Here is a 57671-nt window from a genome sequence, read left to right as displayed (position 1 = left end):
GGTTGGCCCCGAAACAGAAATTCGCCAGGCTATAGATAATATATCTGCCCTTATATTCTTCGATTCCCTGGAGGACATGGGGATGATGACCAATGACCAGATCCACACCCCAGTCAATGCATTTTCTGCCAAGTACCTGTTGGTAATTCTCCGGATAAGTATCTTTCTCGATCCCCCAGTGACAACAGGCCAGGATCAGGTCCACATTCTGTTCCCGCAGGGTCTCGATATTGTTCTGGATCAGCTTTTCCGCCTGTGCGCCCCACTCTACCTCATTGACAGAGATGATTCCTATTTTCAGGTTCCGTTCTCCGCCGTGGGCTGCCGCACTGTCCGGGATCTCATAGATACCCACATTTTTATCATAAGCATAAATGATCCCTTCCTGCTCTAATGCCACCACAGTATCCCGGCTTCCCTGTTCGCCATAATCCAGGCGGTGATTGTTGGCGAAGCTGACGGCCTCAATGCTCCCCAGCGTCAGCAGATGAGCATAGGCTGGATCCCCTTTGATGCAGTAGGTCTGTCCCTCCCGCATCTGTTCCGATGTGGTCAGAGGCCCTTCCAGATTCACGATGGTCATATCGTCCGCCGCAAAGATGTCTCTCACATTTTCAAAGAAATAACCTTCGTCCTCCGCCTGATCATAGGCCTGACGGAAGGAGGCACTGTAGTCTTGTTCCTGATGATTTCCCAACGTTACATCCCCTGCTGCGGAGATGGTGATCGTATAACGTTCACCCGTCAAATCACCGGAGTCATGGCAAGATCCCGATGTTGTTGCGTTCTCTCCACCGGAAGCCGTCCCTGTCTGTGCCCCCGTAGCAGAATCTTCTGCCGTCTGCCCAGCCTGCGTAGTTGCATTGTAACCGCCGATAGGCTGCGCCAGATCTTCCCTTCCCGGAATGTAGATCTGCTGTGTCAGGTCATCGCCACATCCACCAAGTATTATGACTGCCGCTGCACAGAACAGTGCTGCAAACCTTTGTTTTCGATACCCCATAAGCTGCTCCCTCATTATCGTAGCATGATCCGCACCTTTGGTGCTTACCGTTGCTTCGCAACTATCATGATCCCATTCGCCGTTCGTCAATCCTGCTGGCACATTGACTCTCATACGTCAATTATAATATCATTCCGCAGAAGCCTCCGATGTGGAAGTAATGTCTCCGTCTCCGTACAGATTCTCCTGCAGGAATTTCTTGTTGGCTTCGAAATCCACTTCCAGCACTGCCATCTTACGGATGGTCGCATCCTTATAGGTGCCCTCCAGTGGAATGCTGTTCTGGATAATATCGTAAGTCACGGCCTTAGGTGCCATAAGGCTCAGCCGATAGCATTCTGTCTGGGTCAGATTCGTGGTCAGATTCGGCATCAGACCATCGATCAGCTCCTGGGGATTGGTCAGCATTCCCTGCGGAAGCTTGTGGATCACCTCTGCCAATACCTTTCTCTGCCTCTCGGTTCTGCCGAAATCCGTACCGATATAACGGTTTCTGCAATACGCCAGTGCCTGCGGTCCGTTCAGGTGTACCATACCGCCGGAAGTATCTTCAAAATAGTCGGTACCTTCCGGTCTTCCCAGCAGAATGTTGTATTCCACCAGATAACCATTGACATATTCCACTTCCTTGCTGGTCAGCTCAAGATCCACACCGCCCACTGCATCCACCAGATTGGCAAATGCTTCAAAGTTCACCAGTACATAGCGGCTGATATGAATATCGAAATTCTGCTCAATAGTCTCCATCAGCAGTTCTGCGCCGCCATAGGAATATGCCGCATTCAGACGATTCCCCTTATGTCCCGGAATGTCCACATACATATCACGGAGCAGGGATGTCATGTAGATCTTCTTCGTCTTGTTGCTGATGGACAGCAGGATCATGGCATCTGATCTGCCGTCTTCACCGTTTTCACGGGAATCGTTACCGATCAGCAGAATATTGGTCACGCCTTCTTCTTTCATGGGAGAGGACGCTACCGACTCGATCTTCTCATAGTTCATCTCTCCGTAGACTTTTCCTACCAGCACATACAATCCTGCTGCCAGGAATACAAGGATCAGCGCCACTGCGATCAGGAAACGCTTGAGTCCTGACTTTTTCTTCTTTCTGCCGCTCCCGGCTCCCTTTTTATTTCCTTTTCTGTTCCTTTTATCCGCTTTCGTGTCTATCTCCTCACGCTTCCCGAATCTTCTTCCGGAGCGTTTTCTATCGTTATAATCGTCCTCATAGTCCTCTACATAGTCATCCCGTCTGCTGCGGCGGGTTCTGCCTGAGGTCTCCTGTCTGCGGTGATCAGCGTTACTGCTACGGCCGCCACCGTTACGACTCTCTGAAGTCTTACGTGCCGTCTCTCTGCGGGCGGCCTGTCTCCTGCGGTATGTGGGATCATCCCAGTCCTCTACATAGTCCTCACGGGATCCTGCTCTTCTGTCGGATCCGATCACATCCAGTTCCTCCTCTTCCTCGTCATCTTCCCTCATATCATACATCTGCGGAGCCGGGCGGGCTGCCTCACGCTCCGCAGAGTGTGTCCCCGCATTCGCCGCCGGGCGCCCCGTACTGCGGCGGGCTCCCGCCCCGGATGCCTGCATTTCCTGCATCTCCTGTTGTAAAAAGGCTTCCAGACCCTTTTGTATATCTTCCATCTCCTGAATGGAGTCTCTTTCCTTATCGCTCATCCTGTACCTCACTTCCACATACCTGATTTTGCACTCTTTTATTCCTATTCATCTTCTAGGATAATACCATAATCTGCTGTATTCGTCACGACAGAAATCCTTAAAATTTGTTTAAATGTTATCCGGTATTTCTTAAGAAACGCCAACAAGAAAGACCATCTGCGGCAGCTACACGATTTTCTTTCGTATGCTTTCCTCAGATGGTCTCTGCATTTTTGTTGACTTATGTCTGCTTTATTTATGAGCAAGCCTTGCGTCTATGTAATTTTTCAGAGATTCCACCGTCTCTTCTACACCCAGCTTGCTGCTGTTGATAGACAGATCGTAATTACGGGAATCGCCCCATTTTACCTTACAATGACTATTGTGGTAAGACTTTCTGCGACGGTCCTTCTCGATCATACGCTCTTCCGCATGACGGGCATCCAGCTCATAGATCTCCATGACACGTTTGATCTTGGCCTCCCGGTCTCCCAATACGAAGATGGAGATCAGGTGCGGATTGTCCTTCAGCACAATCTCGGAACAGCGTCCTACGATCACAAAGGATTCCCCTGCTTCCGCCTTTTTCTTAATATAATCGAACTGCATTCTGGCCACATTGTCTGCCGGAGAGCTGTTCATTCCCATTACACTGCGGTACAGGAATTTGTTACGTCTCGTTTCATCGAACTCTGCCAGCTCCTGGCTGCTTACGTTCATGCTTGCAGCTACCTCGTCTAACAGGTTGTGATCGTACATCGGCAGCTTATAATACTCTGCCAGCTTCTGTGCGATCTCATGTCCGCCGCTGCCGTATTCACGACTGACGGAGATAATCAGTTGTTCACTCATGGATCTGCCCTCCTTATGGCTGGATATATTTCCAAAATTTTTTAAACTCGTATTCTGCAAATACATCTTACAGATATCTTGCATAGATCATCAGCATAGAGATCCCTACTACTATTATAGTCGCAGGTGCCATAACTTTGCAATATTTTCCCCACTTAATCATATGACCGGCTTTCGCTGCGGTGGCGATACCTACTACGTTGGCAGAAGCTCCGATGGGAGTTGCGCTTCCTCCAATATCGGTTCCCATAGCCAATGCCCATGCCAGAATGGACAGATCCACGCTCTGGGCAGCAGACAGACTGCTGATAATCGGGATCATGGTCGCTGCAAAAGGAATATTATCCACAAATGCGCTGGCGATGGCGGAGATCCACAGGATAATGGCGATCATCAGCATCAGATTGCCGTTACTGATATCTCCGATGAAGTTCGCCATGACTTTCAGGATACCTGTCTGCTCCAGACCACCTACGACCATAAACAGTCCGATGAAGAACAGCAGCGTCTTGTAATCAATCTGTCTGATCAGCTTCAGCGCATCTTTGCCTGCAGCGATCAATGTCACGATGGAGATGAATACACCGATGCAGGATACGGTCAGTCCAGTCTGTGCGTGGGTCACCAGCAGAACTACCGCACACAGGAAAATAATAGTGCTGATAATAAATCCTTTTTTATCGGTAATGGCTTCGGAAGGATCCGGGTAGGTCTGGTTGCTGCCTGCTGCAGCTGCCTCACTGGCACGCAGTTCCTTGTGGAATACCAGATAGAAATACAGTACGACCACAACCAGGGAAACGCCTGCGATCACACCGGTATTGGTCAGGAAATCCGTGAAGGAATATCCCAGGGAAGTACCGATGATGATATTGGGGGGATCTCCGCACATGGTAGCGGATCCTCCCAGATTCGCACAGAACACTTCTGCCAGAATCATAGGCACCGGATTGAATTTCAACAGTTGTGACAATTCAATGGTAACGGCTGCCAGGAACAGGATTACGGTAATACTGTCAATGAACATTGCCAGAATACCGGATAATACCATAAAGGTGACAAACAGCGGTACAACCTTATACTTGACCATCTTGGCAAGGCGCATGCACAGCCAGCGGAAGAATCCCACCCGGGCCATTCCCTCTACCATGATCATCATTCCTGCTACGAACACGATGGTCTCCCAGTTGATACCACTGGAAGCCTCTGCGGACTGTCCCGCCGTGTACCAGAAATGACTTGTGAAAAAGCTGCCTAAGTTCAAAGTCTCCAGCACTGCGCTCATACTGTGCATTCCCAGTCCGAATACCAGTACCAGTGTCAGCAGACCGCAGCCCAATGTGATAATGTGTCTCTCCCATACTTCCAGGACGATCAGTACAAACATCGCCAGAAATATGATTACTGCAAGTATTTGTGCTACCACTTTCCCTGCCTCCTTGCTAATTTTTCTTTAGAACATACAAGAGTAGATTCTATCCGAAATATCGGCATAAGTCAATTCTTCTTTTGGTTTCTATGCATAAATATTCCGTTAAGGTTTTTTACAAATTGCGACGCATAAAAAACTCCGGAAGATCCTGCCTGCATACCGATCTTTCGGAGCCTTTTTATTGCTTATATTGTTTTATTCATTCCGGAAGCTTTCGATATCGTTCTTTCCCACATACCGCAAGAACATCCGGTGCATATCAATACCGCTTTCTCCGAAATACAATTTCATGTACTTCTCACCGTCCTGCCGGATTGCCAGCGTGACGGACTGTTCCACCACTTTGCCCTCCGTGCCGTTAATCGTCACGGTCTGCTGTAATGTATTATTCAGGAACACGGAAATAGGCAGCTGCGCCAGCGGGCCCAACGTGGAACTCATCCGGAATACCAGTTCGTACCGTCCGATCTTCGTGAAACGCAGCTGGTATACCGCACCAGTACCTTTCTTCGTGGACAGCTTCTCCAGCGGAAGTTCCATCTCTTCGCCGGTCTTCGGCTCCGGCAGTTCCAGCCGGGCCAGCACCTGTCCGCTGTCTCCGGCTCCTTCGGTGCTTACCGGACTGTGAAGCTCCGTACACTCCTCTTCCTCTCTGCCAAGCAGCCTCTCCATGGCAACGGAACGTAACAGGAAGCAGCAGATGTTTGCAGCATTCCGCATAAGCTGCGCTCTGGTCAGCCTGCCGTCTGCCAGTCCTTCCGCAGTGTTGTCCTTATTAGAATTGGATGCTGCGTCTGCGGTCACCATGTAAATATCATTCTGCGCCCGGACCATAGGTACCGTCTGACTCTTGGAACCGGATTCGCCTTCCTCATTGATCTTTGCCCACCAGTCGGTCATGACAATACCCTGATAGCCCCATTCCTTACGGAGAATGGTTGTCAGAAGATCATAGCTGCCTGCGGTCCACAGTCCGTTCACCGGGCCATAGGTGGACATGATGCTGTAGGCTCCGCCCTGTTTTACGGCGATCTCAAATCCTTTCAGATAGATCTCCCGCAATGCCCTCTCGGATACAATAGCATTGGCATCATGCCGTTTGAATTCCTGATTATTACATGCAAAATGCTTGATGGTTCCGGTAACTCCATATTTTCCCATGCCTTTCAGCTGTGCCGCCGCCATGGTACCGGTGAGGTACGGATCCTCGGAAAAATACTCAAAGTTACGTCCATTCAACGGATTTCTGTGAATATTGATGCCGGGGCCTAAGAGGGAATCAATCTTGTTCTTGCGAAGCTCCATGCCCTCCATCTCATACAGTTCTTCCACCAACTCCGGATCAAAGGTACATGCCAGCAACGTACCGTTCGGCAGTGCATAGGCCATGGTACCGCAGTCCATACGGATGCCGGAAGGACCATCGGAACAGCAGGCCACCGGAATACCGAATTGCTGCAGTCCATCCGTCACACCGCCGAAAGCTGCTGCTGTTCCGGGGGTAACTTTCGGGGAACACATGCCTTCTCCTCTGGTCATGCAGATCAGATCTTCGTCTGACAGCTGTGTCAGGAACTGTTCCAACGTAATCTTTTTGTCATAGACATCTGCCAGCTTCCATCCCTGATCTCCCATGTATTCGCTCCGGGTGGGTCTTTCCCGCAAAATACGTTCCGCCAGATCTATGGTCCGTAAGGGCACATCCTCCCAGTTGGCGATGGCATGCTTGTTTTCTCCGAAGAAGAACGGTCGTAAGCGTTTAAATGCCTGCACCGGAGCCAGTGCTTCCGTAACGGTTTGTACGACCTGCAGCTCCGCTAATGTCACTCTTCCGACTTCTCTTGCACTCCGCACATCGGTACCGACATAGAAGATATAGTCTCCTGCTTCCAATACATAGCAGGATTTATGTCCAGTGACACCACTGTCATCATAGGACGCAAGCTCCGTCAGTTCTGCTTTCAGGATCAGTTCTTCACTTGCTCCGGGCTTCAGTTCTTCCGTCTTGGCATAAGCTGCCAGCTGACGCAGCGGCTTTCCCAGCTTTCCCTGAGGAGCCTCCACATAGACCTGTATGGTCTCTCTGCCGGACATACTGCCAACATTTGTCACTTTCTCAATGACAGTTGCCTCGGTACCCTGCACTGCCAGTCCCATGCTCTCTGTCTGGAACCGGGTATAGGACAGTCCAAAGCCAAAGGGATATTTTACCTTGTCTCTGGCAAAGGTCTCAAAATAGCGATAACCTACATAGATGTCCTCGGTATAAAAATTCTCCACCGGATCCCCGAAATTCTCCGTGGAAGGATAATCCTCAATATCTTCCGCAATAGTATCGCTGAGCTTACCACCGGGATTCACTTTTCCTGTCAGGACATCTACTGTAGCTCTGCCGCCCTCCTGGCCGCCCTGCCATACATAGAGCACAGCCTGTGGCTGATACCGGTCGACCCACTTCATATCCATGATATTACCCACATTCAGCACAACGATCGTCCTGGCAAATGCATTGCAGACATTACGAAGAATTTCTTCCTCCGCAGCTGTCAGCAGATAACTGCCTTCCGCAGCACTATTATCCTTGTCTTCTCCTGCGGTTCGGCCGAGAACCACAATCGCCAGATCCGACTGTTCCGCCGCCTGTCTCGCCAGTTCTTCGCTGACGGGCATTTCTTCCTGGTTCCAGGGCTCCATGGCCCATCCCTCTCCTATATCAAAAGGATGATCCTTCAGCCATTCCCGGTACTGTGCCTCCAGTACCTCATTCACCTGTACGGTGCCGTCTTCCTTGAGACTGTCTGTAATATTGGTCACATATGGAGCATTGACCATACCTCCGGAACCCGTACCGCTCTTATAATGCTCGAACTGGGTTCTGCCGAAGATCGACACTTTCTGCCCTTTTTGCAGAGGCAGCACACCGTCTTCATTTCGAAGCAGTACGCTTCCCTCCGCCGCCACACGTCTTGCCAGTTCCGCATATTTCTCATAATCCAATGTATATTTCATATATCTGTCTGCTCCCTTCCTGTTATATCTATATTTCTGTATCTTTTATCCTAATAATAGCATTAATTTCCCAATACATCCACAAGAAAAGCTCTTTCTCTGACAGAAAGAGCCTCAAAAACATTTTATTGATTTTACAAGATGATCCGAACCACAAAATCCCCATCCTCCATAAAAAACTGATATTGTCCGCTAAGTTTTTCTACATAATATACGATGCTTCTGGCTCCCAGCCCGTGTCCCGAACGTTCTGTCACCGGAACGCCATCCGCAAATGTGGGAACACTACGCACTGTATTTTTCTCCATCAGAAGAAGATGCCCCGCCTTTTCCGACAGAGACAATTCTATGTATCGTTTATCCTCCGGCAGTTCCTGTACGGCATGCATGGCATTTTCCAGTACGTTTGACAGGATCGCACAGAACATCATTTCAGAGCAGGGAAGTTTCTCTCCAATGCTGACCTGTATCTCCCATCGGATCCTCTGCTCCTCAAACCGCATATTATAGATGGACAGTACGGAATTCACCATCTCATTTCTACAATAGGTCTTGATCACTGTATCATCATAAGTCTGGCTGACCTCATTCAGATATTCCAGCGCCTTGTCGGTTTCTCCCTGTTGGATCAGTGTTCGCAGCACCGACAGATGATGCCTCGTATCATGCCGCAAAATGGACATCTTTTTCTCGCTTTTTCTCGTATTGGTCATTTCTGTCTGGAATGAATTCAGCTGCATCTGGATCAGTTCATTGTACTGCTCTGCCTTGTTCTTCATCTCGTACTCCCGGAAATATACCAGTAAAAAGAGCAGATACGTCAGGCACATGGCAAAGCCCAGGAACTCCGGCACCGCCTTATTGCCGGAATACAACAGACTGGAAAATTTGGTCGTGGCATAGTCAAAAATGTAATAAATGATCGGCAGGCTTCCAATGATCAGAAGTTCCCGGTCCGTTTTGGCAAACAGCATGGCTGTGGTCTGGCATACATACCGGCATAAAAGGATGAAAGCTCCCACCGTCACCAGAATACGACAGACATAATAGCACCATTCCTGTCCTGTCAGAGCCAAAGCAAACAGTCCCATCCAGTTACTGCACTGACAACATAGATATGCCGTGAAAATAGAAATCAGGGAAGGAAGAATACGGAATTTATAATGCAAAACCAGTACAAATAACAATGGGGCATGCACGATCAGTGGATAAATCTGATCTACTGTTTCTGTTCCAAAGAGAAGTACACACAGAACATATAGAATTCCTGAAACAACCGCCAATGACAACAATTGCAATATATTTTTCTTATCCTGCTTCACTCCCAGAAAAAATGCCGACAGGAAGATTCCAAACAGCATTGTCGTTGTATGATGTGTATATGTTAATATCTGTAGTACCATTTTCTTCTCTCTTTCGTATTCTTACCATACATTTTTTACGGTATAAACCATTTCTGTTATATGACCCACCCCGATATGCGAATAGAGGGTAGGATTGTGGGAGTGCGTAGCACGTAGGCATCAAAGCCGGGGGCCTTTGACCTCGACTTTATTATATAAGACTCTCAACGAGAAATCAATTTGTGGATGATTTGACTTTTTGCGTCACAAATGTCAGCATGTCTCGCCTGTGGGATTCAGTAGCTTCTACGCCTTTCGCCGGCGTCTGGTATCACTGGGACTGACACCATAAGCATTGCGGTAGGTTCTGGAAAAATGCACCAATGACGCAAATCCGGTCTTCTGCGCGATCTCCTGGATCGCCAGAGAAGACTCCACCAGAAGTCTTCCGGCTCTGGTCAGCCGGACATTGGTAAGGTATTCCAGAACGGTGGCTCCGGTCACCTCGCGGAAAATACGGCAAAAATAGTATTTACTTAAATGGATCTGGGATGCGATGGTCTCCAGATCTATTTTTTCCGCATAATGGGCATTGATATAGGCGATGGCATCCAGAATCTCCTGTCTGGGAGCTGCGGAGAGCTCCGGCATCTGTGTCCGCTCCTGCCTCGTATAGTAGTCTCTGCACAGTAGCAGCAGTTCCAGACAATAGTTTTGCTTTAATTTCTCGGCCACAGCATCGTGGCGGTTATAATATTTCCGCAGCCGTTCGAAGACCTCTACCAGTTCTCCGGACTGTTCCGTTGTCAGATGCAGAATATCATTCTGCAGAACCTCCAGGAACCGCTGCTTCTCCACAGGTTTCAACATTCCATCCAGATAATCCGGTGCAAAATTCAAGACATACCGGGCATAGAAATCCGAGGACAGACTCTGCATATAATGCGTCTGGTAGGGTTTGATCAGGATGATGTCTCCCGGATTCAGCACATGACAGACACCATCCAGGAAGATGTATCGTATCCCCTTCACCACAAAAAAAAGTTCGTAAGTATCGTGATAATGATTGGTCTGCATATCATTTTTTTTGGTTGTCTCTATGTATTCCAGAAACAGATCGGAATAAGGGTCAAAAATCGTACGAAGCATAGTTTTCCTTTCCCGGAATCATTCCGGCAAGATTCATTCGATTGCTTTTTATTACCGCAAGATATGTTAAACAATCTTAAAAATAAAAGATTATAATGGGATTATATAATAAATCTTGTGCCATGTGAAGTATATTGGAAGGAGATAACTTATGGAGAAAAGACCTTTAGACTATGCAAAAGCATCCATGGATACCATGATGCGCAAATGGGAAGCCCCCAAGCTTCCGCCCGAAGGAAGATTCCATTATCATCAGGGAGTATTCCTGTCCGGAATGTACAAAAGCTATGAACTTTGCAAAGAGGAAAAATATTTTGATTACATCAAATCCTGGGTGGATGCCGTCATCACCGAAGACGGTGTGATCAAACAGGCTGATATGGGGCAGTTCGACGATATGCAGCCGGGTATTCTGTTATATCCCCTCTATCATTGTACCGGTGATGCCAGATATAAGAAAGCCCTGGACTCTCTGATGGCTGCCATTGATTGTTATCCCACCACTCCCGAGGGCGGCTATTTCCACAAGGCTGATCTGCCGGAAGAAATGTGGCTGGACGGTCTGTACATGGAAGGTCCGCTGCGCGCGCAGTATGGCGCAGAATTCCATCACCCCGAATATTTTGATGAGGTTATCTTCCAGGCTCTGACCATGCAGAAACATACCCGTGACCCCAAGACCGGTCTGCTGTATCATGCATGGTCTTATGACAGGAAAGTAGAATGGGCTGACAAAGAGACCGGCTGCTCCCCCGAATTCTGGGGCAGAGCCATGGGATGGGTGCCTGTAGCCCTCCTGGACGAACTGGATTTCATTCCCGCCGATCATCCGGACAGAGCAAAATCGGAAAAAATGGCGGTAGATCTGTTAAAATCTCTGCTTGCATTCCAGTCTGAGGATGGCAGATGGTATCAGGTAGTCAACCGGGGCGATGATCCTGCCAACTGGCTGGAGAATTCCTGCAGCTGCCTGTATGTAGCGGCTCTGTGCAAAGCGATCCGCAAAGGTCTGCTAGATGCATCTTATCTGGAATATGCCCACAAGGGTTATGAGGGTGTGATCCGCTCCCTGACCTGGGAAGGCGATGACCTCATTATCGGTAATGTCTGCATCGGAACCGGTGTCGGTGACTATGAGCACTACATTCACCGCCCCGTATCCGCCAACGATCTGCACGGGGTCGGCGCCTTCCTGCTGATGTGTGAAGAGTGCGAACAGGTATTTTAATATCTTGTAACTATTCAGAGCCATGCAAAACCAGGCTTACAGATCCTCGCTGCCGGGATTCCGGCGGCGGGCAGATCTGCTTATATTATTACTTTTTACAGCTTTACTTTTACAAAATCATGTCCCATGGCGGGAAGCACCTTTTCGATCAGATCCGCCGTCCGCATGCGGAGGCTGGAGGTATTGATGCAGGGATGGCATCCGAAATATTCGCTGTCCAGCACCTCCTCATCGATCAGCAGCTTCACCTGATGTTCCTTATCGTTCATCAGACCGAGTACACTGACAGAGCCGGGGGTGATATCCAGGAATTTCTCCATGTATTCCGGCTTGGCAAAAGAAAGCCTCGCCGAGCCGATCTGCGCCGACAGATCCTTGGTATGGAACACCTTGGTATCCGGGATCATCAGCAGATAGAATGCGGTCTCCTGACGGTTGCACAGGAACAGATTCTTGCAGACCATGGACTGTAAGATTTCATCGACTTCCTTGCAATCCTCCATGGTCATCGCGGGCGCGTGATCCACGCGGTCATATTCCACGCCTAAGCCATCCAGCAGGTCATAGGTGCGTATCTCTTTGTCCAGTCTGCCGGTGGTATCGGCAGGTCTTCCTTTTTGCAATACTAATGTCATTGTCTTTTCCCCTTTGTTGTCTAGTAACCGATGGTGTCGTTTACGAGGATCACATGGATCCGGTCCGTATGTCTGGAATATCTCGTGATCAGGAACTGGCAGCAGATGGTATCCGGAGACTTACAATCGAAGCATTTTCCGGTTTCTTTGCAGGGAGTCTTGATGTCGAATCTCTGGGCGTTGATAGGTGCAGCCACGTTTCTCGCACGCTTCATGGCGCTGTCTAAGTCTGCGCAGACCTTGTTCATGCCGACGATAAAGATTACTTTCCTCGGCCCCTGGGCTATGCAGGAGACACGGTTGGAATTGCCGTCGATATTGACCATGACACCGTCGCTGGTGATGGCATTGGCACTGGAGAGGAAGATATCCGCATCGTAAGCTGCCATAAGTCCGGCTCTGGCATCCATCTTAGAGCGGTCGATATAGTGGTAATTGCCTGCTTCCAGAGCAGAGATCAGTCCGATCTCTCCGGCGCTCATGCATCCTCCCATGGCGATAGTGCTTCCCTCCGGGATCAGCTCCAGTGCCTGTTTTAGTGCAGCTTCTTTATCCTCTGCATAATAACCTGACATGTTACGGGACTGTAATCCCTTGATCACTGTTTTGGCCAGCTGTTCATTTCTTTTTCTGATCATTTCGTTCATCTCTTAACCTTCCTGCCTTTCCGTAATCTGCAAATTTTATTCCTGAAAACCAGACTCTTTTTGACCCTATTTTATCAAAAAAATAATTCTGTGTATAGCAACCATTTTATATTTGACAATACTTTTCGCATATGCTAGGATATTTCCAATATTAGGGAGTAGTTCACATCGGGTAACCGGTGTTGTGTTGGTCGTCATCACGTTAGTGAAGCCACAGGCAGTCGCTAACCGGGCAGTACACTTCTACAGAAATGGAACGAGACTTTTATTGTATGTTTATCATGCATTAAAAGTCTTTTTTTGCGTGATAAACAAAGGATCCGGGTACATTATTTAAGAAGGAGGATTTGTATATGACACAAAAAAACATCTGGAATATTTCTGTAAAAGAACTCATGGAAAAATATCAGGTGACAGAACAGGGGCTTACTACTGCCCGCGCGGAGGAGCTTCGCCTGGAAAAGGGTGAAAATATCCTGCAAGAGAGCAGGCGCAAAAGTATACCGGAAGTATTTATCAGTCAGTTTGCTGATCTGCTGGTAGTAATCCTGATCATTGCAGCTGCGATCTCCATGTTTTCCGGCAATACGGAGAGTACCATTGTAATCCTGCTGGTACTGGTGATCAACGCCATCCTGGGAACCCTGCAGCATGTAAAGGCCCAGCGTTCTCTGGATAGTCTCAGGCAGTTATCTTCGCCCGGTGCAAAAGTCATTCGAGACGGTGTGAAACGGGAAATTCCATCGAAGGATATTGTGCCGGGTGACATTGTCATATTGGAAGCGGGAGACATGATCGTGGCTGATGGCCGTATCCTGCACAGCTATTCGCTGCAGGTCAATGAAAGCTCTCTGACAGGCGAGTCTGCCAATGTAGAGAAAACAGATGCCATTATAGAGGGTGATGTGGCACTTGCTGACCGGGCAAATATGGTCTATTCCGGAAGTCTGGTCACCTACGGACGCGCTGAAATGCTGGTGACCGCTACCGGCATGGAGACGGAGCTGGGTAAGATTGCAGGGCTGATGAATGCAGCCAAAGAGCGCAAGACACCGCTGCAGGAGAGCTTGGACAAGTTCAGCAGCAGACTTGCCATACTGATCCTGATCATATGTGCTGTCGTATTCTGCCTGTGTATCTATCGCCGTATGACACTGTTGGACTCCATGATGTTTGCTGTGGCACTGGCTGTTGCTGCAATCCCTGAGGCACTGAGCTCCATTGTGACCATAGTGCAAGCCTTTGGTACACAGAAAATGGCAAAGGAAAATGCAATTATCAAGAATCTTAAGGCTGTGGAAAGTCTGGGCTGTGTCTCTGTTATCTGCTCTGATAAGACCGGAACACTGACACAGAATAAAATGACGGTGCAGCAGATTTATATAGAAGACCGGTTATACGAGCCGGACCAGCTTGACCTTTTGAATCAGACTCATCGTTATCTGCTCTACGACGCTGTCCTCAACAATGATTCGAGCATCGTCGATGACAAGGGCATCGGTGACCCTACAGAATACGCGCTTTTAGAAATGTTCCGAAGGATTGAAGCGGATACATCTTCTATTTTGAAAGAAGCAAATATGCATGAAGATATCCTCAGGCAGAACATGCAACGCCTTGAGGAAGTGCCTTTTGATTCCGACAGAAAGCTGATGAGTACGAAATATATGCTGCATGGTGTACCCACGATCCTCACCAAAGGTGCTGTGGATGTTCTCTTAGACCGCTGTGACTATGTGCGCTGCAGCGACGGTATCCGTCCTATGACGGAAGCTGAAAAAGACAAGATCCGTATGCAGAATCAGCTTTTTTCAGAAAATGGCCTGCGTGTATTGTCTTTTGCTTACAAGGAATCGGAGGAAAATCTCGACATCCATGCGGAGTATGGCTATACCTTCCTGGGTCTGATCTCTATGGTAGATCCTCCCAGAGAGGAATCTGCGGCTGCCGTTGCAGCTTCCAAGAGAGCCGGCATCCGTCCGGTCATGATCACCGGTGATCATAAGGTAACAGCAGTGGCAATTGCCCGCCGGATCGGAATATACGAAGAAGGAGACCTTGCACTGACAGGTGCGGAGCTGGATGCCATGAGCGACAGCGAACTGGAGGAACAGATCGCACAAATCTCCGTCTATGCCAGAGTATCTCCCGAGAACAAAATCCGGATTGTCGAGGCATGGCAGCGCAGAGGTAATATTGTCTCTATGACAGGAGACGGTGTGAATGATGCTCCTGCATTGAAAAAGGCAGACATCGGTGTCGCTATGGGAATTACCGGAACCGAGGTATCCAAGGATGCCGCAGACATGATTCTGTCAGATGATAATTTCGCAACGATCATCAAGGCAGTGGCAAACGGGCGTAATGTATACAGAAATATCAAAAATGCCATTTTGTTCCTGCTGTCCGGCAATACCGCCGGTATCTTAGCCGTATTATACACATCCCTGATGGGACTTCCTGTACCTTTTACACCTGTACATCTGCTGTTCATCAACCTGCTGACCGATTCTCTTCCGGCCCTGGCAATCGGCATGGAACCGGCAGATGACGACCTTCTGAAGGAAAAGCCCAGGAATCCACGGGAAGGAATCCTCACCAGAGGCTTTATGATTACGATGATAACACAGGGTCTGCTGATCGCAGCAGCCTCCATGACAGCTTATCACATCGGACTGACCGTCAGTTCGGCTATGGCCTCCACTATGGCTTTTGCCACACTGACACTGGCCAGATTGTTCCATGGTTTTAACTGTCGTGGCAGCGAATCCATCTTCTGGCTGGGACTGACCTCGAACCGCTACAGCCTCTATGCTTTCATCGCAGGAGTCTCTTTACTGGCACTGGTAATCTTCATTCCGGGACTGCACAGTGTATTCAGCATAGCCGATCTGCCTATGACAGCACTCGGTCAGATCGTGGGGCTCGCCCTCATGCCGACCGTGCTGATACAGATAATGAAAATCATCAGATATAAATAATTGATTTAATCAATATCTTCCACAGACTGCAATCTTTCCTTTTTTACCTTCAGATATTCTTCTGCATAATGTGTCTCTTCGTCGGTCGTCAGAATGACCTCCTGCCCCTGCGGCATATCAATATCTGTTGCCACAAGCAGGAGGGAATCCTCCTTCAGCCAGCTTTCCAGCCCTGTGAAAAACCGCGGATCGTAATGCTCTGCGCCTTTCAGCTCGTTATGATATCTGTCAAAAGAATAGTCCACGGGAGACAATACATTATAGTCATAATAGCAGATGCCCTGCCCCGCCCAAAAGCTTGTCACCACAAGATAATCGTAGCCGTCTTTTTCTGTAAGGAATATCTGTACGTTCCCCGCATGGGCAATGGCGAATTCCTGCGACCACAGAGGAATGATTCCATATTGTCCGTCTCCCAGATATTCGTAGACCGCTACCGTTCCCCAGTTTCCGGCCTTCCGCAATGCTTCTGTGAGATTTTCGTTTTCTTCCTCCAAATGAACCTTCGTTACAATCTTTTCCTTGTAACCGTTATGGGTCAGATCATAATATCCGGTATAGACTTCTGTCATATCCGGTTCTTCTTTGTCGATATTCTCCTCTTCCAAATAACGAGAATATGTTTTTTGTACCGAAAAATCTCCCAGAGAAAAATTACCATCTTTTTGCATGGATACCGGTGCCGTTATATTAAAGCCAGTCTCATAAACCAGGTCCGCCATCTCGTTCATATTTATGCCAACCCCTACATTTGCAAAGGGCTGTCCTCCACGAAAATCATACCGGATCTGCGCTCCCACACCGATGCTTTTATAAGTGTATCCTTCCAGTTTCTGCAACAGACGGGTCTGATCCAGATCAATACTCTTCTGAGCATCTATCTTTCCGTTTTTATCCAGAAAATCCACATGAAGTGTATGGAACTGTTCATCCAGCGTATCCGCCGCAAGGATCCGTCTGTCAAAATCTTCAACCACATTTGTATATTCGGAGACCTTCGGGGTTCCTTTCTGTACATCTACATAATACAGTCCTTCCACATAAATACCGGTTCCTGTCCCCTGTATGGTAGAAATGTAGTACTCCTTGTCGCCATCCCCATCATAATCTGCGGCTTCTATCGCAGGTGGTGCCGAATACATGTTTCGCCAGGGGATCTCCACCCGATATTCCTCGTCTCCGTCGTGGATCACCAGACAGTCTTCTGCACCGTTGCCCCAAACACTGACTGTCTCATCATAAGAGTATGACAGCACACCATACTCTCCTTCCGGCAGCTCCCGGGCAGCATCCACCGAGACTTGATCTGCCCGGGTTTTCTCCTGATATAGTCCGGTCTGGCAGGTAAGTTTCTCCGGCTCAGGTTCCGTTGTCGTCTCCGGGATTGTCTGTGAGGTGGCTGTAGCAGTTTCCTGACCGACTTCCTCTGCCTGAGCAGATTCGGTATCAGAGATTTCCAAAGCGTCCCTACTGCTGCCGCAGCCTGTCAGAGAAAATGCCACGATCAATACCAATAATCCGCTGCTTATTTCTTTGTGAAGCTTTCTTTTGTACATACGCCCTCCCCCTATAGCCGGTAAATGCATTTTCTATCTTTATCATATCTAACGAATCTGGCAAAGTAAAGCCAAAAAAAGCCCAAAAAGTGCCGACACCATGCTTTTCGGTATCGGCACCTTTTCTTTTTAAAATGCTGAAAGTCACTCTGAAGACATTGTAACACCTAAAGCCAGCTTTAGGTCAAGAATTATTGTTTTACATATCTCTGATTTTTACTATTTGGCTTTTCCGGCAATGTCATTTTTATTAGTCCCAACTCTATGGCAGGCTTGATATAATTTTTTCGAAATGTTTCCTTGGATTTCAAATGCAGTGCCTCCATGATCGCATTAGCGGTATAGGGAACGTCGTACTCCATTACTTCCAACATCCGTTTTACATATTCTGACATATTTTCATTTGTCTTATTTACCTGTATGATAACTTCATCTAATACCTGATCTATCATACTTAACATAAATTCTATAAAAACATCTGAATTTCCATTCACATGGCATTTTGCTATTGCATCATAATATTCTGCCTGGAATCTTTCAATCTGGCTTTCCAACGGAATATATTCAAACACATTTCTCCAACGGTATAGCATTACCGTATGCCATAATCTGGCCATTCTTCCATTTCCGTCTGCAAAAGGATGTATAAACACAAATTCGTAATGAAAAACAGCTGACACAATAAGCGGATGTATTGTCCCTTCACTGTTTTTAACCCATGAAAATAAATCCTTCATCAGTTCATTTACCATATTTGGCGGCGGTGCCACAAAAATACACTGATCTCCGGAAAAGACACCCTCTTCCCCTTTTCTGAATACGCCGGATTCCTCTACTGTTCTATAGGTCATTATTCCATGGATTTTTTTCAGATCTGACATGCTTTTGGGATTTATTTCCGAGATTTTTTCATATGCAGCATATGCATTTTTCACCTCTTGTATTTCCTTTTGATCTCCCAATACAAGATGACCATTGATGACATCTCTCACTTCAGCCAGAGACAAGGAATTTGCTTCTATTTTTAAGGAAGAATGAATGGATCGGATCCGGTTGTTTTTCCTTAAATGCGGCCTTGCCTCTAATTCTCCGTGACTGCTTATTTTACCTACTTTTTCAGATATAGAAGAAACAAGCTCCAACATTTTATTTGAGATCGTATATGGCGGTTCATATTTTCCCATTTATGTCACTCCATCTTGCTTATTATCTTGCTTACTATCTTACTCGTTTTGGATATCATTAGCAATCTTTTTATTTTTTGTGTGTAGCTCAAGATTATATTAGGTGATCTAATAATATAAATCTGCTAATTCCATTATGAAGAGAGCCACAAAGCACTATACTATCAAGATCAACACACGATAAGTGGTGATCTTTTAACTAAAAATGGGCGGCCGTTGGCTTTGGAAAGCGGCCGTTCTAAAACAAAATTGAGACCGTTGGGCACTGTAAACTGCAGGAAAGCTAGGAATCCAATGATAACCGGTCACTTGGGGAGCTTTTTTTATACTTTTCTGACGAAATGTCTGATATCACATGGATACAGGCTTTTCAAATGCTGCTCCAAATGTTCAGAACAATGCTTTCAGATAACACTGAACTTTCAGACGAAAAAATCGATGAATTGGCGAATGCATTTATGGATGCGCAAGAAAAGAACCTGAAAGATATGATTTTTCAGGTTCCTTCTTTATCATTACGAAACACTTATCTGTAAGCACTTACGATTGCCGTTACATATACTGCAATGATTACAATGCTCGCAACAAATACTGTTATTTTGAAGATGTTTATTCTTATCGGTTTCTGTCCATTGTCTCTCAAATATTGGTTACAGATATTAACACTTTCCATTGCCAGACCTGCCGTTTCCGCAGCGTATGCTGCTTCTGCTGTTTCCGCGCCTACGGCATGTGCGACACTTCGTCCAAGATTCACAGATCTTCCGCGATCTGATAACTCTTTGGCTCCCTTTAACCAGAATCCTAAATGCTGGCATACAATCTGTAGTCTCGCATATGCAATGGCACCCCAGAATAGTGGAACGAAACATAACACAAATGTAATTCCCATTGAATAGAGCCATTCTGATAGATATTCTGTTGGATCCAATATCTGAAATGTTGCTATTGTATATATAAATCCCATAACAATCGTTAATGCAAACGGAATGAGAAACCCAACACCAACCTGCAGCAATATAATTGATCTTCTTGCAATCTTATAACTATTATTCTGTACTTTCTTATATGTTTCGGTGTCGTAGTTTTTCGACTGAAACGCAGCGTCATGCCATCCCATGTATATTTCCCTCTGGTATACTTTCTGTAATATGGTAAATACGAGTCATTCTGAAACAAAATAATTATATCATGATGTGGAAGCTTGGACAACATTTTGTTATAAAAAATAGATTTCTCAAACTTCGCACATAGATTTTAGCTATGCACCTTGAAAATTCAATACCTGGCAGTTATTCAGTTGTCAATGTTCTGACCTTAAGATAGATTTAGAAATCTGCTTATCATTTTGAATCGCTTGTGTTATACTTTTATTCATAGCATGAGCCTCCGGTTTGTATTGTTTTTTAACAACTCAATTATACCAAAACCATTGGTTTCATGCTATTTTTATGCCAGTTATTATTGAATTTTCAAGGTGCATAGGCACATTTTAATGTGCGAAGTTTGAGATACTATTTAAAATTATCATTCTGAGAGAAAGGAATTCCGACTATGGGAATCAGATTAGTCTGCAGTGACCTCGATGGTACACTTTTACAATATGGAAAAAAAGAATTGGAAGGCGAGATTTTTGACCAGATCCGGGCACTTCATGACCGGGGGATCCTGTTTTGCCCGGCGTCTGGAAGACAGTATACCAGTCTGCGGAAGCTGTTCGCTCCGGTGGCGGATTGCTGTATTTTCTTATGTGAAAACGGTGGCGTGATCTACAAGGACGAGCTGTGCATTGCGAAAAATCCCATGCCCCGTGCCCTGGCGGAAGAGATTGCAGAAGATCTGTGGAGCCGGAGTGACGGGCAGGGCGAAGTCATGCTCTCCGGACAGAATACGGCTTATCTGATGGAACGTGGGCTGGGAATGCTGGACAGAATAAAGTTTATTGGCAACAACTATCAGGTCATTCAGGATCCTTCCGAAATTCCGGAGGACATCGTAAAGGTCTCCGTATATCTCCATGAAGGCGTAGCAGCTTATGCTGACCGCTTCGTCCCCCGCTGGGAGCAGGCGAACTGTGCAGTGGCGGGACCTTACTGGATCGATACCACCCTTGCCAACAAAGGCATCGGTGTGCAATCCATTTGTAAAATTCTTGGCTTTGACCTCGCGGATGTCATGGCCTTCGGTGACAATTATAACGATGTATCCATGCTGGATATCGTGGGACATCCCTATATTATGGACGGAGCTGCCGGTCCGTTGAGAGAAAAATATCCGCAGCACACTCCCCGGCCCGAGGATGTACTGCGGAGCCTTCTCTAGTCCTGAGCATCCGCAGTGTCCGCAATGATGCTCAGCTTTATTTTCATTTTCAAAATACGCAGGACCGATTCGTTGAGGCGTTCCTCGGTAATCTCACCGGTTTCGACCGCCTTGATGACTGCGGGTACCTGTACTTCAAAATCGGTGCAGCACAGCATATCGTTTCCCGCCTGTACCGCCCTTACGGCAATCTCCGCATCCCCGGCGAACTGCCGTACTCCTTCCATGACCAGATCATCGGTAATGATCACGCCGTCAAACCCTAATTCATTACGCAAAATATTATGTACCGGTAGAGAAATAGATGCCGGTACCTGATCATCCATGCAGGAGACAACATTGTGGGATACCAGTACCATATCGGCTCCGGCATCGATTCCTGCCTGAAACGGCAGAAAGTCAGAATTTACAAATGTTTCATAAGGACGTTCATCATAAGCAACACCGGTGTGCGTATCAGAGTTGTTGCCATATCCCGGAAAATGTTTTAATACACTCCCCATGTGCTCTTCGGACATGACACCGACCACCGTTTGCACATAGACCGCCGTCTGTTCCGCATCCTGCCCGAAACTGCGGGGATAAATAAAATCCTGCGGATCCTGTGATACATCGCATACCGGAGCAAAATTCAGATTAATTCCCAGGCTCTGCAGTAATTGACATTTTTCCTGTGTGTCACTCCGAATAAGGTCCCATCCTCCCTGAGCATACAGTTCCTGAGGAGAGGCAAAAGGCGTTTCCCTCAGGTTCGCATTTTTGCTGACACGGTTTACCGTGCCGCCTTCCTCATCCACACCGATCAGCAGAGGTATTTCCGCAGCATTCTGGTAACTTTGAATGGATGCCGTTACTTCCTCTTTTGTTTTACCGGTAAAATCCCGGGCAAATAAGATATATCCACCGAGATGATACTGCGTCACCTTGGATGCTGCATCCGTCTCCGGGCACCGGGCGATGAACATCTGTCCGACTTTTTCCTCTAAGGTCATTCCTGCCAGGAGTTCTTCTGCCCTCTGCTCTACAGGATCTTCCGTTTTCACCGGTTCGCTTTCTTCTGTCTCCGGCAATTCCGTAGGATCTGCACTGTTCTCCGCACCGTTGCCGCTCACATCAGAATCCGATACACTCTGTTCCGACATAGGCTCCGGCTGAACTTCCGGTATTATTTCCTGTGCAGACTCCTCTGTACTTCTTAAATTCCACAACAAAAAAACCAGAATTCCAACACATATGACAGATAACACGATCACTACGATATTCCGCACCTTTTTCATTTCGCATTTCTCCATAATATTATTATAAAGATGCCAGGGTCAAAAGGTCTAAGCCCACATGAGCTTGCTCATAAGTGGGTGAAAGACCTTAGGACCCGCCCCGATATGAGCATAAAAGTGGGATGATAATCCCACGATATGCGAATAGAGGGGAGGATTGTGAGAGTACGTAGCACGGAACAATCCGTAGGCATCAAAGCCAAGGTCAAAAGGCCCCAATCTTCGGCTGATACTTCATACTCGATACATTATATACGGTAATAAACGCCTTGGGGTCCAGTTCATTGATGAATTTCATTAATTTCTGGTACTCACTTTTGTCCACAATGGTAATGATCTCGTTGTGTTTTTCAAAATGATAGGCACCGGTGGCTTCATAGATCGTGGCACCGCTGTGCAGGTCTCTTGTAATAAACTGACGCAGTTCTTCCTCTTTCTTCGTGATAATGCAGACACGCCGCTTGATATTATTGTTAAAAATAAAATGATCCAGAATGATTCCGTTGAAATAGGTACCCAGAATACTCAGCACCACTGTCTTCTTATCATATACCAACGCTGCGGACAACGCCACACACATCCCGGACAGGGACATGGCCTTGCCCAGTTCCATATGCAGATATTTGTTCATGATCTTCGCCACAATATCCAATCCTCCGGAAGACGCATTCCGGTTAAACAGAATGCTCAGTCCCACGCTGACCACCAGAATATAGCAGAGCACGTCCAACTCCTGACTGTCTGTCAGGGATCCGAAATTCGGAAACAGCATCTCGAAAAGTCCTAAGAATACCGGCAGCATCACACTGGTGTACACCGTCTTTACCCCGAATTCTTTCCCGCAGGTGGCAAAGCCGATGAGCAGAAGCACTACATTCATGATCATCGTAATGACCGACAGTGGAAGTGGTATAAAGTTAGACAGCACAATGCCGAGACCGGAAATACTGCTGACCGACGCATGACTCGGCACCAGGAAAAAGTAGACTGCTGCCGCGATGATGGCTACCGCCACAGTCAGGATCCCTGTCTCTTTCAGAATTCCTGCATAATTTATTTTTTTCTTCATGATAATATTTTCTCCAGTGATATATTTTAATTTGTTTCTATACTTTTCTCATCTTATCACACCTCATCTTTTTTGCAAATGAAAAGCATCACTCCCGCATATGCCCGAATGGCCTCTTCTGCATTACAGCTTAAAGTACTATTACAGCGGCTTCAAGTCCCTCTATTTTTCCATCAAAGGGTTTCTCTCTAAGTAAATCATATTTTTGTGCATACTCATGAAACACTCTTGCGCTGCTGCTGCAGTTGAAGATCAAAGCAAGTGTCTCTTCGTCATTTTTTCTGGTCAGGACGATCGTCTCTTCCCCGTCCCTTGCAGCTATTTCCAACGGTTCACCCTCTACGATACATGCATGGTTTTTTCGCACCTTCAGCAGCTGCTTGTACCATTCAAACATCTCTTTATCCTGGTATTCTTCATCCCAGTACATGCCACGTCTGCAATCCGGATCATTTGCTCCGGGCATCGCAAATTCATCTCCGTAATAAATCATAGGCATTCCCGGTAATAACAATTGAAAAGCTGCTGCCAGATGCTGCTTTTTCTTATTATCCTTACATAGATGTAAAAATCTTGCCGTATCATGGCTGTCGATCAGATTCCACATTAAAGGATAGCATTTTTTGTTTAAGCGCCCCTTCAAATATCCAAGATTCTGTATAAACTGGCTGACATTGATTTTTTCATCTGCAAGCAGATCTATGAGATTCAGGTAAAACGGATAATTCATGACCGTATCCCATTCATCTCCCTCAAGAAAATCTCCTGCATAATGCCAGATTTCCCCAATGATCAGCAGATTCTTTTTTACTGTCTTAACAGCCTTTCTAAAACGCTTCCAGAAAAAATGACTGATTTCGTCACCAACATCCATTCTCCATCCATCGATATCACATTCCTTAATCCAATAACATGCAACATCTGTAACGAATTTTTCAACCTCCGGATTTTTCAGATTTAACTTAGGCATTCCGCCATAATATCCAAAACATTTGTAGTGAGGAACTTCTCCCTTTTCACCCTTCAGCGGAAATCTCTCGATAAAATACCAGTCCAGATATCTGGATTTTTCTTCTTTTTCCATGATATCCTTAAATGCAAAAAAATCCCTTCCTGTATGGTTGAATACTGCATCCATCACTACTTTCATTCCATACGCATGCGCTTTTTGCACCAGTTTCTTAAGATCCTCTGTTGTTCCGAAGGAAGGATCTATCTGATAATAATCAGTGGTATCATATTTATGGCTGGAATCCGATTTAAAAATAGGTGTTAAATACACAACATCTATTCCCAGCTTCTGAATATCATCCAAATGATCAATAATTCCTCTGAGATCGCCATGCAGATTATCCTTAGATGTAATGGGTGCTTTATACCACAGTTCCTTGTCTATTGGCTGTGACGCTGCAAAGCGAGATGGAAAAATCTGATACACGACCTTGTTTGCTGCCCACTCCGGCACCTCGAACATTTCTTCCTCACGAAGGTTTTGCGGACAATCGAACATTCTGTCCCTGTTTGTAATACATTCCCTGCTAAACTCATAGTTGCCATAATATACCTTTTCTCCCTGCATATCCGTAAATTTAAAATAATAGCGGAGACATATCAAATGCATCTGAAGCTGTGCTTCATAATAGTCATGAAACTGTGATGTGGCAACCTTCTTCATCGGTATGGTCTTTCGCGTATCCTTCCATTCCAGTGGTATGTACTTATCCTCATAATGAAGAATGATCTCTTTTATATCATCTTTTTTTACCTGCACACGTATCACAAATAAATCCTTATCGATTGCATAGCAGAATCTTTTATCCATATCATGAAGAATTGCTGAATATTCCATAATTTTTTCCTTTCTATAGCTCGAAAAAAGCGTTTTTTCCTTCTTGATTATAATTCCTTTTTATTATGCTGCACAAGTCACAAAACGATAAAAAGGTCACCGTTTCTGCCTGTTCTGTTGGGGCAACGGAGCTGTAATAGATTTTTTCTTCTTCAACTGTAAAAGGTGGGCGCTTACGCTCCCACCTTCACACTTTTATTCAATTACTATGTCAGATACTTATTCTTCTGAACCACTCTTTTTCCTTACATAGAATATGGCTCCAATAACAATCAGCATAATACAGATACGCCCTGATTCTTTCTCATCTTGTCTATATAATTATATTCTGTATCTCCCTCACAGAATACTGCAAACCTCTTCTGGAGGACTCTTGTTTTTCTACTCAAATGCCGTACCTCCCAATATTCCCTTCATATAAAACTCATATATCTTAGTGTTTTCATACCTCACTTCCGGAAAATCTGCTAGAGAATACAATTCTGATGTCAATTCATCTTTACTTTTTGTAATGAAATAAATCTGCTCTTTCATGTATGTCTTCAAATTTAGGTGTAATACATTATGTGTAGAAAATACAAACTGCCCTCTGTGCTCCATACCGTTAATATACGCAATAACACGGTCTGACAAGATTGGATTAAGAACCCGGTCCATCTCATCTGCAAATACCACTTTATTTTCATATACCACGCGAAATATCTGTACAGCCCATGCAAAAAATTCTCTGACACCGGTTGAATCCTGTGATAATTCTCTCTTAAACTGCTTTCCCTGTGCATTCTTACGAATTACCAGAGTTTTAGAATAAGGCTTCTCATCATCCACTTCAATTCCGCAAATGCTGTAATCTACCATCTTAAAAATTTCTACATATCTTGGATCTTTCATAATTTCAAGATCCCGTTCCTGCCTGACAATGCTGTCTATATTGTCAGAGGGGATATTACCCGGATATAGGACATTTAACATCCATTCAACAGTTGCTGACGCATCCTTATTTCCGAGAAGAGCCAGTTTAACTACAAATAATCCGTTACTATTATTGCTATTCTTAAGAGCAGCTGTCACTTCCCTGGCTGTTCCTCTTCGTAATGTATATATATCCTCCTGATCCCGTAAAATATCAAACACTACATGCTCAGCTGATTTCCGCTGGCTGCTTCTGATAAGTTTTTCGCTATAGATTCCTTTTGTATCAACAATAGTTTCATACTCATAAATATAATGATTCCCCGCTAAGAATACTACATTAAATTTCTGTTTGGGATTATTACACTCCATCAAAGTATCTGTGTTAATATATGAATTAACAGACTGCACTTTCATGTTTGTATCAAACAATGATTTCAGATATTTTAATCCATTTATAAAGTTGGACTTACCACCTGCGTTCTCACCTACGATAACTGCTGTTTTCAGCAGGTCATATCCTGTTTCTGTTGTAGTATAGTTATCCGGAAAGCGCTTTTTTACTTTCCCGCCTGGTGCTTCTAATGAAAACTCGCACTCTTCCTTGAACGAACAAAAATTGTCAAACATATATCTTATGAGCATACTTCCACCGCCTTTCAATAATCATTATATACTAAAAAGAGCCTATGTAAACCAGTTTTTTGTTTTACATCGGCTCTTTTTATGGATATCATGTTAAAAAGCGAGCACCAAATATTAAATACATTCTTTTAGCTGTTTTTTGTTGATTTTGCTCTTTTTATTACTCCTATGAAATCATCATTATTTTTCTTCTGAACCACTCTTTTTCCTTACATAGAATACGGCTCCAATAACAATCAGCATAATACAGATACCTATAATAATGATTATCGTATTATTCCATGTATATTTTGAAGTGCTGTCATCTGTCTTAGACGCAGGAATGGTTTCATCAGCTTTGTTGTCTGCCTGACCGTTATCACTCATAATCTTGGTATCAACAACAATCGTGTAATCTGATGCATGGGTAAATACAAGTTCCACATTTCCATCCGGATCAATCTGTCCGGCACTGATAAATTCCAGTTCTCCGGTCTGTTCATTGTAGTAGAACAGGTTCGCATACAGTCCTGCATTCTTTGATTCCATGTTGACGGTCAGTGTGGCTGTAAATCCAAACTCTCCGTCATAAGCAAGAGTCAGATTCAAGGAAGAATGTTCCCCGGTCACGTTATTGATCACATCCACAGGAATGGATTTTCCGGCGTCGGCTCCGACTGTCACATCAAAATCAATATCTCCAGCTGCATCAGTAATATCCTTTCCAAAAATCTTCCAGGAAAGACCATTTCCCATATCCAGAACAAGTGTTGTATCCTTGCCCTTGATACTGTCAATTACATCCTTCGGTACTACAGTCGTTCCGTTCATGGCAACTGTTACCGTATCGCCTGACTTAGCTTCTTCAAGCTGTGGCTTGATAACATCCCAGCCTTCCTTGCCGCTGTCGTCCTTGATGTATGGCTTAATTGAAGTGCCGTTGTCCTTACCATTATCCGTATCAGGCTGTGGCTTCTGATTCTGATTACCATTGTCTGTGCCAGTCTGCGGTTTCCGGTTCTGACTGCCATTATCCTTGCTGCTGTCATCGGACTTGATCTTAGCGATCGGCTGTGTGTAACTGTGTCCGCACTTGGAGCAGGTATAGGTCATGATGCCTTCCTCTGTTGTCGTTGCAGCCTTCGTCACCTTTGATACATAGCTGTGTCCTGTTGCCGGAATATTCTCCGTGTAGCTGTCTCCACAGGAACAGGTGTATGTCCTTACCCCTGCCTCTGTACAGGTTGCCTCCTTCGTAATGCTTCCCGTATAGTTGTGAGTGTGCTGTTCCTCCGGCAGCTTCGCAATGCTCTCTGTGTAGCTACTGCTGCATCTGGTGCAGGTGTAGGTTCTGACTCCTTCCTCGGTTGTCGTCGGCTGCTTTGTTACGGTTGCTTTATAATCATGTCCCAATGCTGCCAGCTCTTTTCCGGTACTCATAAGTTTATCGCAGTCCGTACAATAGGTATCTCCTGCGTATCCGGTCTGCGTGCAGGTCGCTTCCCGCTGATTCCGTATTTCAGTGTGCGTGTGATCACATTCTCTTCTTGTAATCGTAATGCTTACACTTTCTGTCTCATAATTTCCCTTGTCAGCTCCTATATAAACCGCAGTCGCCGTCACAGCCACACCATCTGCAAGCACCGTGTCCTTATCTGCCTCCTGCCAGCTCCATCCTTCCTGAAGTGTAATATTGCCAACCTTCTTTGTGCTGTGTGCCGGTGTCATTGCAGCTTCCGGCATGTTTGGAGCTTTCGCTGCCTTATTGACCGTAACTGTTATTGTTCTAGTTACTGTATTGTAGTTGTTTGTGTCATCAGGTGTAAATACTGCCTGATAGCCTTTGTTGTTTACAGTCGGAATGATGTTCGTTCCTGTAAAGCTCCATGTTCCGGCAAGTGAATTGCCATCTGCCCCTGTCACACTTCCGCCTGTTATATCTGAACCGGTAAGCGCAGCATCCGGATTGTATCCACGCTCTGCAACGGTTGGTACTGTTACAACTATCGGAGTTGCCTTGGCTACTGTGATGGCTGCTGTTCCGGTAAGTTCCGCGTAATACGTACTGTCTGCCGGCTTGAATACCCAGCCCGCCTGTGTGGTTCCGGCTGCCGGTATCTCGTCCGGATTGCTCCATGAAAGAATACCTTCTATCACATCATCTGTACCGGCTTCCACAAAAACGGTATTTCCAAGTGTCAGCTTTGAAACCTTTTCCCCATAGGTCAGCGCATTGCTTCCATCTACAGATACGGTGTTTCCGCTCTTAATCTCTACCGTCTTCTTATCTGTAATACTAATCGTCAGCGTGTATCCAGCATTCGCATAGTTCTCCATCGAAGCTGTTACCGTGATAATTGCTGTCTTTCCAACCTTGGACGCATCTACCTGATTTACTTTATAGGTCAGATTTCCGGCTGTATCGACTGTTACCTCACTTAAAAGCTTCTCTGTATCTGTCTTTGCAACCGCATATGCTGTAGTTCCCCTATCCGTCGGAAGCTTTCCTGCAATATTCACACCGATTGCCTTACCGTCTGAACCGGAAGCATACGCATAGGTCTTATTTTCCGTGATGCTGGAAACGGTGAGTGGGCGTTTGGTAATATTTACCCAGGCGGAGCCGGAAGCATCCGCATAGCCGAACTGGGAGACCTTATAAAATACGATCTTTGGACCATTCGTGAAGTTGGTGTAGGTCAGGCTGTCCTGTGTGCAGCTATCTGCGCTTTCGCCGTATTTTACGGTTGCGCCACTGGGCACGCCGGTGAGGGTGATTCCGTGCGCCTTACCGTCATACACACCATCATAAGCCTCAGGCGAAATGCCGCTGAAGTTCTTCTGCGTGAGTTTGACCTTGATCTGCGCCGTCACAGGCATGCCGGGCTGCTCCACCTCGTTAGCAATCGAAGTAAGATCTAATGTTCCGGTGAGCGTCTGCTCCTCCAGCGTATTCGGATTATAACCGCTCCATGTGACGGGGATCTTATCAAATGTTTTGCCGTCCTCCGTGGTGATCGTCACGGTTTCGGGTAGTCCCAGCTCTTCCAGCGCCGTTCCGTAGGGCTTGTCCGTAATGCCAGTCAGCGTATGGCAGCTCTTTACCGTACGCTTGACAACCGTTACGTTATAGTCCTGAGTCAGCTCCTTGTAATTATTGGTATCTGTGGGAGTAAACACAATCGTGGTGGTCTTGCTGCCTGCGCTGTCCCAAGATTTCGCAGCACCTGCCTTGAAAGCGAAGGTGCCTTCGCCGCTGCCGCCGGTGAGGGTCGCTTCACTGTTGACATAAACCGATGCAGAAAGCGTCGGCCATTCGGTCACCACCGGATTAGCCTTCTGAATGGTATACTCCACGCTGGCAGTGGCAGCCTTGTTACCCTCGCCCACCGTGATGCTGGCGGTGTACTCGCCCGCGTCGGTGGGGAGCGCGCCGTTTTCCAACATCTGTTGACCATACGTGCCCGTCTTTATGTAGCTGATGGTGATCCCACTCGCCGCCGGACCCTGCCAATCGCTGCTTGCAGTCACCGTGGCGGGTTTGCCTTCCCCGCTGTAGGTCAGCTCGGCGGGGGCCGCAATGGTCACGCTGCCGCCGTTTCCGTCGGTCAGATAGCAGCCCTCTGCCGTACACTTCGCGGTGATGGTCGCGCCGCTTGCCGTGTACGTCCAGCTATGCTGATGCTGGGTCACGGTGAACGGCTCGCTGTAGCAATTGTAGCCGTTGCTGCACTGGACGTAAATGTGGTACTGATAGCTCTTGTCTACGGGCAGCCCGGAGATTGTGAGCGTCTTGCTCTTCTCGCCGGTATGCGTTGCAGTATTAACTTTTTTGAAACTCGTGGTCCAGTCGTTTTCTGATTCGTTAAACAGCTCCCACCAGTAGTAGTAGGTGACGTTCTCCGTTTCGGGCTCGGACGCGATTACCGCAGTCAGCGTGATATTGCCGTCCGTCGCAAACGCCGAGCTTCCGGTGTAGTTCGTATCGCTATTCGGATAGATCTTTTCGACCGCGAAGGGGGCTTTTTCAACGGTGACTTTTGACGGGATTGAATTGGCGTTGGGGAGCCATTCATTATCCGTTGTTTTTTTGTAAGCGTACCCCTTCGCCAGCAGCGCGTAGGGCTTGACATAGCCGGCATCGCTCGTGATCGCGCCGTAGCTGCCGCCGCTGAGGCTGGCGCTGCTGCCGTCGTCCTTTACAGCCACACGGCTGAAGGTGCCGTTGCTCAGCGAAAGCTTTCCGCCGTTCTTCGCCGTGACAATGGCGAGCTTCGTATCCTTGTCCTTGACGGTCAATTCCGCGTCTTTGCCGTCCACCGTCACATAGAAGCCTCCGTTGCTGCCCGTGACCGTCAGAGAAATGCCCTTGGCGATGAGGTCCACACCATCGACCGTTTTCCCGCCGGTCGCCAGCGTCACCGGCCCGCGGGTCAGCTCATAGGTGGTCCGCTTCCCGTTGACAGTGTCATCCACATTCTGATACAGCGTGATGGTCTTTGCACCGTCCGCCGCGTTCGCCGCCTCAATGGCAGTGGCAAAGGCCGTGTACCAGCTCGTCTTGTCGCCGATGGTCAGCGACGCCGCCATCTGCTTCTTACAGACACTGCAAATGCCCTTGCCGTCCGTGCCGCCGTTGTGCGTATGCGACACGACCTTGACATTTTCCAGCGTATTCACTCTATCATTGGTCACAGCCTGATTATCACTTGCTCCGTAATACGCCGCGCCCTCCGCCAGCAGGTCGGCGAGTTTGCGGTCGCCGTTGGTTTTGATCATCGTAAATGTGCCGCCGGAGAGCTTGACTTTGGTGGTGTAAAAATCCGCGAAGGTAAACGTGCCGCCGGTGATCGTCCCCGTGACATTGTAGTCAAACGTAACGCCGCCATATTTCTTTTCATTATTAAAGCTGCCGCCGCTGATGTTCGCGATGCTGCTGCCGTTGAATTTGACATTACCAGTGAAGGTACCGCCCTTGGCGTTCAGCGTACCGTTCACCTCGACGGAGGCGTCGGTAAATGTGACGCCCTCCTTCACCGTCGCCGTGCCGTCGATGGTCGCACCTTTATAGCTGCCGCTGGCAAAGGTCACGTCCGCGTTTTTAGCGACCGTCACATTCTTGGCGGTGTGCGTTCCGCCCTTCAGCGTCAGCGTGCCGGTCAGCGGCATGGAGGTGCCGAAAGCATACATATCCCGCAGCAGGGTCAGCGTCGGCTCGGTGCAGCCCTTATTGCTCCAGCCGTTCAAGGTCTGGATGGCCTCTACATAGCCGTGTTCCAGCGCACTGTCTTCCGTGAAGTAGGCAGTCTTGGTCGTGCCGTCGGTGCTCTGGGCGGTAATTTTCGTATACAGGTCCTTGTGGCACACAGAGCACACGGGGTTGCTGTCATCGGCGCACTGATGGACGCACTCCGGGAACTGCACCTTGTACGTTGTATAGCCGGTCAAGTCCACAATTTTAGCGCTCTTATCAACGATGCTCCATGTACCGTCCTTTTCGCCGTACAGCTCGCACTTTGCATGGTTGGTTTTCAGCAGGTCTTGAACGGTGAGGCTCTTGCTCTTCGTGCTGTCCGTGATCTTGCCGATGGTGCAGGCGTTTGTATTGCCATTCCACAGCTTCAGATTGTAGCCCGTACTTGTGGAGCCAGCCGCAGCATTGCTTAATACCAACTCGCCGATTTCGCCGCCAAAGCGCTCCAATGCGCCGCCGGCCTGCAGCTCCACGCGCGAAATCTTGCCGGTGTAGGAGTCGCCGACTGCAAGCGTTCCGTTGGAGGAAACGTAAAACGTGACATCGAGCGCCTGCGTTCCGCCGCCTGTTCCGGAATCCTTGACCGTCAGAGTCCTGGGTTTGTTCCCACCTCCGACGCTAATGTAATAACGCTCGCTGCTGACAGTTTTGCCATTCAGATCCAGCGTCGCTGAGTAGGTGTAAGAAGAAGAGCAATTTCCTGCGAGTGTCACATCCCGCAGCAGCGTCACGGTGTTGCCTCTGGCTGCATCAAACGCCTTCGTCAGCGTCTGATAATAGGCGCTATCGCCCACGCGCGCGTCGAATTGCGTATGGCACTTCTTGCAGGTGTAGCCGGTATCGTCCATCTCGTGCGTGCAGGGCACAAGATAGACCTTGCCGTCATCGCCCAGGCTGGTCACGCAGTCGGCGGCGTCCGCCTTGAAGTTCTCGGCGCTGAGCGTCACGCCGCTTGCCGGTTCGGCGATGGCCCCAAGATTTATGCCTTCACGCACGCCCACACGGATGACCGAATCCTCTCTCAATGCGCCTGATACAAGAATGGGCAGCTTCCAAGCTTCATTGGCGTAATAACCGGCCTTCACCGAGCCGGAAATAGTGAGCTCAGGAGTGTTGCTTTCCCTTCCGTCGTAGTAAACGTCATATTGAGAGTTGTCGGTAACGGTAGCATCGGTGAGGGTAATAGCGCCCTTTCCATAGATGCCGCCGCCCTCAAAGGTACTGTTGTTTCCGGTGATCGTCACATTCTCGACGGTTACCCCTCTCTCCGAATAAATGCCGCCCCCGTGGCCATAACTTGTATTCCCCGTGGCGGACGCCTTGTTGCCGGTGATCGTGGCGTTGGAGATCGAAACTGTGCCGGCGTTAAAGTGGATATAGATCCCGCCGCCGTTGCCGGCGGTCGCCTTGTTGCCGGTGATGGCTCCGCCGTCCATGGTGAAGCTGCACTTCTCACCCACATATACGCCGCCGCCACCGCCGTCAGACGCACCCGCAGTGTTATCGGAAATGGTTCCGCCATGCATGGTGAATCTTGGCGGGTCGGTCTGATTCGTCGTGCCGACAAGGAACACACCGCCGCCGCCGCTGCCTGCTTTATTACCGGTAATCTCTCCACCATACATGGTAAAGGACGAGCCGGTCTGATAGGCGCTGCCCTTTATACCGACCTGCACGCCGCCGGTGATCGTGCCGCTGTACAGTTCAAATTTGCCGCCGTTGACGGTCACTTCGCCTTGAACCCTGCCGCTGCCGATGGTGATTTTGCCGTTGATCGTCTGCCCGTTCAGGCAGAGGTTGACCTCGCCTTCTGGCACAGCCCAGCTCCCCGACACAGACCGCGTCAGATAATAGCTGCCCGCAGAATTAGGCAGGGAATCGGCTGCCGTCCATGCTGTGCTGTTGTTATGGGTATGACCGTTGTACCGCTGTCCTTGCCGCAGACACAGTGGGTATGCTCGCCGGACTGTGCGTCCGCCAACAGCGCGGTCTGGCTGTTGAACCAGCCGAGCAGCGCCTCGAAGTCTGCGCCGGTGATCTGCGCCTGCTGCTCTGCGTTCAGTGCTTCATAAGCATCATACGCCGCCTGAATGTCGTCATAAGCTGCGTCCAGCTCGTCGGCGGTCATGCCGTCCAACTCACTCACGATGGGCAGCGCATCGATCATCGTCTGCACAGCGGATACCGCCGCGTCCGCATTGTTCCCGGCGTTTTCATCCTCGCCGCTCTCCGGCGTATCCTCCGCCGCTCGCACGGGTGCGGGCAGGAGCGTCAGACACAGCGCCAGCGCCATGAACATACTCAATACTCGTTTTTTCATAAGATTCTCCTTTAGGATATATGTATAAGGTTTATATTCAGCCCGTTCAAGCACAGGCTCAGCTTTTATAGATCATCCGGAATGAGCCACAGCTTTTTTGCGGCTGTCCTGGCTTCCGCCCGGCGCTTCACGTCCAGCTTGTCGAGAATGTGGCTGACGTGGGTCTTCACCGTGGGCAGCTTCACGTCCATGATCTGCGCAATCTCGGCGTTGGACTTGTCCGCGCAGATGAGATGCAGAATTTGTAGCTCCGTGGGCGTCAGCTCCTCGCCGGGGGCAAGGCGGGGTTCGAGGAAATGCGGGTAGAACGCCGCCTGCATCCGCACCGCCGCCATTAACTGCTTATACCACTTTTTGTCGCCATCCCATTCCAGTGCCCCCAGCAGCGGCAGCACTGCCGTGCCGTATACGCTGACGGTGCGGATGAATCGGTACTCTGCCGCCGCGCCCAGCGCCGCCGTCAATCGCTCGCGCCACCGCTCATCCTTCTTGCGGCGCAGGGCGATGGCAGTCAGGACATTCAGGTGAATGCCGTCGATGATGCGGGCGCAGTTTTGAATGTACGGCTCCATGGGTGAGAGCGTCAGCAAAGCGGCGTCCGGGCGGTTCTGCATAATTTCCACCATTGCCTGCGTGAGATACTGGTAGCGCCGCATGACATTCAGGTGCGTTGGTTCGCAAGGGGCTTTTTCCCGGTACCACGCATCCGCCGCATCAAGGTCGCCGGTGTGCATGTCAATACGGCAGAGCATGGCGTCCATATTGGGCAGAAAGCGAGTCAAACCGCGCTCGACAAAGCATTCATGGAGCACCTCGATGGTGCGCCGCGCGTCGGTGGGCTGCCCGTTTGCCAGCTGGCTGCGGGCCAGCAATCCGCTGACGGCGAACTCCATGTCCGACGTGCCGTGGTTGCGGACCTCGTTCATCTGCGGGAGAAGGGACAGCATCCGGCCGGCGACGTCCTCGCCCTTTTCAAACTTGCTCTCGGCAATGGCGCAGTCGGCAAGACACACACTGTCCCGCCCCAGTACTGCCTCCACGGGGAGACGGAGGGTTTTGTAGAGCAGGTCGTCCTTTTTGCTCCATTCGGAAAAGTCCTTGCCACCGTTCATGATGCTCGGCAGCGCGCTCGTGACGGAGAAGGACGGCAGCGCCACCTCTTTGTTCGTCAGAAGCCGGAACACGGCGGGGATGGTTTCCGTCAGACCCTTCACGCCCCGCTGGGGCAGGGAGATGTCCAGCCATGCAAGGCGGCCGCGCGCCTGCTTTCCGGCGGCGTCCTGCCTGCCGCAGTGTTCGACAAACTTTTGCAGTTCGCCATACCAGCGCTCCGAGCCTTCGTAATCCATGACCAGCGCGCAGAGCATGCTCATGCCCTGCATCAGAGAGGGGGATGCGAGAATTTCCGCCTCCGGCAGGCTGCGGTAGTATTTTTCCATCTCGGCATAGTGCCCCATGCCGGGGTGAAGTTCTGCATTACGCACTAGCAGCTCGGAAACCTTGGAATGGTCACCGCCGCTGGTGTAGCATTCCAGGGCGTGGGCGTAGTCTTCCTTCAGCTCATAGTACAGCCCGCCCCGGCCGATGAGCGCTTTGCGCTTTTCCTCGGTATACTCCCGTTCCATCTCCCAAAGGAGAAAAGCCCGGAAACCCGACCAGAAGTGGAAGCGCTGGCAGTCGTCGTAGCGCAGCATAGTAGTGTATCGAAAAATCCAGTCCAGCCGTTCGCCGGCACGGGGATCACCGCTGACCATCCGCGCCATTTCCAGGTCAAAACTTTCAAAGGGGGCTAGCTCCAACAAGAAGCGCCGCACCGGCAGGTCAAAGCGCCGGTAGATGGCGGTCTCAAAGTAGAGGAACACCTCGTAGAACACCCGCGCCACCAGCTCCGGCGTCCACGGCTTGTCCGGGGACATGCACCGCGCCGTGATGGCCACACCCAACGGATAGCCCACGGATTCTTTCAAAATTCCATCAATCTCGCTATCTGTTACGTTTACTCCCGAAAGCTGAAACAGCCGCCGCACATCGCCCTCATCAAAAAGCAGGTCGTCGGCCTCCAGCACTGTCATCAGCCCCGTATACTGAAACGCCGTCAGGCAGCCGGGCGGCACACCGCGCGAGAGCAGCACAAAACGGCGCTCCGGACTTGAGCGAATCAGTTCGCAAAGAGCCTGCTGCCCGGCTTCCTCCTGCATGAACTGAAGATCGTCAATCAGCAGAATGTCCCAATCCTGCGCTGACGGTGGGATTGCGCAGTCTGGGTCTGCTGCACTTTGCCGCAGCACGTTCCGACCGCGCAGCAGTGCGTCCGCCAGTACTGTCTTTCCAAAGCCGCAGGGTGCGCTGAAAAAAAGGACTCTGCCATGCGCCATGAAGCTGTCAAACCGTTTCTGAACGGAGGTCTTTATGATAATATTTTTGGTCATTTCTTTCCTCCCTTTGATACAGAGCGAGATTGCCATAAGTCTTTCGTAATCTGTCTCGAATTATATTATACGAGTCTGTTTCGAAATGTAAATCATCCCAAAGGATGAGACACGCTGCATAGCAAACTGCTATGCAGATCATTTTTGTTTGATTTTGATAGCATAGATGCAAATAAGCAGCCACACACCGAAGTGCATGACTGCTATGTAAAAAGTTCGGAAAGGATTTTTGCAATCTGACACAGTTTCCTGGCCCTGAATCTCCATCAACATAAAAATATCTCCATCATTTCAAAAGAGAATGACGGAGATATTTCGCCTTGTTTATTCTTGTAGCAGCCAATCGGCTATATCATGGATTTCGATTCCTTCATAGCTATATTTTGGATGTTTGGTTCTGGCAATAATCATTTTCGGATAAGCATCTCGGATCTGAAGCAGAGGAGAGCATTCTCTCTCAAATGTTTCCTGCCCGGAAATGTTGTCGCTGACCTGAATATAAATCTTCTCGCTGCCTCTCTGAGCAACAAAGTCGATCTCCTTTTGATAGAGCTTGCCGACATAGACATCATATCCACGGCGAAGAAGCTCGATGCAAACGATGTTTTCATATACTCTGCCGTAATCCATATTTCTGCTTCCCAGTATTGCATATCGAATACCACTGTCACAAAGATAGAACTTTTCAGAGCTTTCAAGGTATTTCTTGCCTCGGATGTCGTATCTCTTAATATCATAAAATACAAAAGCATTGCACAAATACTTAATGTACTTGCCGACGGTTACGTGATTGGTCGGAGTCTCATTTGCTGTCAGCAGCTGACTGACCTTATTCGGAGAAGTCAGGTTGCTGATATTATCCATAAGGAACTCACTCAGACGCTGTAAAACCAAAGTGTCCGGGAGCGCATATTTCTGCACCAAATCCCTTGTAACAATCGTTTCGTAGACCTCTTTGATATAGTTTGTTCTGTCTTTTTCGGTTCTGTAAGCGTAAGAACCTGCTAAACCGCCCTTGATAGCGTAATCATCAAAGAGCTTATCTTTATCACTAACATCATCATAATATTGGCAATATTCCCGGAAGCTGAAAGGAAACACATGAATTTCAATATAGCGTCCGGTAAACAGAGTTGCCAGATCCGCACTCAACAGGAAAGCGTTGGAGCCGGTTACATAGATGTCGTATTTTCCCTTAGAGTACAGGCTGTTGATTGCCAACTCAAACTTGGGACACATCTGAACCTCGTCTACAAACAGGTAGTTCGTTTTACTTTCCTGATAATGTTCTTCCACATAAGCGTGTAAGGCATGGTATTCCTTGATTTCTTCATACGCCAAATCCATGAAGTCAATGAAGATAATATTGATATTTTCAAAATGGCTTTTCAGATACTCAATATACGCCTGCATCAGCTTGGACTTACCGGATCGACGAATGCCCGTGATAATCTTGATGTCAGGAGTACCATTCAGTTCAATGATTCTGTCGAGATACTTTGCTCTTGTAATTGTTTTCATATCGTCACCCGCTTTCAAAAGTCGAATATTTTTCATTTTTTGAAACTGCTTCGATGTATTTATTATACTGTCTGCTAATAGTATGTGCAAGACGTCGCTTTCAAAAACTCAATCAGAGTACTCAGACATTCTTTGCCATTGTTTTCTCCTTCTCTGTTCTGAATTGCCATGTGTATCATCCTCTCAAATGACTCGCTGAAATGTTCATCATCTTCTGGCGTCCGTTTCTTTGGCCCTTTTATATGATTTTTTCCAGAAGCCACAATTTTAAATTTTTTCTTAATTTGTGGCGTTATGATAAATTAATATCCTTCTTACCCAAAAGAAAATCAACAATATTGATATGTGCAATTCCATTTCTTGAATAATCAAATCTATCTAATGAAAACACATATTTCGGTGATGCATCACTAATTGGCTTAAAAGCACCAAACTCTCTTTCAATCGTTTCCTTGCCAGCCAAATAATATGCCACCTGAATAAAACATTTCTTTCTTCCATTTATTGCAACAAAATCAATTTCACCCTTATATGTTTTTCCTGTAAAGACTTCATAATCTCTTGCTTTTAGCTCGTTATAAATTATATTTTCAAGAAAAAAGGTATCCTCAAAATTTATTAAGTTTGTATTTATCATGCGAAAACCAGTATCTACCGCATATTGCTTCTCTATATACGACATTGCCTGTTTTCCTACAATATTAAATCTTTTTACACGATCAATCAGACAAGCCTTTTCCATTTTATCAAGATATCTGTATATCGTCTTTTTATCCAAAGTATCTGCATTTTGATGTATAAAATAGTTCTCTATGTTTTTACTGGAAAAATCCTTTCCTGCATTTGCCATAATATATGTTGCTACTCTTTCAAAGTTTTGTCTATTAACCTTTGATCTGTCAGTAATAATATCCTTATCTAAGATACCTTCATATGTCTGCTCCAAATATCTCTTAATATCACTTTCTTTTGTAAACGAAAAACGCAAAGGGAAGCCACCCCAATTGATATAATCAATCATAAACTCATCCGGAGACATATTTCTTCCTATAGCTGTAGCATATTCGTAGCTTTCGGCAAAGGAAAATGGCATTATTCTAAATTCAACACATCTTCCAACCAACAATGTTGCCATCTTGCCGGATAGCAATTTCGAATTACTTCCAGTAATAAAAATTGAGCAATTTAATGTTGCCCGAAAGGAAGCTAAAACCTTTTCAAAGCTCCTGACATGCTGAATCTCATCTAAAAAAATCAAGTATTTGTCATGATCCTTGATTTGCTCATTCACATAGGAATTAAGTTTTTCTGCAGTTCTTATTTTTTCAAATTGCAAATCTTCAAAATTAATGGTAATAATATGCGCTCTATCAAACCCATTTTCAATAAATTCTTCTTTAATCTGCTCTAACAATATAGATTTTCCACATCTTCTAACACCTGTCAGAACCTTAATTAAATCCACATCATAAAATGGTCTTATTTTGCTTAGATATCTTTCACGCTTTATATACATAACATCATCTCCAAATCAAAATATATATTTATTATGCCACAAATCAAGATTTTTTCAAGATTTGTGGCACATATTTAGAAAATTTCCATTTCAATTTCTACCACTTTTTCATCCGTAACTCGTTCGTCTGTTTTTTTCTGCCATAGGCATTCTCTCCTTTTCCCTGAACTCACTCGCGTTACACGCTCGTTGTCGCGGCATTCGGTGCTCGTAAGCACCTATAAATAAAAAAAAGCAACAATGAATTGTGGTCATCATTGTTGCAAAATTTGACTGTTCCCAGGGGGAATCGAACCCTCAACTAGTGCTTAGGAGCTCGAGTCCACACTGGGAACAGCGATTATTTTAAGTAAATATGAGTCAAGGAAAGCCTTGATTTTCCTGACTATTTTGTAAATCTCTGTCAAAATAAGAAAACGGAAAATCACCTGAGAAAAATGGTTTTCGCTGTCAAATCGCTGACATTGTCACCCTGAGGGTTCAGCCATTCCGTTCCAATGATTTTTTCATAAATATGGCTACCATTCCATCTGTAGCAGTAATGATAACACTGTTTTCTTATTAGATTATCTATATTATAGCGTGTAGAGCAAGGGATGTCGATGTTTTTTGACCAAATTATTTTGGCAACCTATTAAATGTAGGGACAGCAAAAACCACGGCTGCTCTGTACGGGGCGGCCGCCGTTTTCCCTATATCATACGCTGCTTTTCAGTACCGCAAGGATGGGTGTCCTGTTATCGTCGTATTCTGATTTCTTTTAGGGCATTTCAGGACTATCCACAAGGGATACGCTGAACTCCTGTGCGGTTGCGCCCTCCGGCAGCAGCTTTGCCATGACCACCAGCCGCTGATTGCCGCTGTTAGCCTTGTCATACTTCCGGCAGCAGGTGGAGAGGGTCAGAACAGTATCTTCCTCGGAGAAAGTCACGCCATCAAAGTCAAGCCAGTTTTTCCGCGCGATTGTCTCAAAGAAGCTGGTCAGATCATCTCCCGTGGGATCAGGCTCAATATAGTCAAAGCCAATATCCGTGACGAACAGCGCGGTGATCTGGAAAATCATGTCCTCACCATCCACAGAGAGATAGATATACGGATGCTCCTTTACAAAGTCTACGTCCATATAACGGTAGAGCTTGGTGAACCGCACACCGTCCGGGTCGCAGTTGCTGGCGGAGTGGCCGAAAATGGTGGTGTTTTTGTCCAGCTTATCCCTGCCGCCGATTTTGTTTTCACAATGGGCATAATAGCAGCCCCACATGGCGTACTCACCGTTTTCATCCAGCTTTAGGTAATAGCCGTTGTCCTCCGCCTGCATCACAGGGTCGTCCACCTCCGCACCGGGGATATACAGCCATGCCACGGTGTCGGGATTCTTCGCTCTGGCTTCCGCCAACTCTGTCTGCCTGTCCACCGAGGGGATAACTTCACCCGCGAGAGGCGCTGATGGCTGAGGCGCAGATGTGCCGGGAATGTCGATAGGCTCTGTCTCTCTCTGATAGCAGCCCCTGACTGCCGTGGTCATAGCAACGAGAAGGACAACTATGCAGATGATCGGACGAATGATTCTTGTGATTCTTTTCATAATGCTGTCTCCTTGCCGCGCTTGGATAGCGGCGCAGCTCAAAATGTCATTAATTTGTTTCTTGTAGTGAAAAGAGAACAGCACAATCCACAGCGTCCTCATAATAGCTGCCGGTGGCTACATCCACAAACACGCCGGTCTGGGGGTTGCCGTTGGCTTTCATAAAGATGACCTTGATGGTATGGGTTCTGCTGACATTCTCAAAGGTATAAGACTTCGCCGCGCCAATGCTCTTGCCGTCAATCTTGACGTTGGCGACAGCATAGCCCTTATCCGGAGTGATGGTGAAGGTCTGATCTCTGCCCTCACGGACGCTGACATTGCCGGATGGAGAAATGGAGCCGCCAGCCCCGGCAGTTGCCTTGATGGTGTAGTAGCTGTAGCCGCTTCCGCCACCGCCTTCATTACCGCTTCCGCCACCGCCTTCATTACCGCCTGTGCCGCTATTGCGCAGAATCGTCAGCGTGTAGGTTTTAGCACCGATTCTCACGACAATGTCGGTTGTGCCGCTGTTGGGGATGGCAACGGTTGCGCTGCCGCCGGTGGACAGAGCCTGTCCGTTGATGCTCACGGGCTCGCCGTTTCCAGACACCGCTGTGACTAGCGTAGATGTTGCTCCGCTATCATTTTGCAGCGTATAGGTATAGTTCGTTCCGTTGGCGGTAAAATCGCCGAGCCCCACTGCCAGACCTTCAAAGGTCAGAAGGTCTTTACCGGGCACTGCGGCTCGCACCACTACGCGGGTGCCAAGCCGGGAGAAGGTGACGGTTTCTGTCTGGAAGGTTTCCCCGGAGATGGCACCGCCAATACTGGTCTTTTTCGTTTCCAGAACGGTCCCGGCAGCATCCAGCAGCGTGGCCACCAGCTCTGCGCCAGTCTGAGACTGCAGGCAGTTGTTGCGCAGGGTAATGGCGGCGGTGCTGTGACCGTTGCCGTCGTTCCCCTGTGTCACATCCATCGTCAGCTGCTCTCCGGTGCGGGCCAGTGCGCCGGTCATATGGACGCTGGCCTCGCTGTCACTGCCGTTATACTCCGGCAGGCGCTGATTGCTTCCCGTTCCACCAATCTGGCCTTCCGCCCACGCCTCGGCGTACAGATAGGTACCCACATTGGGGATCTCGGTTTTGCCAATGGATGTCATATACTCGCCCAGATCATAGGTCAGGTCCAGTGTAAAGGTTCCCTGATCAATGCGGGCGAGGGCGCTGTCTTCGGAAATGGTGATTTCATTACCGCTAACCGATACGCCGTTTGTGGTGCAGGCTACCTCTGCAGGTTCGGTATGCAGATCATCCGCATAGAACGCAAGCTTCACCTCGCGGCTCTTTCCGCCGGTCAGCGTGGCGGCAGAGGAATTATAGAGGGTCATGCGCACCGTGCGCTTGCCGGCACTCTCCGCAATCACTTCCATTTGCGAGATGCCAATGTCAGGATAATCCAGATACACTGTGCCATTTTCGTTGATGCCGCCGGCGGTGATGGTATAGCTTTGGTCGGTCACGCGGTCCTTCACATGGTGCCAGACGGTAAGGGTGGTGCTTTCATTGGGCAGCAATTTTTCCGTAAGGGTGGCGGTTTCCCCGCTGCCAAGCTTGACCGTCAGGTTTGTCACATCGTTCAGCCCGGTGTTGCGGATGGTAAAGCGAATGGGTGTCAGGCTGTTCAATGCCAGCGTTGCATAATCCACACCGATCTGTTCCACTGCCACCGCATCGGTGACAAAATCAGAGGTAGCGGTATAGAGGATCGTTTCCTCACCCGGAACGGTCACGCCGCCGATTACCTTCTGGTTTTCATCGTCATACCGGGTGGCCTGAATGGCAGCCTGCATCTGATTGGTGCCGCTGACATAGGCATCAAAGTGGTCAGCCAGCGTGCGATCCGGCAGCTCTGCCAGTTCCAATGGTGCGGAGAGCGTGTAGGTATTTGTGGCATAGCGCAGCTTGGCCGCCTTCAAAATGCCGTGATCTACCGCGCCGTCGGCGTTATTGACAGTCTCATTCCAGACGATGGTAAGATCATTGCAGCTGCGATGATCCCCGCTGAGGGAAGCGAAGCGGAAGTCTGCGCCCACGACGGCGTTGCCGCTGCTGGTCAGGGCAGACAAAGAGCCAGGAAAACTGTTGGACATGGTGCCGCTGCCGTCCACAGCCAACAGCTGAATATCGCTGCTGCCGTCTCGGACACTGTGCCAACCGATGACAAATCGGTCATCCCCGCTGCCGAAGTTGGCTGCAACGACCTGGGGGTTTTCGTCAAGATTGCTGTCACAGGTCGCCAGCATGGCTGTACCGGGAGTTCCGTCAGCAGCCACGGTACAATAGGCGATCTCGTAGGCGGAGGTATCTCCGGTTCCGCTACGGTCCAGCGAGTAAACCGCCATAGCGGTTCCGTCGGGCAGCATGGCCGCCTGCAACGCCTTCACGCTGCCAGTAGCACCGTTATAAAGCATTTTTGCCTTGCTCCAGGTGCCGTTAGTGCTGTCATAGCAGCTGTACATGATACAATCTCTGGTCGTGAAGTTCAGCAGGTTGTTGCTGCCCTGCGTACCGGGATCAGGGGTGTAGACGTTGCGCCAGAACACGATGGCTTTGCCGTCGCCGCCCACTGCCGTGGCTGGGGCCAGATCCGGCGTGCCGTCGTTGGTTAGGCGGGTGGATGTCCAGGTTGAGCCGTTATAGACGGACACTACGATCTCCGTGCTGTTCATCAGCAGGTTTTGCTCTTCCAATGTCACGGCATCACTGGCATTTTTACCCGGCAGGTCGGTGCCCATGCGAACCCAAGCCGCCGCCGCGAAGCTGCCAGTGCCGGACAAAGAAACGCTCGTGTCGCCGTAGCCGGAGAACCCTGTGGGAGCGTCAATTTCACGGGAGATAGAATAGTCGCTGCCATTGAGGGTGGAGAAATGTGCCCGGCTGTCGTAAATACTGCTGCTGTTGCCGTCGTTGATGTAGGCCAATACCTTCCCGTCATCGCTGAGCTGTGGATAGGATGTGGGGTTGGCATTGGTCTGGATGTTTTCCAGCCCACTGGGGGAGTTCAGAGAGAACAGCATCATCCGCTGCTGGGGCTGGCTCCAAGTACGGGCATATTGCTCCAGATAGTCCCGGCTTTGGAGCGTTGCACTGCCAGAAGCCACCTGCATTCCACTCTGGGCTGCCGCCATCCGCAGCGAGGCAAGGCTCAGCCCGCTGGTAGCGCTATTCCAGTAGTCGTCGATTGTTGCCCAGTCATTAAAAGTCTTGGTGGCTCCAAGGGTTCCGGAGGCGATGACCGCCTCATAGGAGATAAACAGGAATTGGGCCACAAATTTGATTCCCACTTCGCTTGTGATCCCCAAAGCCTGACCGTTGATCTGACGCTTTGTCTCGTCGGCAAGATAGGTGCGGGAAAGGAACTTATTCTGACTGTCCACATCCAAATTGCCGAATAGACCGATCTTCAGCGCCACGACCGAATAGTCAAAGCCAATACCGCCAAACGCGTGGACATAGGCGTTGATACGCAGCGTGGTCAAAAAGTCATTCACTGCCGTGGCCGTGGGATTGCTCCAGGCAAGCTCTGTACCATCGCCCTGCCGGCCGTAGCGCACTGCGGTACGGAAATCCAGCTGAATGGCACCACCCAGCTCAAAGGTTGCTGTCAACGGCACGGGGCCAGCCATGGCGTTCACGCTGAAGGAGAAGCCCACACCAACGCCGGCGGTAAATCCGCCACCTACGGTGAAAACCTCCCACTCCTTTTTTTCGGTGTTATAGCGGATTTCCGCTTCGTAAAAGCCCTCCAACTGCAAGTTGAGATCCGTGCTGGTGACATTGTCGGCTATGGAGTTGGTTTTGTAGTCCCCCTTGGGATCATAGGTGCCCTGGGCCATCTGGCTCAGATCCCCGGTCTCGGGCACACCCACTTCCAGGTTCTGCGTCAGCACATTCGCACCCAACGCCACGCCGTCCTCAGAATAATCCATCTCCTCCATCTCCAGCGTATTATACCCGGCCCAAATCATGGCACGGAACACGGAGGGATCTTCGCTGGGGGTGATAATCATTTTGAACACGGAAGTGTCCACCGGACCGCTCAGATCATCCAGCCGTCCGGTCAGCACCTTGAGAATGTTACTATCGCCCACTCCGCCAAAGTCGACTTGATTCACTCCACTGGAGGATCCCATCGTCGCCAGAATACCGGTGACGCGGTCATCCTCTGTCACCTTGGGCACTCGGGTCAGATCAACGACCCGGAAGGGCATTATTTTCTCCTGTAGCAGGCTGCCGTTCAGGCTCAGCTGCGTTTTCATACCCACATCCTTGCCGTCGGCGATCCATCCAGAGGTGGTCATGGTGGCCTCGGTGAGGGTCAGATCGTTTTCCGCTACGGGGATGGATGAGAAGGGATACTGCTTGGTACTGCTGCTCTGGGCGGCAGGAAGAACGCCGTATTCGTCCGCCAGCTTGAGACTGTAATTCCGCGCGTTGGCAATATCCTCGCCCCAGAGGAACATGGTGGTGTGCAGGCTTGCTGTTTTAAAGCTGCTGTTAGGGCCAATCTTCCCAGTCGAGCTGCGGACATCCACCTTCTGACCGTTGGCAAGACCGTAATCAACGCTTTGCGCCACAATGAAGGGTTTGTTTTCCTCCCCCGCCGGCACGCGCTCCAGAGAGACAACGCCCTCTGCGGTGCGCATTACATCGTCTACGCCCAGCTTGCCGTTGACGGTCAGCAGCAGCGGATAGTACTTGTCGCCGTCAATTGCGCTGATCTCCAGAATGTACTCCAGCTGATCCAGAGCAGAAAGCGCCGTGGTGTTGCTCTCGCCCTTTTCGGCCGACCAGAACTGGGTGGAATCCAGATAGACGGTTATATTTCCCGCCGCATCCGTGGTATAGGTGTCGCCGGTGATGCCGCTGACAAGTGCTCCTGCCCTGGAGCCAAGCAGAGCTGTCTGGCAGTAGCCTCCGTTTTTATAAACGCCGCCACGAACGGTCACCGTCTTGTTCGCCAGCGGATCGCCGCCCGACGTGATGAGCGTCACAGATGCCCGGGCGACTCGCCGAAGGCTGAAGGTATTCAAGGGATAAAGCTGCAGTTTTGTGGCGTCCCGCTCGCCGGAACGCAAATTTTCTTTATAGATGGTGCCCAAATAAATATCCGCGCCGGAGCCGGACCGCAGAGACACCTCACTGGCGATTCCGTTGGGTTCGTAAAGCGCCAGCACGCCTTCACTGTTGGTCGTGACCGTTTTGGGCACACCTTTGCCGTCGGTGTATTGCAGCGTAGTTTCCGCTGCAGGCGTCAGCTGGAAGAGATAGAACTTATTTTGCAGCGTTTTCGCTGTCACCTGTACGGCGGCATTCATGTCCGTGGCGGCATGGGTAGCCGTAACGGTTGCGGTGCCGTTGGCCAAGCCGGACAGCGCCATTTTGGTTTCGGGAAGGTAGGAATCAAAGGAGAAGTTTCTGATGTCCTCATACAGTCCGCCCTGCTTGTAGTTGACGGAAATGGCATTGTTGTTGCTGGAGAGCCACCGGATGCCGTCTTTAAAGGAGTTCCATCCGTACTCGTCATAGTTGATGCCTATGTACTCGATCAGCCCCAACTCCTGGCGCAGCTGCAAAATTTCAGCTGTAACGGTGGGCAGGCTGCCGCTGACCTTGGAGGTATTGTCCATGGTCAGCTTAGAAATCGTTTCTCCTTTGTCGTTCTGCACCTTCAGTGCGTCGGCATCGTAGACATACAGGGGGAAGGAGTCGGTGCTGGGAGATTCCTCACCAGGATTCTCCACGCTCAAAACCACTTGATAGGTGTCCTTCAGATTGCCGGCTTTCACACTCTGTAATGACAGGGAGACGCTCCCGGAGGTACCGGATAGGCGCTCACTGTCCACCACTTTGGTGGTGTTGTCCTCTGTGACCCGGGTGATGGTCAGCGTGGGCTGCAAAGGGGCGCCGTCAGTGGTGTTTTCCACCGACCAGTCGATATTGACGGCACCGTCGGTATCCTTGAGGTAAATGCTCTTGGGCGGTGTCAGCTTGGCTGTGGCAGGTGGTGCCTGCACGATGATCCAGGCAAGTGCCGACAGGCGGACGTCCTCACCGCCGGCGTTGGGGTGCGGCATGGAGACCAATACCGTGTAGGCAGGGGTATTGCCGTTGGAGAGCTTGGAGAGCACATTCTCCTCGATCCGCACGCTGTTTTTATCCTTGCCGACGGTATAAGTCGCAACGGGCTTGCGGCCGCTCAGCGCCGCCTCATTCGCGTAGTTGCCCTCATACAGGTCAATCCTGTAATTGAACTCTTTGTTCGGCGCCATCAGCGTGGCGTTGGAGCTCCACAGCACGGTGGCGGGCTGATTTACCCGCGTCACGATGGACGCGCCGCCGGGAATCACCAGTGCCAGGGAATCGCCTGCCGTCACGTTATAGGGCTTTGACTTGCCCGTCACATCATCGGCAGTGTCCTCAGTCCCGTTGTCCGCTGTAAAGGTAAAGGTGACGGTTCCCACCTTGGTTCCTGTGGTGGCAACAACGCCGGTATCCTCGTTGATGGTGGCAATGAGCGTGTCACTGCTGCTCCATTTACCGGTGGTGTAGCTGGCCTGCTCATCGTTTTCCCCAAAAACCTCTGCCTTAAGCGTGGGGCGGGCGGTTTTGCCGAGGGAAATCGTATAGTCGGCGGAATCCGCTTCCGGGACGACCTTCACCGTGTGCGCGGAAACTTTCTTTGCCACCGTGAACTGCCGGGTCAGGGGAAGAACATTCACCCAGGCAGGATCGGCTTTCGTGTCCTCGTTGGCCTGCAGCGTCACCGTGTAGGTGCGGTCGAAAGCAGAGGGTGCGATTGCATAGTCGCTAATGGTGAATGCTTCCTTCTCTGTGTCCAGATAGACCTGCAGATGGATTGGTTCAACCGCGGAGTCGTACCTCAGCTCGAGGCGGAACGGGGCTTCCTTCGGGTCTGTGCCTGCCGGGATGTGATAATTGCTGTATACGGTCTTGTAGACCTGCTCCATGTTGGCGTTCATCGTGAACGATGCCTTGCCGTTGTCGTAGTCGGCGGTCAGTGCGGTGGGAGCGTTACGCATCAAGACGCTCTTCAGCGTAACGTCGGCAATCGAGTTGCTTTGATAGAGTGCGGTATCCAACGGATGGCCGAAAACATCTTCCACACCGGTCATACCATTGACGATGACCGTGGTGTCATCCGCATCCTGCACTGGATACCAGAGCATTGCCGTGACGCCGTAGTCGTTCATGGAAAGCTCAGCGGCGCTATACACTTTGCCATTGATGGTCACGCTGGCGTTGCTAAGATCCACGAACTCGTTAAAGGTAACTGTGATAGGCACATGCTGTCCGCTGGCATAGGTTCCCGCCGGGGCCGTGACGCTTTGAATGGTGGGGGCGTCCGCGTCCAACAGCTTGGCGGTGACGTCGCTGGTCTTGGCGGTGGTGGTGGAATTTGGGATATTATTATTTACATTCTTCAGATACAGTTCGAAGGGCAGATAGTACTGATGATTCTCTCTGTTTTGCGTGGTAGACTGCAGGGAGATGCTGACCGTACTGCCATTGTTAATCGTACAGTTCTCCGTTTTCTTTCCGTCGGTGGTGAGCGTCAGAGCTGTTCCATCGAGCTTGTACTCCGTCAGACAGAACGGGGCATAGGGTATCGGGTTTGCAGAAATATAATTGCCATACGGCGCAGAGCCATTATAGGCAGCTATGTCTCCGCTCCAGCTAAACTCGATGCTGGCGTCGATTTGGTATGGCTGATAAGATTTGGTGGAGTTGCTGGAAGACACCGAGTTGCGGGCACCCTCCAAAATTCCGATGGTATTGCTTAGCGCAATAAAGTCCGAATTGTCGGCACTGCCGCCAGTGTAGCTTTCTGCCAGCAAAGGAATAAACAAATCATCATATAATACGGTTGTATTTTTGAGTTCTTCAACATAACTCGGCGCGGTCATTGATGTTTGTATTGTGGGGGCGTCAACCGTCTTTTTTAGCTTGAGCTGACAGTGGTCGGCATAAGCGGCACCGTCATAGAACACCAGATTTTCCGCATCGTAAAATTCAATCATCCCTAGCAGGTCGCCATAGGAATAAGAATTCTCGAGCCAGTCTGGGTTCACTCCTTTGGTTGTAACCTTGACAGTGATTTTACAACCACCTAAACTGAAAGTCGAGCCTACGTCATAGGTCAGCTTGTAGGACCCGTCGCCTTGGGCGACCCCACTCGTCTCGCCTATCGAGACCTCCACATCGGTGATATAATCGCTGAGCTGGCCTTTTTGAATGCGGTAGGAAAAGCCGACCGGTTTTCCGCCGTATACAGTAAAAGTCCCGGAGCTCCAGCTGTTGTTTGCGAGATCCTCCAGCGTTTGGCTCATCATGCCGCTCATATCCACCGTCTCAACGCCCTCAGGCTTTGTGGCAGAGGCGGAATACTGCAAACTGATGCCCTGCAGCTCCAGCTGCTCCATCAGGCTATTGAGATTCTCCAGAGCTTCCCCGGTAAACTCCCTGCCGGAGAAATAGGTGTCCTTGATCCGCTGCAGCTCCTGTTCGATTTGGATCATGGTCTTCAAATCGCCCAGCGCCACCGGAGTCCCATCCACGTCGGCTATGCGGGTGAGATCCGTGGCGGGATTTTCCAGCAGCTCCATGACAGCTGCCAGTGTCAACACCTGGCCGTCCAGCGTGATGGTTTGATCCACCTTGAAATTGCCGTCTTCATCCAGCAGCCCCAAAGCGTTCAGCATGGAAAGCACCTGGTCGCTGCTATCGCCGGTCAAGGCGGAGAGCTGCTCCAAAATCGCCTGATTTTCCTCGGGTGTGTTGCCCAGCGAATCGCTCACCGCTGCAAACGCCGTAGTTGGCAGCATCGTGAGCGTCATGCACAGGCTCAGCAGCGCCGCTAAAAATCTTTTCTTCATGTTTCCTCATCCTCCTTGGTTTGTTCCTGCTGTTTATTGTTTTTTCTCAATCGTGTGCAAAACACGGTAACGACCACCGCCGCTGCAAAGCAGACAACGCCTACCAGCACATAGCCGCCCGTATCATCCCGCAGCAGCATCGCGCCGAACACGCCCCATGCGGCTGTCTGCCCCTGCACTGCAAACACATCCGCCGCCTGCATCATCACCGCGAACAGCAGCATACACGCTGCGCTCAGCCCATATATACCGCGCCGCTGCCTCCGGCGGGTGTTTTCCCGCACCCGCTGCTTGACGAGTGCGACTCGTTTTGCGGTATCGTACATTTCGTTTGAACCTTCTCTCTGGATTTATTGAAATGCAGCTTAAAAACCCCTTCGCTTATATAGGTACAAAAAATCGAAAATACTCTCACCCAAAACGCAAAATTTTTCAAAAAAGTTTCACAAGAAACGAAAAAAACGATACTGCATAGATTTCTTACTCCACACAATATCGTTCTTCTATATTTATACTTTCATTGTCTTCGCCAGAGAAGTAAGCAAAGCCGCCATCTCCGGATTGCCAAGTACTTTCATCAGCAGTTCGGGATCTACTCCCTCCGGTATGGTAATCTTATTTTCTTCCTCTTTCTGCTCATTCAGTTTGTATGTGACACTTGTATGGCGCAGACTATGAAAAACCACATCCGGAAGACCTTCTCTATCAATTACTTTCTGCAGCTGATCCCGAATATAGCTGCTATTGATCGGCATTCCAAAAGTAGTCGCCATTATCAGGTTGTAATCGGTATACTCACTGCCAAGTGCCTCCTTTACCTCATCCTGTTCCTTCTTTATATCAATAAGGCACTGTGCCACAAATCCCGGTATATAAACTTTGCGCTCGCTGGTATCGGTCTTTGGTGTTTTCAGCACCCTGACCGTCTTATTATTCTTCCTTTGTGAGGGGAAGATCAGAATGACTTCTTTTGAATCCAGCTCCTCAACAGCTTCCTTTGATACACGCTCCACCTGTTTGTTAATAAAGACATATGCCCTGTTCTCTGAAATAGCCTCTTCTGATATATCCACACAGTCCCATGTCAGCCCAAGCAGCTCTCCTATTCGGACCGTTGCTGCGAATGCCAGATGAAATGCTACTTTTTGAAAGAACTCTGGCCGGCTGCTTTTCAGTTCCTTATCATCCGCCGGTAGTCTGTAGTTGTCTTTGTATAGCATGTATCAGCAACCGGCATCAGCCTGAAAACTATTGCCAATATCGAGTCAAAACAGCATATTCCTTCTCTGCTATACGCCATGAGGATTGCAGACTTTTTCCTTAAGCCGGTAACAAGCCTGTCATCGAATTCTATGGACACAACAGCCGGAAGATTTCCTGTGATTACTATATCGACGACCGGATGCTGCTTCCGGAAAACGCAAAGGCATAGAACCCGTAATGGGGCTATGCCTTTGTGCTTATTCTGGCATTCATTTTTAGTTAGTGCGGGTTATTTACCTAATACAGTTTTTCTCATAATAAAAATCTGTTAGTTAAACTATTTCAAATTTTGCTACTTCATCCGATAAATCTTCCGAAAGGTTCTTATTTTCGTCCGCCTGCACTTTAATTGCTGAAATTGCTGTTACAAGTTGTGATATCTCTTGTGCTACGTTTGTAACACCTTTTGCAGATTCTTCAATCGCTATAGAAATGTTATTGATACCTTCATTCATATCATTCATTGTACCTAAGCTATCTTTTGACTTAACTGCAAACTCGTTAAATGTATTACTTGCCTGATCAGAATCAGCATCATAATTTCCAATAATTTTTACAAAGTTGTCATAATCAAGTGCTACCTTTTCATCTACAAAACGAATCATTTCCGTTGCATTTCCAGACAGATTGTTTACTGCCTCAATAACTTTTCCACTGATTTCCTGAATATTGTTTGCTGTCTCACGTGAACTATCTGCAAGCTGTCTGATTTCATCTGCAACAACGGCAAAGCCCCTGCCTGCTTCCCCTGCTCTTGCTGCTTCAATCGATGCATTAAGTGCTAGAAGATTTGTCTGTGCTGCGATATTTAAGATATTTTCTGTAAGTTTTGCAATTTCATTTACAGACTTAGATGCTTCTACTGCCTCCGCGACATCCTTTTGAATGCCATCAAATGTTTCTACTGTTTTTTCTTTTGATGCAATCGCTTCTTTATAGCTATTTTCTGCAGTAAGCTTCACTTCATGCAACTTCATTGCAGAGTTCTTAGCATCCTCATTCATGCCTGCCATTTTCTCTAGCAGATTATTACATCCTTGGGCTAAATCATGTAGAGAAGCAGATACCTCTTCCATGGATGCTGCAAGTTCTTCCGATGTTGCACTCACATTGGATGCACTCATATTTGAAGATTCCGCCTCATTTTGTATAAGATAGGAAGATTTTTTCATATCTTTTGATACACTCTGAATCTTTACCATAAGATTTTGTAATGTTTCAATAAAATGGTTGACACCATTTGCAAGCTGACCAATTTCATCACTGGTTTCATCAAATACTCTTAACGTAAGATTACCCTGTCCTGATTCTATACCTAAAATGATATCATCCAAATCATTCTTTGCTCTTTTTGCTGGACGAACAATGGACTTATTAATAACAATCGAAAGAAGTACGATTACAATAATATCAGCTACCACAAGTGCAAGATCAAAAATGATGCTTCCATTTATTCTGTAGTTGCTATGTCTGATGGCTTCTACCACTTCTCCTTTTGCTGTTTCAAAAACCGCAGTATCATTATTTTCCACTGCTTCTTCATATTGTTCAAACTGTTCTATAAGTACATTATTCTTTCCTCGAATAGCTTGTAATGCCATTAAATTCAAGACTGTAATCAAAACTGCAAAAAAGCCTACAGACACTAACATTGTTACTAACTTTTTTCCCAAGTTCTTTCTCTTTTTCATGTTTATTTTTCTTCTTTCTGCGAAAGGCACCAATGCGTTATGTTTTGGAATTTTTTACCATTATTCTACCCCACCCCACAAAATTTTGTCAATTCTTTATTCTCTTGATAGAAAATTTTAATCTTTACTCTGATGAGGATGGTGTGAAACACATCCGTATCAAAGCCAGATCTAATAAATGGCATGAGAATGACTGCCCTTTCTGTCACAAGTCATGTCCTGCTTATGACAAACATTCCAGCAGACCAACCACTTGGAGGGGGCTGGACTGGGAAACTGTAGGCCGCTGTGTCAATCGTGCTCTTCACGATTTAGAACCGGAGCGCTCAAGAAGACTTGAATATAGTGTTTTGTTTCACTGCTTTTCCTAATTTTACACCCTAAAACTCATCCTACACTGTAGTTAATCCCTCTGGGTGACGGCTAGAAAATGTGAATCAGTGACAAGCATCCATCCCCGCTGACAAAATCAGTATATTTAACCCTGTTTCGCTGACAAATTTGTCACTGAAATTACAATTCTGCATGAAAAAAGCGGCAATGAAACTATCTTCATTACCGCTAAAAATGAGCGTCTCCTATAGGAATCGAACCTACAATAGAGTCTTAGGAGTTCAAGTCACTACAGAAAATCTATGTTTTTCTTGGTCAACATAAGTCAAGCAACAACTTGATTTTACTGACTTTCCTGTAAATCCATGTCAAAATAAGAAAACTGAAAATCATCCAAGTTAAGCACCTCTCGCTGACAAATGAGTGACACTGTCACCCTGAGGGTTCAACCATTCCGTTCCTGCGAATTCATATTTATGGCTACCATTCTCACTGAATATGCGGTAATGATAACACTGTTTTCTTATTAGATTATCTATATTATAACGTGTGTGAGGTCGGATGTCGATTGTTTTTTGACCATTATTTACTCCGCATTACACGTACTCTCTTCTATGTTATAAAATCAAGCATCTTCTGCATATACACCATCTCCATAATATAGAAAAGAGGAGTCCCCGCAGGTTCTCCCCCGGTCGCAGGCCTCACAGGTTTCTGCAACGCGATCACTGTATTTGCAGTTTATTCCGCAATGGGAATGGGTTTTCGGTCTCCATCCCGACCACTGGAACAGGTTTAAGGTCTCTGTTCCGACCTTATATACATCTTTTATATTTTAATTATGCAAGATAACTTTAGAATCTGCAACAAGTTGTTGCTAAATTAACTGCTTATTTATGAACTCAATTCCGTTACCAGTGAAGAATATCTTTTTGTCCGGTTCTTTATATCCTCCTCACTGACACCATAATAACAATATAAATCTCTGGCTATTTTCTTAAACCTTTTTATGACCGACTTATTTCCAGAGTAAGATATTCCAAATATATTCCAGGTATAATCTACCTCTATTTCCATTAAATCCTCACCAATTTTTATTTCATATAAATGAAAATCCATGGGAATTACATTATCAGGCATTTGGTCAATCAATTTATTTCTAATTTCCATTTCATTCAAAAAATTTTTAACAGATTCTTCATTATGAAAATCTGGTTTTGGAATATCCTTCCTTTGGCCCAAAAGTTCTGGTTTATGCTGCATAATCAAACTAGCTTTTAGATTTTTCTGTCGTTCTATCCAATTTGTTGCGGCAGGATTGATTTCCACTAAATCATAATGATCCTTTGCGTATTGCACCACTTCCGCAAGGGTATGCGGGTTGGCCGCTATTCTCTTTTCTATCCTTTTTCGTCTGGATTGATAGATAGCATTTCGGATTCTAATCTTTAGAGATTGCTTTTGAGCTTCTCCAAATATAAAAACACTTGTGGGACCATCTTCACCATTTATTATGGAAACTTGATTGATACTTTTATTTTTCATAAGTGCCCTCTACTCACAAATCCCGATTATATCGGTGATTCACAATCTTTTAGCCAAAATCGCAGTTCCATAACCGTCACAGCAATTTTATACTTTACTTCGATTTCAATCTTTTCTGGTGGATTGGCTAAAAGCCTGTCAATATCATTTTCCTCAACACCAGCCATTTTTGCTATCGTTAGCTTGGATATGCCATAATAGGAAACAAGCACTTCCAAAAAACCGCTTAATTGCCTATCCTTATCTTCAATCGCTCCAAAATACAGAAATCCTGCTTTACTAAGTATTTTAAGACGCAATGCAGGATCATCTAGCAAACATTCCACATTGCCCATTACTACTCCATCTATTGTTTCTTCAGTTATTTCTAAATATTTTGAAAGAGTATTTTTATTAAAACGATACTCCTCAATTAAAGAAGTCAACATTTCTGAAATATTTTTTGTTTTTATCATATTTGCGCCTTAATCTCCACCTGTATTAGGCTTCTTCATCATCCCGCTTATTTTAATTGCCTAATCCGCTGATATTCATTGACATATAAAACCTCCGTGTAAATACATTCTAAATCCGTTTAGAATTAACTCAATGCTATATAGTATATATCGTCATAAATCTCCAAGAAATAAGTTTCACTGTTAAGTGCCCTCTTGATTATACAGGTGGTTGTTGCGTGTTCTTCGTTCCTCTTTGGATAACTTTTGACGCAACCTCTTTTCCAAGTTCTCAAACTGGCGGATTTTCTTCTTTCCATCCTCAATCTCGGCTGTCCCTTGTGGGTGTCAATCAAAATTATTTTTCTTGGTCTGCGTCAACCGTTCCAGCACCGTCATCAGTATATAGCTCGGCTGGAATTGAATTGACAGCAAGTTGTTTTTCTAGCGGTATCGAATTATACCACTCAAGCCATTCAAGGGTTTCTTCGGATAAGTCCGATTTGTTAAATAACTGTCCTTCAAATTCAACCGTTTCATTTTCAGCATCTTCCATATGACTATATAAGAAATATTTACCATCAATTAAAACCACAATATTATTTTCATATTGATATACTTTAGCACCTACAATATCGTCATTGGCTTGGAAATTCTCTTTTGGCTCTTGCGATGAGCTAACTTTGCTTTCGATTTCCCCTAAATAAGTGAACTGGCTTTCTTTATCTGTAAAATCGAGTTGACTATCCGTATATTGATACAACTTGTTATTTACATAAACCATAGGAGCCAAATCTCCAGAAATAGGGGGATTAGAGCCATTAAGTAAACGCGGAATTGTAACTACGCAAATTATAAGGCAAAGACAGGCTGCCATAATTCCCCACTTTATCCATATAGGCTTTTTCATTTTCGTTTTGTAGTTGAGTGCTTCATCAACATATTTTGTATCAAGCTCGCTCATAGCGTCAGAAAATTTCTTTGCGTTCATACGAATACCTCTCTTTCAATCAAGTATTGCTTCATTTTCTCGCGGATACGGGTCAGCCGGACAGAAATATTTTTTTCTGAAAGCCCTACAAACTCGGCTATGTCCTTGTAGCTGTCGGAAAACCAATAGCGGCGCATAAAGATAACGCGGTTTTCGATAGTCAGCGTGTCTAAAAAAGACTCAATGATACAGGCTAACTCTCTGACCTCGATTTCTTCTTCAATGTTTTTCTGGTCTGCAATACAGGCTTCAATTTCCTCCAACTCCTACAGGATATGTTATTGTCATAGATGCCATTCATATAATTGTTCACACTAGACATTTTATAATACCTCCATTTTTTCATTAGGCTTTCGCATTAAAAACCGCCTCAAATGATATGTTTATAACTGTTTCTGTTCTCATCCGTTACAGCAAGTCCTGTTAATCCGGTATTCGGATCAATCCAGTCTCCATTTTTGTCATACTGGCTCATCAGGTTCTTAATTGCCTGAACATTTGTAAACATTGCACCGTTTCCATTTTTCATCATCTCACTCAGTACTGCTTTATACTTTTTACTGTTTGTGTCGATCCCTGCTGCTTTTAATTGTTTCTGTACAGAACTGCTATTCATTTGATAATCTGGATTACCAAAGACTGCTGGTCTATCTTTCAGAATGTACAAGCGATCAGATAACCACCATTCTTGCACTTGTAGAAGCCTATCTTCGTACATATAAAACCCATGAAACAGAATAGCAGAAAGATTTTGATTTTCTCTTGATTATTTCTGCATTTTTCTGGATAAAAACAGGGCGGTCAGCTCTCCATAGCCTTCCACCCTGTCATCTTATCTTTTCATAGAAGAAACTATTGATTATATTGGCAACTCACAATCTTTTAGCCAAAATCGCAGTTCCAACCAAAGTACCGATTTGATATTTTCCTTTTACCGAATCTTCTTATGCCTTAATATCAAAACTCGATCTATCAGGTACAGAAATACTCACAGATCCTGCTACAAGGCTTTGTGTCATACTTTTTACATCAGTACCAGTTACGGATAAGGTATAATCACCCGTTTCCTTTCTTTCTGCCGATTTTTCTGCACGTTTCTTTGCAGCTTTTTCTT

General features: G+C 47.6%; 34 protein-coding genes and 1 pseudogene (1 of these 35 cut by a window edge). 3 read left to right on the top strand and 32 right to left on the bottom strand.

What is annotated here, in order from left to right; genetic code table 11:
* From DW835_RS05140 to DW835_RS05110, 7 genes are all read right to left on the bottom strand, one after another.
* On the bottom strand, window positions 1-1117 hold the 5' portion of the coding sequence (locus DW835_RS05140) for a CapA family protein (protein ID WP_118503051.1). It extends 245 nt beyond the left edge of the window; only the first 1117 of its 1362 coding nucleotides appear in the window; it begins with the start codon at window positions 1115-1117; its stop codon lies beyond the left edge, outside the window.
* A gap of 15 nt (window positions 1118-1132) precedes the next feature.
* Entirely contained in the window at window positions 1133-2686 is a 1554-nt protein-coding gene (locus tag DW835_RS05135; RefSeq protein WP_118503053.1) for an LCP family protein, read from the bottom strand.
* Between the two features lie 234 nt (window positions 2687-2920).
* Window positions 2921-3520: a cytidylate kinase-like family protein gene (locus DW835_RS05130; protein WP_117465386.1), complete on the bottom strand. Its 600-nt coding sequence runs from the start codon at window positions 3518-3520 to the stop codon at window positions 2921-2923.
* 67 nt (window positions 3521-3587) lie between these two features.
* On the bottom strand, window positions 3588-4946 hold the full coding sequence (locus tag DW835_RS05125) for an SLC13 family permease (RefSeq protein ID WP_330672237.1): 1359 nt from the start codon (window positions 4944-4946) through the stop codon (window positions 3588-3590).
* 201 nt (window positions 4947-5147) lie between these two features.
* A complete protein-coding gene (locus DW835_RS05120) occupies window positions 5148-7961 on the bottom strand; it encodes a glycoside hydrolase family 3 protein (protein ID WP_118730790.1) in 2814 nt (937 codons plus the stop codon).
* A gap of 134 nt (window positions 7962-8095) precedes the next feature.
* On the bottom strand, window positions 8096-9322 hold the full coding sequence (locus tag DW835_RS05115; protein WP_243037055.1) for a GHKL domain-containing protein: 1227 nt from the start codon (window positions 9320-9322) through the stop codon (window positions 8096-8098).
* Window positions 9323-9610: 288 nt separating this feature from the next.
* Entirely contained in the window at window positions 9611-10453 is an 843-nt protein-coding gene (locus DW835_RS05110) for an AraC family transcriptional regulator (RefSeq protein WP_118669185.1), read from the bottom strand.
* Window positions 10454-10604: 151 nt separating this feature from the next.
* Here DW835_RS05110 and DW835_RS05105 point away from each other — a divergent pair, with 151 nt between their 5' ends.
* Window positions 10605-11681 carry a glycoside hydrolase family 88 protein gene (locus DW835_RS05105; protein WP_118669186.1) on the top strand — a complete coding sequence of 359 codons (1077 nt, stop codon included), beginning with the start codon at window positions 10605-10607 and terminating at the stop codon, window positions 11679-11681.
* A gap of 95 nt (window positions 11682-11776) precedes the next feature.
* Here DW835_RS05105 and DW835_RS05100 read toward each other — a convergent pair whose 3' ends face one another.
* Together DW835_RS05100 and DW835_RS05095 are read right to left on the bottom strand one after the other, a co-directional pair.
* Entirely contained in the window at window positions 11777-12316 is a 540-nt protein-coding gene (locus tag DW835_RS05100; RefSeq protein WP_118669187.1) for a prolyl-tRNA synthetase associated domain-containing protein, read from the bottom strand.
* 20 nt (window positions 12317-12336) lie between these two features.
* On the bottom strand, window positions 12337-12963 hold the full coding sequence (locus DW835_RS05095; protein ID WP_022155029.1) for a lactate utilization protein: 627 nt from the start codon (window positions 12961-12963) through the stop codon (window positions 12337-12339).
* Window positions 12964-13316: 353 nt separating this feature from the next.
* On the opposite strand from DW835_RS05095, the gene DW835_RS05090 reads away from it, so the two are divergent.
* Window positions 13317-15944, top strand: coding sequence for a cation-translocating P-type ATPase (locus tag DW835_RS05090; RefSeq protein ID WP_118669188.1), 2628 nt, complete (start codon window positions 13317-13319; stop codon window positions 15942-15944).
* Window positions 15945-15949: 5 nt separating this feature from the next.
* On the opposite strand, the gene DW835_RS05085 is transcribed toward DW835_RS05090, so the two are convergent.
* The 3 genes from DW835_RS05085 to DW835_RS05070 all read right to left on the bottom strand — a co-directional run bounded on the left by DW835_RS05085 (window position 15950) and on the right by DW835_RS05070 (window position 19804).
* A complete protein-coding gene (locus DW835_RS05085; RefSeq protein ID WP_118669189.1) occupies window positions 15950-17500 on the bottom strand; it encodes a hypothetical protein in 1551 nt (516 codons plus the stop codon).
* Window positions 17501-17691: 191 nt separating this feature from the next.
* Window positions 17692-18684: a Fic family protein gene (locus DW835_RS05080; RefSeq protein WP_118669190.1), complete on the bottom strand. Its 993-nt coding sequence runs from the start codon at window positions 18682-18684 to the stop codon at window positions 17692-17694.
* 526 nt (window positions 18685-19210) lie between these two features.
* On the bottom strand, window positions 19211-19804 hold the full coding sequence (locus DW835_RS05070) for a hypothetical protein (protein WP_118669192.1): 594 nt from the start codon (window positions 19802-19804) through the stop codon (window positions 19211-19213).
* A gap of 434 nt (window positions 19805-20238) precedes the next feature.
* Between DW835_RS05070 and DW835_RS05065 the strand changes: the two genes are divergently transcribed.
* The gene (locus tag DW835_RS05065) at window positions 20239-21006 is read left to right on the top strand and encodes an HAD family hydrolase (protein WP_118503067.1); all 768 of its coding nucleotides are present in this window, start codon (window positions 20239-20241) and stop codon (window positions 21004-21006) included.
* Here the strand turns inward: DW835_RS05065 and DW835_RS05060 are convergent.
* From DW835_RS05060 to DW835_RS04960, 20 genes and pseudogenes are all read right to left on the bottom strand, one after another.
* A complete protein-coding gene (locus DW835_RS05060) occupies window positions 21003-22283 on the bottom strand; it encodes a glycoside hydrolase family 3 N-terminal domain-containing protein (protein WP_118503069.1) in 1281 nt (426 codons plus the stop codon). The genes DW835_RS05065 and DW835_RS05060 overlap by 4 nt on opposite strands.
* A 205-nt stretch (window positions 22284-22488) precedes the next feature.
* The gene (locus DW835_RS05055) at window positions 22489-23352 is read right to left on the bottom strand and encodes a YitT family protein (protein WP_118503071.1); all 864 of its coding nucleotides are present in this window, start codon (window positions 23350-23352) and stop codon (window positions 22489-22491) included.
* Between the two features lie 130 nt (window positions 23353-23482).
* Window positions 23483-25201 (bottom strand): glycoside hydrolase family 13 protein, encoded by a 1719-nt coding sequence (locus DW835_RS05050; protein ID WP_118730789.1) that lies wholly within the window; start codon window positions 25199-25201, stop codon window positions 23483-23485.
* Between the two features lie 381 nt (window positions 25202-25582).
* Window positions 25583-26758 (bottom strand): ATP-binding protein, encoded by a 1176-nt coding sequence (locus DW835_RS05045; RefSeq protein WP_118669198.1) that lies wholly within the window; start codon window positions 26756-26758, stop codon window positions 25583-25585.
* 180 nt (window positions 26759-26938) lie between these two features.
* Window positions 26939-33808, bottom strand: coding sequence for a right-handed parallel beta-helix repeat-containing protein (locus DW835_RS05040; protein ID WP_118669199.1), 6870 nt, complete (start codon window positions 33806-33808; stop codon window positions 26939-26941).
* A 26-nt stretch (window positions 33809-33834) separates the two neighbouring features.
* Window positions 33835-34365 (bottom strand): hypothetical protein, encoded by a 531-nt coding sequence (locus DW835_RS05035; RefSeq protein WP_147353706.1) that lies wholly within the window; start codon window positions 34363-34365, stop codon window positions 33835-33837.
* An 11-nt stretch (window positions 34366-34376) separates the two neighbouring features.
* A complete protein-coding gene (locus tag DW835_RS05030; RefSeq protein ID WP_172594833.1) occupies window positions 34377-36740 on the bottom strand; it encodes a LuxR C-terminal-related transcriptional regulator in 2364 nt (787 codons plus the stop codon).
* 324 nt (window positions 36741-37064) lie between these two features.
* Complete coding sequence (locus DW835_RS05025) at window positions 37065-38297, bottom strand: ATP-binding protein (protein WP_118730787.1); 1233 nt, start codon at window positions 38295-38297, stop codon at window positions 37065-37067.
* A 38-nt stretch (window positions 38298-38335) separates the two neighbouring features.
* A pseudogene (locus DW835_RS18685) lies at window positions 38336-38545 on the bottom strand (hypothetical protein); the annotation flags it as partial.
* 8 nt (window positions 38546-38553) lie between these two features.
* Complete coding sequence (locus DW835_RS05015; RefSeq protein ID WP_118730785.1) at window positions 38554-39777, bottom strand: ATP-binding protein; 1224 nt, start codon at window positions 39775-39777, stop codon at window positions 38554-38556.
* 760 nt (window positions 39778-40537) lie between these two features.
* Window positions 40538-41362: a class B sortase gene (locus tag DW835_RS05010; protein WP_172594834.1), complete on the bottom strand. Its 825-nt coding sequence runs from the start codon at window positions 41360-41362 to the stop codon at window positions 40538-40540.
* Window positions 41363-41411: 49 nt separating this feature from the next.
* Complete coding sequence (locus DW835_RS05005) at window positions 41412-50300, bottom strand: cell wall anchor protein (RefSeq protein WP_243037054.1); 8889 nt, start codon at window positions 50298-50300, stop codon at window positions 41412-41414.
* Entirely contained in the window at window positions 50297-50626 is a 330-nt protein-coding gene (locus DW835_RS05000) for a glycosyltransferase (RefSeq protein ID WP_118730783.1), read from the bottom strand. Before DW835_RS05000 ends, DW835_RS05005 begins: the two co-directional genes overlap by 4 nt.
* A gap of 183 nt (window positions 50627-50809) precedes the next feature.
* Window positions 50810-51520 (bottom strand): tyrosine-type recombinase/integrase, encoded by a 711-nt coding sequence (locus DW835_RS04995; RefSeq protein ID WP_243028691.1) that lies wholly within the window; start codon window positions 51518-51520, stop codon window positions 50810-50812.
* A gap of 315 nt (window positions 51521-51835) precedes the next feature.
* Window positions 51836-53254 (bottom strand): methyl-accepting chemotaxis protein, encoded by a 1419-nt coding sequence (locus DW835_RS04985; protein ID WP_118730782.1) that lies wholly within the window; start codon window positions 53252-53254, stop codon window positions 51836-51838.
* Between the two features lie 1227 nt (window positions 53255-54481).
* Window positions 54482-55132 carry a hypothetical protein gene (locus DW835_RS04980; protein WP_012744349.1) on the bottom strand — a complete coding sequence of 217 codons (651 nt, stop codon included), beginning with the start codon at window positions 55130-55132 and terminating at the stop codon, window positions 54482-54484.
* Window positions 55133-55158: 26 nt separating this feature from the next.
* On the bottom strand, window positions 55159-55587 hold the full coding sequence (locus DW835_RS04975; RefSeq protein ID WP_118730781.1) for an HTH domain-containing protein: 429 nt from the start codon (window positions 55585-55587) through the stop codon (window positions 55159-55161).
* Between the two features lie 337 nt (window positions 55588-55924).
* Window positions 55925-56557: a hypothetical protein gene (locus DW835_RS04970; protein WP_055040427.1), complete on the bottom strand. Its 633-nt coding sequence runs from the start codon at window positions 56555-56557 to the stop codon at window positions 55925-55927.
* Window positions 56554-56820: a sigma-70 family RNA polymerase sigma factor gene (locus tag DW835_RS04965; RefSeq protein WP_242854986.1), complete on the bottom strand. Its 267-nt coding sequence runs from the start codon at window positions 56818-56820 to the stop codon at window positions 56554-56556. The genes DW835_RS04970 and DW835_RS04965 overlap by 4 nt, the downstream gene beginning before the upstream one ends.
* 107 nt (window positions 56821-56927) lie before the next feature.
* Entirely contained in the window at window positions 56928-57275 is a 348-nt protein-coding gene (locus DW835_RS04960) for a DUF3879 family protein (RefSeq protein ID WP_008115686.1), read from the bottom strand.
* Between the last annotated feature and the right edge of the window lie 396 nt (window positions 57276-57671).

This window comes from Clostridium sp. AM34-9AC, assembly GCF_003480225.1.
GTDB lineage: Bacteria > Bacillota > Clostridia > Lachnospirales > Lachnospiraceae > Acetatifactor > Acetatifactor acetigignens.
The sequence above is the reverse complement of the archived record's forward strand: the minus strand, read 5'-3'. Positions and strand labels throughout refer to the sequence as shown.

What these genes read in the sequence shown, in the direction of transcription:
- DW835_RS05135 (WP_118503053.1), bottom strand. Translation starts at nt 2,686, where the DNA reads ATGAGCGATAAGGAAAGAGACTCCATTCAGGAGATGGAAGATATACAA.
- DW835_RS05130 (WP_117465386.1), bottom strand. Translation starts at nt 3,520, where the DNA reads ATGAGTGAACAACTGATTATCTCCGTCAGTCGTGAATACGGCAGCGGC.
- DW835_RS05120 (WP_118730790.1), bottom strand. Translation starts at nt 7,961, where the DNA reads ATGAAATATACATTGGATTATGAGAAATATGCGGAACTGGCAAGACGT.
- DW835_RS05115 (WP_243037055.1), bottom strand. Translation starts at nt 9,322, where the DNA reads ATGCTGTTTGGAATCTTCCTGTCGGCATTTTTTCTGGGAGTGAAGCAG.
- DW835_RS05110 (WP_118669185.1), bottom strand. Translation starts at nt 10,453, where the DNA reads ATGCTTCGTACGATTTTTGACCCTTATTCCGATCTGTTTCTGGAATAC.
- DW835_RS05105 (WP_118669186.1), top strand. Translation starts at nt 10,605, where the DNA reads ATGGAGAAAAGACCTTTAGACTATGCAAAAGCATCCATGGATACCATG.
- DW835_RS05100 (WP_118669187.1), bottom strand. Translation starts at nt 12,316, where the DNA reads ATGACATTAGTATTGCAAAAAGGAAGACCTGCCGATACCACCGGCAGA.
- DW835_RS05095 (WP_022155029.1), bottom strand. Translation starts at nt 12,963, where the DNA reads ATGAACGAAATGATCAGAAAAAGAAATGAACAGCTGGCCAAAACAGTG.
- DW835_RS05090 (WP_118669188.1), top strand. Translation starts at nt 13,317, where the DNA reads ATGACACAAAAAAACATCTGGAATATTTCTGTAAAAGAACTCATGGAA.
- DW835_RS05085 (WP_118669189.1), bottom strand. Translation starts at nt 17,500, where the DNA reads ATGTACAAAAGAAAGCTTCACAAAGAAATAAGCAGCGGATTATTGGTA.
- DW835_RS05080 (WP_118669190.1), bottom strand. Translation starts at nt 18,684, where the DNA reads ATGGGAAAATATGAACCGCCATATACGATCTCAAATAAAATGTTGGAG.
- DW835_RS05070 (WP_118669192.1), bottom strand. Translation starts at nt 19,804, where the DNA reads ATGGGATGGCATGACGCTGCGTTTCAGTCGAAAAACTACGACACCGAA.
- DW835_RS05065 (WP_118503067.1), top strand. Translation starts at nt 20,239, where the DNA reads ATGGGAATCAGATTAGTCTGCAGTGACCTCGATGGTACACTTTTACAA.
- DW835_RS05060 (WP_118503069.1), bottom strand. Translation starts at nt 22,283, where the DNA reads ATGAAAAAGGTGCGGAATATCGTAGTGATCGTGTTATCTGTCATATGT.
- DW835_RS05055 (WP_118503071.1), bottom strand. Translation starts at nt 23,352, where the DNA reads ATGAAGAAAAAAATAAATTATGCAGGAATTCTGAAAGAGACAGGGATC.
- DW835_RS05050 (WP_118730789.1), bottom strand. Translation starts at nt 25,201, where the DNA reads ATGGAATATTCAGCAATTCTTCATGATATGGATAAAAGATTCTGCTAT.
- DW835_RS05045 (WP_118669198.1), bottom strand. Translation starts at nt 26,758, where the DNA reads ATGCTCATAAGATATATGTTTGACAATTTTTGTTCGTTCAAGGAAGAG.
- DW835_RS05030 (WP_172594833.1), bottom strand. Translation starts at nt 36,740, where the DNA reads ATGACCAAAAATATTATCATAAAGACCTCCGTTCAGAAACGGTTTGAC.
- DW835_RS05025 (WP_118730787.1), bottom strand. Translation starts at nt 38,297, where the DNA reads ATGAAAAATATTCGACTTTTGAAAGCGGGTGACGATATGAAAACAATT.
- DW835_RS05015 (WP_118730785.1), bottom strand. Translation starts at nt 39,777, where the DNA reads ATGTATATAAAGCGTGAAAGATATCTAAGCAAAATAAGACCATTTTAT.
- DW835_RS05010 (WP_172594834.1), bottom strand. Translation starts at nt 41,362, where the DNA reads ATGAAAAGAATCACAAGAATCATTCGTCCGATCATCTGCATAGTTGTC.
- DW835_RS05005 (WP_243037054.1), bottom strand. Translation starts at nt 50,300, where the DNA reads ATGAAGAAAAGATTTTTAGCGGCGCTGCTGAGCCTGTGCATGACGCTC.
- DW835_RS05000 (WP_118730783.1), bottom strand. Translation starts at nt 50,626, where the DNA reads ATGTACGATACCGCAAAACGAGTCGCACTCGTCAAGCAGCGGGTGCGG.
- DW835_RS04995 (WP_243028691.1), bottom strand. Translation starts at nt 51,520, where the DNA reads ATGCTATACAAAGACAACTACAGACTACCGGCGGATGATAAGGAACTG.
- DW835_RS04985 (WP_118730782.1), bottom strand. Translation starts at nt 53,254, where the DNA reads ATGAAAAAGAGAAAGAACTTGGGAAAAAAGTTAGTAACAATGTTAGTG.
- DW835_RS04980 (WP_012744349.1), bottom strand. Translation starts at nt 55,132, where the DNA reads ATGAAAAATAAAAGTATCAATCAAGTTTCCATAATAAATGGTGAAGAT.
- DW835_RS04975 (WP_118730781.1), bottom strand. Translation starts at nt 55,587, where the DNA reads ATGATAAAAACAAAAAATATTTCAGAAATGTTGACTTCTTTAATTGAG.
- DW835_RS04970 (WP_055040427.1), bottom strand. Translation starts at nt 56,557, where the DNA reads ATGAACGCAAAGAAATTTTCTGACGCTATGAGCGAGCTTGATACAAAA.
- DW835_RS04960 (WP_008115686.1), bottom strand. Translation starts at nt 57,275, where the DNA reads ATGTACGAAGATAGGCTTCTACAAGTGCAAGAATGGTGGTTATCTGAT.